This window comes from Idiomarina sp. UBA3176 (assembly GCF_002364295.1).
Classification (GTDB): Bacteria; Pseudomonadota; Gammaproteobacteria; order Enterobacterales; family Alteromonadaceae; genus Idiomarina; species Idiomarina loihiensis.
In genome coordinates, this window is sequence record NZ_DEXU01000018.1 from 1 (window position 1) to 57,053 (window position 57,053).

Genomic DNA, 57,053 nt, shown 5'->3' on the forward strand with positions numbered 1-57,053 from the left:
CGTTTCGCTATCCGTGAGGGTGGCCGTACCGTAGGTGCAGGCGTTGTATCAAAAATCATGGACTAAGCAGTCCTGTTGATTTTAAGAGCCCGGCTTTGGCCGGGCTTTTTTATGCCTGCTCATAATTTTTCATCAAAATAGCTTATCAAAAGTAAGCGAAGGCTCGCTCAAGTATTGACATTCAAGACTAAAAAATGAACTATTGAGATAGATACTCAACTTATAGTCAGCCAATCAATTGAAATTACTCAGATACTTTTCTGTGTTCGTTTTTATGGGACTAAGCTGTTCTGCTACAGCACAGGTACCGGTCTATGTTGCTGCCTACGATTACCCTCCTTATTTTTCCGATGTACTGCAAACGGATCTTACCCGTGAACTGATAAGTTTGTTGAATGAGCATCAGGACAGCTACGAATTCCGCATTCAGGTGATTCCCCCTGCAAATCGTCATAAAGCCCTGAGTGTGAAAGGGTGCTGTGATGTTATATTCTTCGAATCGCCCCTTTGGGGTTGGGAAAAAAGTGGAGTAGGGTTTCAGCAAACAATGCCTTTAGTCAGAGGACAAGAGCGGCTGGTCGCCTTACAAAAAGCAGACAGAGACCAGACGTTTTTCGATACATACGATGGCAAAACTTTAGGTGGGGTCAAGGGCTATCATTATCTGTTAGGGGGCGAGCTATTGGCTTCAGATGAAGTCGAGGAAAAGTATACGACGTATTTGGCAGACTCCAGAATGACAAATTTGCAGATGGTACTAGGAGGTCGGATAGATCTTACTATTATCAATGATGAACTGCTGGCTGCTTTAAAAGGCTCAAATCAGATTAATGTGGACAGTTTATTGTTGTCGGAAAAGGTTAGTCTGGAATACAAGCTGCACTTACTTGTTGGCGATAATAAGAATATCAGCGCAGATACCTTACAAAGGTTGCTGCGGGAGCTTGGCCGACAGGGCGAGTTTGAAATATTATTTAGACGATTTAATATGGAGCGGTTTCAGATATATCGGCCGACAACAACACGTTAATAGACACTAAGCCCCAAACGGTTAGCTAGCTCGCGTACCATGTACATTCCACGGGCGCTGTTACCGTAGCTGTTTAATCTTGGGCTCCATGAGCAAATAACGCCAAAGTCAGGAACGACGGCAATCATCCCACCACCAACACCACTTTTAGCGGGAACACCTACGGTAAAAGCAAATTCGCCGCTTTGGTCGTACATACCGCTGGTTGATAGCAACGCATTAATGCGTTGAGAGTCTCGTTTCGACATAATTTTCTTTTTAGAAAAAGGACAAATTCCGTCATTTGCAAGAAACGTAAAAGAGCGAGCGAGATTTTCGCAGGACATGGTCAACGCACACTGCCAAAAATAATGATCTAATAGTTCATCAACTTCAGCATCAATATTACCGAAGCTTTTCATTAGGTGAGCAAGGGCCGCATTGCGATGGCCATGCTCTTTTTCTGACTGGTGAACAATGTTATCGGCGTAAACGTTGTCGTTGCCGCATAAGGTGCGCACCAAACTCAAAACCGCATTTTTACTGGCAGAGTAGCGGCTAACGAGCACGTCGCTAACAACAATAGCTCCGGCATTTATCATAGGGTTGCGCGGAATGCCTTTTTCCCACTCTAGCTGCACTATAGAATTAAAGGCCTGGCCTGAAGGCTCCATTTTAACTCTGTCCCACAAATCTTCTCCAAGGCGCTCCATTGCCAGCATAAGGCCAAAAATCTTCGAGATCGACTGGATAGAGAATTGCTCCTGAGTATCACCGACGTTAAACACCTCGCCATCGAGGGTAGCCAGAGTGAGTCCGCAGAGCTCGGGGTCGACCTCTGCTAACGCCGGGATGTAATCAGCAACATGCCCCTCGGTGATCTTCATGGCCTGCTGATGAATCTCCTCCAGCAGGCTTTTGAGATCATCCGGGGCATGTATTTGCTGCCCGCCACTGACCAGATCACGCGTCAAGAGAATGCTCCGGATGCGTGATCGTGGACAGGCGGTCTTTTAATTCGTCAGACAGCTTCACAGAACGTTCCTGTTGAAAATCAAAGTACACCAATACTGTTTTACCTTTAGCGCACATTTTATCTTTCTGCCAAATTTCGGTAGTGATATCAAACGAGCTGCCACCTAAGCGGCTGACGTAAGTATTCACCGTGACATGACCGCCAAAATAAATAGGTAAGAGGTAATCTACTTCCAGCCGCGCGACAATTAAGCTTTGTGTCTTCGGAGACATTTCTCCAAAGAACTCAAAAATAGGTAAACGTCCGGTTTCTATCCACCCCGGTATAACCGTGTTATTGACGTGCCCAAGGGCATCGGTTTCATAAAATCTTACTTTAAAGTCTTCCGTTAACATATTGCGTCCTTTTTATGACAGCTTAAGCATAGGTTTTAAGAAACGAGCCGTGTGAGAGCGCTCATTTTCACAGATATCTTCTGGTGTACCTTCGCAGAGGATTTCACCACCGCCAGAACCACCTTCAGGACCTAAGTCGATGATCCAGTCAGCGGTTTTTATCACGTCTAAGTTGTGCTCAATAACCACTACCGTGTTGCCGTGGTCACGCAGACGATGAATCACCGCCAGCAATTGCTTAATGTCGTGGAAATGCAGACCTGTGGTCGGTTCATCCAGAATGTATAAGGTTTTGCCAGTATCACGCTTGGACAACTCACGTGACAACTTCACCCGTTGCGCTTCACCACCGGAGAGTGTTGTCGCTGACTGGCCTAACCGGACGTAAGACAAGCCTACATCCATTAAGGTTTGCAACTTGCGTGCAATAGCCGGAACCGGGTCGAAGAATTCACGAGCGTCTTCAATGGTCATATCCAGCACTTCGTGAATATTCTTGCCTTTGTACTGTACTTCCAGCGTTTCGCGATTATAGCGCTGACCTTTACAAATATCGCAAGGAACATAAACGTCCGGCAAGAAGTGCATCTCAACTTTAATAACTCCGTCGCCCTGACAAGCTTCACAACGACCGCCGCGTACGTTAAAGCTAAAGCGACCAGGTTTGTAACCGCGGGCTCGTGATTCCGGCACACCTGCGAACAGTTCGCGAATTGGCGTGAAAATACCGGTGTAAGTGGCTGGGTTGGAGCGCGGCGTACGGCCTATTGGGCTCTGGTCAATATCCACCACTTTATCCAGCAGTTGCATGCCATCGACACTTTTGTAAGGAGCAGGCTCCCCGGTCGTTGCGCCATTAAGTTCACGATGCGCGATATGGAACAGCGTATTGTTGACCAGCGTTGACTTACCTGAACCGGATACTCCAGTCACACAGGTCATAATACCTAATGGCAAATTGAAATCGACATTCTTCAGATTGTTCCCGCTGGCTCCGTGAATGGTTAACCGGCGTTTATCTGGTTTGTGACGTTGCTTGGGAACTTCTATTTCTTTCCGGCCGGACAGGTAGTCGCCGGTTAGTGAATCTTCACTTCCGACAATATCTTCAACCTGACCCTGAGCAATAATTTCACCACCGTGTACGCCAGCGCCAGGGCCAATATCAATAACGTGGTCGGCCTGACGAATAGCGTCTTCGTCGTGTTCCACCACAATGACGGTGTTACCCAAGTCACGCAGGTGAGTCAGAGTGTTTAACAGGCGTTCGTTGTCGCGCTGGTGCAAACCAATACTGGGCTCATCCAGTACGTACATAACACCAACCAGACCCGCACCAATTTGGCTGGCCAGACGAATACGCTGCGCCTCACCACCAGACAAGGTCTCTGCGCTGCGGGACAAACTTAAATAGTTAAGTCCCACGTTAACTAAAAAGCGTAGACGGTCATTAATCTCTTTCAGAATTTTTTCCGCAATTTGCGCGCGCTGACCTTCCAGACTCAGTTGCTGGAAGAACTCAAGTGCGTCGCCAATGGATTGCTCAACAACTTCCGGCAGGGTTGTGCCCTGAATAAACACATGACGAGCTTCTGTACGCAGGCGCGTACCACTGCAGCTTTTACAGGGTTGCGTCGCTACGTATTTGGACAACTCGTCGCGCACAGCCTGTGATTCAGTCTCACGGTAACGGCGCTGCATGTTAGGAATAATCCCCTCAAACGGATGCGCTCTGACAACCTTGTCGCCGCGGTCATTCATGTAAGTGAATTTTATTTCTTCCTTACCGCTGCCGAACAGAATCTTTTCGCGAATGTCGTCAGGCAATTCGTTGAACGGTTGCGACAATTTAAACTCGTAGTGCTTCGCCAGAGACTGCAGCATTTGATAGTAGTAGAAGTTGCGCTTGTCCCAGCCACGAATTGCGCCGCCTGTCAGCGACAGCTCAGCATTAACAACAACTTTGGCCGGATCAAAAAACTGCTCAACACCCAGACCGTCACAAGTAGTACAGGCACCGGCCGGATTGTTGAATGAGAACAATCGTGGCTCCAGTTCCTGCATGCTGTAACCGCAATGTGGGCAGGCAAAGTTAGCCGAGTACACTTCGGCATCACCGTCGCCGTCCATCGGCACGACTAAAGCCGTTCCGCCACTGAGTTCCAGTGCGGTCTCAAAAGATTCCGCCAGGCGCTGCTCCATGCCGTCGCGAACTTTAAAGCGGTCAACGACCACTTCAATGGTGTGCTTTTTCTGCAGCTCTAACGTGGGCGGATCGCTTAAATCGCAAATTTCACCGTCTATACGGGCGCGGATATAGCCCTGCAAGGCGAGGTTTTCTAGCACTTTTAAGTGTTCGCCTTTACGGTTCTGAATAATTGGCGCAAGCAACATACGCTTTTCGCCTTCAGGAGCCGCCAGCACGTTATCGACCATTTGCGATACGGTCTGCGCCGCTAGCGGTACGTCGTGAGTCGGGCAACGGGGCTCGCCCACGCGGGCAAACATCAGGCGTAAATAGTCGTATATTTCCGTGATGGTACCGACCGTGGAACGCGGATTGTGCGATGTTGACTTCTGCTCTATTGATATAGCCGGCGACAAACCCTCGATACTGTCAACATCAGGCTTTTCCATCAGCGACAAAAACTGACGTGCATAGGCGGACAGCGACTCAACGTAGCGTCTCTGCCCCTCTGCATATAGGGTATCGAAAGCAAGTGATGACTTACCCGAACCGGATAAGCCGGTTATCACAATCAGCTTATTGCGGGGGATGGTCAGATTGAAATTTTTTAAGTTGTGCGTGCGCGCACCGCGTACTTCGATAGTATCCATAATTCCCGTCTGTTGTTCAGTAAATGACTGACGACAAAACGCTATTATCGCACAGTGTTAGGCATCTGGTACAATAACGGCATCATTTATCATGTTACTGATATAAAAGCAGTGAAATGACGCCACAAAAATTAAATAAAACAGAGAAAAAAGCCGCTTTAGCGCTAGCGTCCGTCTTCGGTATACGAATGTTAGGGCTGTTTTTGATCATGCCAGTTTTAGCGGTTTATGCACAAGACTACCCTGACTACTCACCGCTGTGGGTCGGAGTTGCTCTGGGTGCCTACGGTCTGACACAGGCGCTATTGCAAATTCCGTTAGGTATGCTGTCTGACCGCCTTGGCCGAAAGCCAGTTATTGTCGGTGGCTTGCTGGTCTTTATTCTTGGTAGTGTGGTGGCAGCTCAGGCGGATACTCTATTCGGTGTTTCCATTGGTCGGGCGCTACAGGGGCTGGGCGCTATTGCGGCGGCTATTCTGGCGTTGGCAGCTGACCTATCGCGAGACGAGCAGCGACCGAAAGTGATGGCCACTATTGGTATGTGTATTGGCCTGGCGTTCGCTATTTCATTGGTAGCCGGGCCTTTATTGGGCAATATTATCGGTCTTTCGGGTTTGTTCTGGTTTACCGCCGCCAGTGGTGTTCTGGGCATTCTGGTGCTGTTGCTGAGTGTACCCAAAGTGGTGACTACATCTGCCAGGCGTGAATCTTTACCCGTGTTGTCAGAACTGGGGCACTTGCTTAAGCATAAGCAACTGTGGTGCCTGAATAGCGGTATTTTTGTGTTACACGCTATTTTAACGGCCTGGTTTGTGACTTTACCTATGCAACTGCAAAACGCGGGTTTTGAAAGTCAGACTCATGCCTGGTTCTACTTACCCACGCTGGCCGCGTCCATTTTGTTCATGGTGCCAATGATTATCAGCAGTTCGCGTAATAATAATTCCGTGCAGTGGCTGCGGTTTTCTATTGTCGTCTTAATTGTTGCACTACTCATTATTGCCGTAGCGGGGCAAAACCCCTGGCTGCTGGTTGCTGCTCTGATCATATTTTTCACGGGCTTTAACTTTATTGAAGCCAGTTTGCCTTCGTTACTTACCCGAGTTGCTCCGGCGGGGAGCAAAGGCAGTGCCAGTGGTATTTACTCAACTGGTCAGTTTCTGGGGTCTTTTGTCGGTGGGGTAGCTGGCGGCTCAGTCTTACAGTTTTTTGGGATATCTGGCGTTGTTGTTTTCTGCCTGATCTTGCTAGTATGTTGGTTGCTAATCAGTTTAGTCATGGTTAACCCCGCAGGTGTCACAAGCGTGTCGTTATCATTGCCCGGGTTAACTGAAAGTAAGGCTACCAAGCTAAGTGAGCAGTTACTTACCGTAACGGGTGTTACGGAAGCAAGATGGGTTGAAGAAGATCAGGCCACTTACTTAAAAGTTGATAAAAAACATTACGATGAAAAGGCGGTTAATCAGTTGCTTAAAGAAGCATCGGTCGCTTAATAATTTGAAGCAGTTGTAACGCGTACAAGGAACAGGAGAATCTAATGGCCAGTCGCGGTGTAAATAAAGTAATTTTAATTGGTAATTTGGGCGCTGACCCAGAGGTTCGTTATACCCAAAACAGCACAGCGATAGCCAACCTGTCGATTGCTACCAGCGAAACCTGGAAAGACAAGCAAACAGGCGAACCGCGCGAACAAACCGAATGGCACCGTTGTGTGGCTTATCGTCGCTTAGCTGAAATTGCCGGTGAGTACCTGAAAAAGGGCTCTAAAGTTTATGTTGAAGGGCGTTTGCAAACGCGTAAATGGACAGGCCAGGACAACGTAGAGCGTTACACGACAGAAGTGGTCATTAACGAAATGCAAATGCTGGATTCTCGTGGCGGCCCGCAGGGTGGTGCTCCACAACAAGGCCAGGGTTTTGGTGGCGGTCAGCAGCAAGGCGGTGGTTACGGTGGTGGTCAACCACAACAGCAATCACAGCAACAACAGCGTCCTGCGCCTCAGCCAGCGCAGCAGCAAAATCAACAGTCACAACAAAAACCGGCAGAACCCGCGCCGTTTTCACCTGACAATGATTTTGATGACGATATTCCGTTCTAGTTTGCCAAGTGTAGGATTTACCCGCTCGGGTATCTGTATCATGTGAAAAAAGCCCCTTTTGCAGGGGCTTTTTTTGTATCTAATTTTTAGTTCAAACCTATCGCTATTTTCATTTTAGTTAGCACGCTAAGTTTGTTATTATACTTAGCGTGCTAACTAAAGAGGTTGTTATGACATTAACACAAGAACAGCTCAGACAGTTATCTGTACCTGAACGACTCGGTCGCGTTGCGCGTCAGTGGCAGGCTATTGCGGATAAGGAACTGGCGCCGCTGGGGTTAACCTACCCGCGCTGGAGTGCTATGTGGAAACTGGCACGTATTGGTGATGGTGTCAGTCAAAAGCAGCTTGCCGAAGCGCTTGAATTAGAACTTGGTTCACTTATGCGCACGCTGGCGCAGTTGGAGGAGCAAGAGCTGATTACGCGCAAGGCAAGCCCGGACGACGGCCGTGCTAAGCAGGTGTTTTTAACGAATTCAGGTCATGCTCTGGTTAAAAAAATGGAAGCGAAAATTCTAAAAGTAAGAAGGGCGTTGCTGGCCAATATCGAAGATGAAGAAATTGAAACGGTTAAGAAGGTTCTGGCGATGATTTCATACAATGCGAATCACATGTCTGAAGCTCAGAAGCTTGACCAAAATAATGAGGAAAAAGTATGACCGCAGACGAAAAGTTTGCCCGTTGGGTTAAGCGGGCATTGGTGCTATTTGTGCTCGTATTTGCCTATTTTCTGTGGGCCGACTTGAGCCTGCCGCTAACCCCGCAGGCAATGGTGACCCGGGTGGTGACTCAAGTTGCACCGCAGGTGAATGGTACGGTAGAGAAAGTCCTGGTTAATAATAACCAGTATGTTGAAGAGGGCGAGCCACTATTTGAAATTGACCCGCGACCTTATCAACTGCAATTACAGCAATCAGAGCTGGCACTGGCTCAGGCGCAACAGTCAAACCAACAGTTTGATGCCCAAATTCGAACTGCTCGGGCAAAGTTAAAGTCAGCACAGGCAAAAGCTCAAGAGCTCAGCCGTGAGGCGCGGCGCATTAAAGATCTGGTAGAAGACGGTAGTTCGTCGCAACAGGCATATGACCGTGCGCAGAGCAGTAAGCTAGAGGCCCTGGCAAATGTTGAAGCCGCCCAGTCGCAACTACAGAGTCTAGAAGTGCAACGAGGTGCCGAGGACGATGCAAACAACTTACTTATTCAACAAGCTGAAAATGCGATAGAAACAGCGAAGCTTAACTTAAGCTACACCACCGTGCGTGCGAAACATGCCGGACGTGTCGGTAATCTAAAGCTCAGCGAAGGCGCTTATGCCCGTCAAGGCTCGCCGCTAATGGCGCTGGTATCACCCAATGCCGACATTGTCGCCGATTTTCGTGAGAAGAATTTACGGCACATAAAGTCCGGGCAGCAGGCTCTGGTGGTATTTGATGCTGAACCCGGCACGCTTTATGAGGTGAAAGTGGAGAGCATTGATGCCGGTGTCAACGCAGGTCAGTTAAGTGCCGACGGAGCCTTAGCAGCACCGGTTAACTCTAACCGTTGGGTGCGAGACGCGCAGCGACTTCGGGTTCACCTGAGTTTAGCAGAACAACCGGATTCAGAGCGCCCGGCCGGAGCGAAGGCCACGGTACAGATAGTTCCTGAAGGAAGCGTCAAAGCTGCTATCGCGAAAGCGCAAATCCGGTTGCTGGGCTGGTTACACTACATTTATTGATCAGGAAGGAACTATGGCAACTTCAGTCTTGAGTGAAAACGGCCTACGGCAATGCTTACGAATCGCCTTTGGTGGCTCCATCGGTTTTCTGGTCACGGCACTGTTTGACTTGTCTTATGGCGTGTTTTTTACCGTATTACCAATGCTGCTATTGGGCTTAGTGCCAATGATAAACCGACAAGTCGCCCGGCAAATACTTGCGGCGTCGGTTATGTGCGGATTGGAAGTAGGTATTCTGGCGCAGATACTGGGCGGGCATTCAGTATTAATGACAATGGCCGCCTTTGTCTTATTTCTGTATAGGTTTGCTTTTATGGCGCGCGGCACGGCGTTCCTGTTCGGCGCAAATGGTGTGCTGATGCTGAGCATTATGCTGCATTACGCCAGTTATCCGGGCACCGACGTTAATAACTTAATAGCCAGTAACTTCTTTGCATCGATACTGGCAATAGCCATTGCCTTTGTTATGCATGCGATGATACCCAATAAAGAACAGAATGCGTCACCACCGGCCTTGCCAGATAAGTCACCTAACCGTGTGCGCCACGAAGCTATTTTGGGCGCTACGGTGACAACCCTGTCGTTTTTGGTGTTTCAGCTGTTTGATTTACAGGATTCTATTTCCGCGCAGGCCACAACCATTTTGGTGCTATTTCCCATGAATTGGAACGGGGCATTAACTTACGCGCGTAAGCGAGCGGCAGGAACTCTAATTGGTGTTATGTTTGGTCTTGGTGTGCAGCTTCTGCTGTACGGTTGGTATGACATACTGTGGTTGATTGTGCCGTTGTTCTGGCTTGGGGTGATGTTGTTTGCCCGCATTCATGTCCTTGAAGCTTCGGGAGCCGGGGTGGGTTTTGGGGCAATGACGACGATGGGCATTCTTTTCGGTCAATATTTGTCGCCGGCACAAGACTTGGTGTATTCCGGACTGTATCGTCTGAGCAGTACTTTTGTAGCAATTATTGCGGCTATGATGGTGTGCTATTTGGTGCACAAACTCTTGAACCAGTTTGCGGGAACGCGATTTGGCGCTGCTTAAAATTGATACCCATAGTGGCTGGAAGAGCATGCAGCCAATTAATCAGCTGCATGCCTGCTCAAACTAACATTGAATGGTTAAATTTGAACTGCTGTTTGCTTAGCTTGCGTCGCTTAGCCCAAACTGCTTAACCACCTTGTCGAAATACTCCAGGTTTTGCTTAGCGTAATCACGCTTTTCTACATAGCGACCCGGGAAGAAGTTCTTCTTAAAGCCGTAGGCGACAATGTCTTTCAGGCGCTTCAGCGAAATATCAAAATTATCCACAGCTAACTGATATTCGTTGCTGACCGTGGTACGAGAAACCAAACGGTTATCGGTACAAATAATGGTAGCTAAGCGGTTATCCAGCATATGCTGGAAATTGTGGTTTTTAATGTCGCCAATATCGGGATTAGTTTGCAGGTTACTGGTCAGGCAAACTTCAACGGCAATACGACGGTCAGCAATATAAGAGGCCAGGCTTTCACCATAAGCTTTTGGGTCTTCAATAGACGGGTCCTGAGTCATTTCAGGAGAGAATAAGGAATAACCATGACCTAAGCGGTCGGCATGGCACTTGGTTAACGCCTCAAAAATGCTCTCAGCGCCGTAAGCTTCTCCGGCATGTACGGTTTTCAGCAGAAAGTTCTCGTGCGCGTATTCGTACACTTCTTTGAACTCGCCTGCCGGGTAACCAATTTCCTGACCGGCAATATCCAGCCCGACAATTGGCATGCCTTCTTCGTCACGCATACGAACGCTGGCGCGAACTAAGTCCATTGCGGCCGTTTTAATAACCTGCATAGGTTCAAAGTCACGCATTAACTGAAACATTTGTGTGTAATAAGGGGAAAACCCTTTTTTACCAAACATCCGCATGGCGCAGTTGATAATGCCGTAGTCAAATGGTGGCTTATCGCCGTTTTTAACGTCTGCGCTGTTATTGTACTCTTTCTTTGCGCGCAAAAGGCCGTCGTTTACTACGTGCATTATGGTGTCAAAAGTAACACCTTTACCTGGGTCCATGAGTAGCTGAGGAGCAAAACGTACCTCAATGTAATTAACCCCTTCGTTTTGATTATCGACGGCTAATTCATAAGAGGCTTGCTCCAGGTTTTCTAAATCGCGCAAAGCGGCACAGGTGTACTGAAACCCATTTAGGTATTCACCCAAATTGTTGTAATGCGATTTAAATACCAGATCAAACAGGCCTTCTTCGGTATAGCTTGGAAGTTCGATATCAGCGCGCTTAGCCATATCAATTAAGCTGCTGGCACGAAGGCTTCCATCAAGGTGCAAGTGCAAGTCAGCTTTAGGAATGGCTTTGATAAATTCGGGGGAATATTGCATAGAGAACTCCTGCCTTAAGGTTGCTTTGTCCCATAATGCCATAAAATCGTGCTAATCTCTGCCAGGATCTGACCACATTAACTTAAAAAAATAGAATAAAATGGCTTCTTTATATTTCACTTATTCGGCAATGAACGCAGGCAAAAGTACGTCGTTATTGCAAGTGGCGCACAATTACGAAGAGCGCCAACAACATGTCCTGCTAATGACGCCGGCTTTAGATGATCGGGCAGGTAAAGGACGTATTGCTTCCCGATTAGGTATTGGTCGCGACGCGGTGTCTTTCACCCACCGGACAGATTTAGCCGCAGTAGTCCGGGCTCGCTATATGCAACAGGCAATTGACTGCGTGTTAATTGATGAAGCGCAGTTTTTAAGTGAAGAGCAGGTATGGCAACTGTCTAGCCTGGCTGACGCCGACAATATTCCGGTAATGTGTTACGGCATCCGCACCGACGCTTTTGGCAACGCCTTTCCGGGTAGTGCGGTGTTGTTGGCTATAGCCGACAAACTGGTGGAAATGAAAACCATCTGCCACTGCGGTCGCAAAGCGACCATGTCATTGCGGGTTGACGAACAGGGCAATGCGATACGCATGGGACAGCAAATAGCTATTGGTGGCAATGATCGTTACGTTTCATGTTGTCGTAAACACTGGAAAGAAGCCATGGGGCTGCGCTAAAACGGTCAAATAGAGTACGGAATATGGGTTTTAGCGAAGGCACTTGATGGTATACTGAGTTTCTCATTTTTTAGCCAGAAGTGACTATGCAAAGCTTAACAATTCCAAGACCTGATGACTGGCACCTGCATTTACGCGATGGTGCTATGTTACAAACAACCGTACCTGCAACTGCGGCAGTGTTTCATCGTGCTGTGGTTATGCCAAACCTGGTCCCCCCGGTAACAACCGTAGCGGCCGCTATGGAATATCGTGAGAGAATTTTGGCCGAGATCCCTGCTGGCATGAGTTTTAATCCGCTTATGGCTTTGTATCTCACGGCAGATACAACCCCTGCAGAAATTGCTGAAGCTGCTGCGAACGAGCATGTTATTGGCTTCAAGCTATATCCGTCAGGAGCCACCACAAATTCTGCCGCTGGTGTGAAGTCGGTAGAAGCTCTGGCTCCTGTGCTGGCAGCTATGCAGGAGCATCAGGTACCTTTGCTGGTGCATGGTGAAGTAACCGACAGCGACATCGATATCTTTGACCGCGAAAGAGTTTTTATTGAACGGCATTTAATTCCGATAACCGAGCGCTTCCCGCAGTTAAAGCTGGTGCTGGAGCATATAACCACCGCCGATGCGGTTAAGTTTGTCGAAAATGCCAACAGTAATGTCGCAGCCACAATGACCCCGCAACACTTACTGATGAACCGCAACGACTTGCTGGTCGGTGGTATTCGTCCACACAACTATTGCCTGCCAATTTTAAAACGTCAGTCACACCAGCAGGCCTTGCAGCAGGCGGCCTTGTCCGGTAACCCTAAGTTTTTCCTCGGAACTGACTCAGCCCCGCATGTGCAGGCAAGTAAAGAGACTGCTTGTGGTTGCGCGGGGTGTTATTCAGCTCCAGCAGCAATTGAGCTTTACGCCGAGTTTTTTAGTCAGCATAACGCGCTGGATAAACTGGCAAATTTTGCCAGTGTTTTTGGGGCTGACTTTTATCAGTTGCCCCGTAATACCGAGACCATCGAACTGATTCAGCAGCCATGGACTGTAGCTGGAACGGTAGACACGGCGACAGGCCCTATGGTGCCTTATTGGGCAGGATCTGATTTGCAATGGAAACTGCGCGGTTAGCCATTAAAGTTGTATTGTGACAAATGGGTTATGACGAAGATCATAAACTGCTGCGGAGAGGCGCTTTTTCTGATGAGCTTTGCAAAGTTTCTGTTAACATGGTTGAAAATAAAATAAAGGATGTTGTTGAGTGCTAGGATTTTCAAAGCAAAAACAAAATGATCACCGTATTTGCTTTCAAATAACGCAAAACAGCGTCCGTCTTCTCGTTGCTAAAGGCTCTGCTAACGCCCCCGAATTAATAGTTAATGACTACGAGCCGGTGCAGCGAGGTTCGTTACTTAAGCACGCCGACACTCTTTTGGGTAAATATTCCCGCTTGTCGTTAAAGCATGCGCAAGTCACCCTGGTGTTGGGAACGGACTTATACGAGTCGGTTCAGGTGGACAGACCCATGCTGGATCCGGAAGAAATTTCGGAAAGCCTAAAATACAGTTTAAGCGACTTAGTGTCTTTTGCGGCTGATGAAATCATTGCCGACTATTATGAGTTTCCCGAGCAACCATCGGGTCAGGATAAAGTGGTTGCGGTTGCGGCGAATAAAAACGATTTAATGCCCTGGGTTGAGCTATTCAGTGAACATGACCTGAGCTTAACGGATATCGCCATTACTGAACTGACGTTACCGCGGTTAGCTGAAACTCAGAACCACGCTGAACTCACTTTATACCAAAACCCTGCTGGCAATTACCTTGCACAAATTAATACCCCCAAAGGGCTTATGTTTACTCGCTTGCTGCGCGGTGTGACCGATGTGTCTAAATACACAGAGAGTGAAATAGCAGCTGGTGCTTTAGAACCTTTGGCAACAGAGCTACAGCGCTCGGTTGATTATTTCGAAAGCCATTTGCGACAGGCCCCCATTAGCCGGATTATTCTCGCCGTAGAACACATGAAGCCGGCCTCCCTTGAAAAGAGCCTGGCTGAGCTGTTAGCAGTAGAGTGCACTATGTATCAGTACCCACAATGGTCTGCTGACTTACGCGAGGGCGACTACTCCGATCTTGCCGGCTTAGGTGCGTTAGTTGAGGGCGATTTATGAAGCAATGGGTAAATCTGTACCGCAACGAGCTGAAGCCTGTAAAGCAGAGGCTCACACTAACGAAGGTAAGTTCTGTTTTGGGTCTTTGGCTGGGGCTGTTACTCGTGGTGGTTGGGGTTACTCAGTGGCAAAAAGCAACGACTGTTCAAAAGAATGAACAGTTATCGGCTACACTGGAAAAACTCAATAGTGACTTGGCTAATAATCGCGAGAGAATTTCTTTGCGGCAGCCAAGTCCGCAACTTCAGGCAGAAAAAGAGCAATTACAGCAAGAGTTGCAGGACGCCAGAAGTTTCAGTCAGCAAATTGCAGAGTTTCGTCAGAACCAGTCCTCATCCGTTAGTGAGTTTTTACATGAACTTGCAGAGATAACTCCGGAAGACATCTGGTTGACTGATTTTTCAATGTCTGGCGAGAATATCCGTTTACACGGGCAGGCGCTAAACAGTGAAGCCTTAGTGTTATGGATGGATAAGTTTGGTCAATCGGGGGTTCTGTCAGATAAGCGCTTTGCGGTTGTCGAGCTTAAGCGCAGCGAGCAAGGCTATCAGCAGTTTTTGCTGCAAAGCGTCAGAAGCAGCGAGGGCGAATCAAACAATGAATAACTGGTGGTTACGCGCACAAGAAACCTTTAACTCTATGCCCGGGCGACAGCGAGCGCTGTTGTCACTGGCCGGTTTTTTAATGATTACTCTGCCGCTTATGAGCTACGTTATTTTTCCAACGCTGGAGCAGAACAAAATTCTTTCAGCGGACAACCACCGTATAGCCTCTCAAATAGAGCAGTCTAGGCAATTAGCGCAGGACTTGCAGGCGCAGCTGGTTACTGACATAGATGCTCCGCTCAGAGCCGAAATCAAGCAGTTGAAGCAGCGCTTAGCTCAGGCAAAAGGCAATTTTTCAGAAAGTCAGGTTTTATTGCCCGCACAACAACGAAAGCAGTTTCTCAACAGCGTGTTACGTCATGCCTCGGAACTGGGAATGGATAGTTTAGAAGCTAAAGAGCCGACCGTCGTATTTGAAACCGGGTCTATTAAACTCTATCAGCATGCTGTGCAGGCGGAATTTACCGGGCGTTTTTTCGCGGTATCCGACTTTGTGGATACGCTGCAAAAAGAGTACCCCAATGTCCAGTGGGCCCGCTTTGATTATCAGGTAGGCGACTACCCGACAGCGAAGGTGACGATAGTCTGGTATCTGCTAAGTACGGATAAGGAGTTTATCAGTGCTTAAAGGAATTGCGTTGTTATTACTTATGGTCGCGGTCTCGGCTTTTTCGCAAGAGCGGGATCCTACCCAGCCGCCGTTTACAGTAAGTCAGCCCACAGTGGAAATGGATAGTTGGGGACAGAATATAAAACTGTCTCAAATTTTTTATTCAGAGCAGAGTCAGTCAGCGCGTATTAACGGTGAATGGGTTAAGCCTGGTGAAAATATTGATGGGTTTCGGGTTAATTCAGTTAATCCGAACAGCGTTATTTTAGAGAAGAACAACGAAAGAGTAGAGATTACTTTGTTTAAGCCGATAAAACAGAACGAGAAAGGTAATCCGGGGGCGGTACAATGAAAAAAGTTGCAGCAGGAGCGTTATTGTTGGCACTAAGCGGCTGTGCTTATCAACCGAGCTATTCTCCGGATGAAGCCAATAAAGCAATGAAACCGGAAGCTTCTGAAAAGAAAAAAACAGAGGCGAAGAAAGAACTGCCGGCAGAAGTCAGTAACTTCTTAAATCAGACGGCAAATAAAGAACAGGAAGATGGACTCGCTTTACTGGAAGAGCCCCGGTTTGTGCTGCAGGCCGATGATGTTGACGCGAAAGCTTTCTTTTATGGGCTAGCGGCAGATTCTCCTTACAACATTTTGGTACACCCCAATGTCAGTGGCGAAATCTCGCTAAGCCTGAAAGACGTTACCTTAGACGAAACGCTGGATGCTGTGCAGGACATGTATGGTTTTGAAGTTCGTCGTACCGGGCGGACTATTCAGATATACCCTGCCGGGGTAAGAACTCAGACGTTCTCACTGGATTACCTGTCGCTTCGCCGTTTTGGAATGTCACAAACCGAGATTTCAGGTGGTGGCGTGAGCGAGGAACGTAACAATAGAGGTGGGAACAGTAATCTCGGGAATTCAGGATTTGGAGCAAGCAACCTAGGCGCTGGAAACACGCCATTTTCCGGGAGTGGCCAAAATAATAGAGGCTCTCAGCAAAACCAATTGCAAGGCAACGGCTCCAGCATTAACACCCAGTCTGAAACTGACTTATGGGGCGGTCTGAAGGACGTTATTGAAGGCATTATTGGTGACGGCAATGTGGTGCTGTCGCCGCAGGCGGGTATTGTTAGTGTTACTGCTTCACCGAGTAAACTTCGTGCTGTTGGTGATTTCATCACGGTTCTGGAATCTCGTTTGCAGCGTCAGGTTATTCTGGAAGCCCGTATTATTGAAGTAACTCTGAACGATGGCTATCAACAAGGGATAAACTGGAGTGATATTTATTCGGGGAATGCTGGCTTTGGTGTTGATTTCAACGGAGTAACTCCTAGCAATGCTACGTCAGCAGCTATCGGAGGTTTATTTGGACTTACCTATACTGACGACGGGAATAATTTCAGCGGAATGATAGAAATGCTGCAGACTCAAGGTACGGTGCAGGTACTTTCCAACCCTCGCGTCAGTGCATCAAATAATCAAAAAGCCGTTATAAAAATTGGTGAAGACGAATACTTCGTTACGGACGTTACCAGTCGCACGGTTCTGAATACAGGTGGTGCTTCATCGTCCGACTCAGATATAGAATTCACCCCATTTTTCTCAGGCATTTCATTAGATGTTACTCCGCAAATTAGTGACGATGGTGAGGTGATTTTGCATGTGCATCCTTCAGTTGTTGAAACCAGTGAGCAAGAGAAAGTTATTACCGTATCAGGTGAAGAATCCGTGCTTCCTCTGGCTCGTAGCAATATTCGTGAGTCAGACACCATAGTAAAAGCTCGCAACGGTGAAATTGTGGTGCTGGGTGGTTTAATGCAAACCACCAACTCTGAAGAAGTGGGCAAAGTTCCGTTACTGGGTGACATCCCGTTGTTGGGCGAATTATTTACTAACCGTCGCAACCGCCAGGAAAAGAAAGAGCTGGTTATATTACTGAAACCGACTGTGGTGGGTGTTGATACCTGGCGCGATGAACTGAAACGATCTCGCGAACTGCTGCAAGAATGGTTCCCGGATATAGAGCAATAACTAAGGTAGTATGTACTTATACCATTACGGCTTACGCGAACTGCCCTTTACGATAACGCCGAACACGCAGTTCTACTACGACTTGAAAAGCCACCACGAGGCTTTTGAGGTGGTTTTAACGGCGTTAAAAACAGGGGAAGGTTTTATTAAAATTACCGGAGAGGTTGGAACCGGTAAAACTCTTCTGTGCCGACGGTTATTAAATGACATCCCTGACTTTTTTAAAACCGCTTACATTCCAGACTCATACCTTGACCCGGCTGAACTGAGGCTGGCCATTGCTCAGGAACTGGACCTGGAAACCGGACAAATGACCAATCAGCAGCAGCTGGCGCGGGCATTGCAACAGCGCTTGCTGGATATTAATAAAAACGGCCAGGCCGTGGTCATACTCATTGATGAAGCACAAGCGTTGCCGGAAGAAAGTCTGGAAGCTTTGCGTTTATTATCCAACCTGGAAACTGAACGGCGTAAATTGGTGCATATTATTTTACTGGGTCAGCCGGAACTCGATGAGCGTTTATCACAAAAAGCTTTTAGGCAACTTCGTCAGCGAATCAGTTTTTCACATAAATTAACTGCCATGAACGCGGATGAAACGGCCGAATATATTGCGCACCGTATGGATGTGGCCGGTTATCAGGGCACCCCGATATTCGACTGGAAGTTAGTTCGGCGATTACACCGTTGCAGCCGTGGCGTACCCCGTTTAATTAACATGCTGTGTCATAAAATGCTGCTGCTGGCTTACGGAGAGGGACGTCATCAGTTGTCGACGCGGGATTTAAAGTTAGCGGTTAATGATACCGAAGATACAGAATTGACTCGCTCTGTATGTCTTCCCGTAACGGTGTCTGTGTGCGTATTTTTTCTGGCGGCAGCCGCGCTCAGTTATTGGCAAATGGGTGGTTCGCTATGAGCGTTATTAATAAAGTTTTAAAAGATTTAGACCGTCGGGGGCAGCAGCCCTTCTCGAAAAGGGCGGCGAGTAGCGCCGTTGAGCGCCGCAGTAGCCATCGTTTAGGGTTATGGTTGCTGGCGTTGATGCTGGTGATTGTTCTGGCTTTAGTTATTTTCTGGTGGCAGTCGCGTTCAGAAAACACAATGACGGTAACGGAGAGCGAGCCGGCTGAAATGCCAAAACTGCAAGAGCGGGTCGAGCCATTCATTGATACTGCAGTGATAGAAGTGCCAGCTGAGCGCACCCCTCGCTCTGAAAGTGATTCACGGCAATCTAGTGAGATAGTATCACAAGACTTGGCTTCGGTTGTGATTCCGGAAACGGAACCGGAAAAGGCCGAAAAAGCAGAGTCCATGCCAGAAGAGCCTGTTGTTAACGCTGAAGACACCGAAAACGAGACGCAAAAAGGCGGTGAATTTAGCAAGCAACCCGTGCAGCTCTCGCCAGCAGAAATTTCCGCACAACATATTGAGAAGGCACAAAAAGCTCAGCAACAGGGTCGTTTAACTGCGGCGGAAGACCATTGGCGTAAGGCGCTTGCTGTCACTCCTGAAAATAAAGAAGTCAGAAAAAAGCTGGCGGCTTTGCAGTTTGGCCGGAATAAGGTATCGCAGGCATTAACAACGCTAGAAGCCGGTTTTAAACTGAACCCAAATGACTTTGAGTTTCGTCTGCTAAGTGCGCGAATCCTGGAGAAAGAAGCGCGACCTGCTGCGGCACTAAGTTTGTTGAAGCAAGCGACGCCGGACGCAGGTGCCTATCCACAGTATGTTCAGAAACAAGCGTTATTAGCCCAGGCACAGGGCGACTACAAGGCAGCTGCTGACGCATATCAGCGCCTTGTCGAGTCTGAACCGGAACAAGGCCGCTGGTATTTAGGTAAAGCCGTTGCGCAACAAGAGTTCTCGCCGGAAACCGCTGTTGCCTCATATCAGGAAGCGTTTAAACGGATAAAACATCAGCCGACCCTGGATTTTATTGAGCAGCAAATTACGTCTTTACAGGTAACTGAAGCAGGTGAGCAATGAAGCGTCCTCGTCTTAAAATGCGACTAGGCGATTTGCTTGTTCACGAGCAAATCATCAGTGAAGAGCAGCTGCAAAAAGCACTAGAGCAGCAGCGTATTAGCGGACGTAAGCTGGGCGCGACGTTAACCGATCTTGGCTATATTTCCGAACAGCAGTTACTCGAATTCCTGGCGCAGCAACTTAAACTGCCGCTTATCAGTATTTCTGAACGTAAAATTCCGGCTGAAGCCTTTAAATTGCTACCCGAAGTTCAGGCGCGTCGACATCGGGCATTGGTTATAGAAGCCAGCGAAGAGCAGGCATTAGTGGGTATGAGTGACCCGGCTGACCTGTCCTCAATTGACGCCATTAATCAATTATTGGCTCCGCGCCAGGTTGAACTTGCCGTGGTTCCCGAAGGCGAGTTGATGCAGGCCTTTGATAACCTCTATCGACGCACCAAAGAAATTGAAACCTTCGCCAGTCAGTTGCAGGACGAATACGAAGATACCAGTGAGTTTGAGCTGGGGCAGTTAAGCCTCGATGACGATACTGATGAAGCCACGGTGGCTAAATTACTGCAGTCCATTTTTGAGGATGCGGTGCAAGTTCGAGCCTCGGATATTCACATAGAGCCGGACGACCGTAAATTACGGATTCGCCAACGTGTGGACGGTGTATTGCAGGAAAATGTGCTGGAAGAAACCAACATTGCCAATGCGCTGGTGTTACGTCTGAAGCTTATGGCCGGGCTGGATATTTCTGAACGACGCCTGCCGCAGGACGGCCGGTTTAATATTAAAATTCGCAAACACAGTATCGACGTGCGGGTATCAACCATGCCGGTGCAATACGGCGAGTCCTGCGTGTTGCGTCTGCTGGACCAATCTGCCGGGCTGTTGTCGCTGGAACAAACCGGTATGCCTGCTGCTATTGTTAAGCGTATACGGGCTTTAATTAAACGTCCGCATGGCATGTTGCTGGTAACCGGGCCTACCGGTTCGGGTAAAACCACAACGCTTTATGGTGCACTTAGTGAGCTGAATACCGAAGGCAAAAAGGTGATTACGGTTGAAGACCCGGTTGAGTACCGCTTGCCGCGTATTTCGCAAGTGCAGGTGAACAGTAAAATTGGGCTGGATTTCTCGCGGGTTCTGCGCACCACTTTACGTCAGGATCCGGACATTATTATGGTCGGTGAGATGCGCGACCACGAAACGGTTGAAATTGGTTTGCGCGGCTCTATTACCGGTCATTTAGTTTTATCCACACTGCATACCAACGATGCCATTACCAGTGCCATGCGTCTAATTGACATGGGCGCACCGCCGTATTTGGTCGCTGCTGCGTTGCGAGGCATATTAGCTCAGCGTTTGGTGCGCCGGGTATGCGATAAATGTGCAGAGAGTTACCAGCCGGATGAAGCCGAAAGTCAGTGGCTGGAGCATTTACGTGAGGGTAGCTCGGGCTATTCTTTTAAACGCGGAGTTGGTTGCCAGACATGCAACCATACCGGCTACCGTGGGCGCATAGGTGTGTTTGAACTGCTGGAAATGAATACGCCAATGATGGATGCCTTGCGTGATGGTAATACGCGAGAGTTTGCAATAGCTGCGAAAGCGCATCCGGGTTATCAGTCTATGGCCACGGTTGCACTGGATTATGCCCGTGAAGGTATTACCAGCGTCGACGAAGTCTTGTTTCTGGCTGAAAGTGTTGAGGACAGTATCTGATGCAGTTTCGGTATCGTGCACGGGACAAAGCAGGGCAACTGCAGCAAGGTTCACTGGATGCGAGTGATGAGCGCAATGCTGCCGATGTACTGATGCGTCGCGGCTTGGTACCGTTATCGATTAATTCTGTAAAAAGTCAGAGCTTTTCCTTCTTGAATAGTGGCTTTGGGGAAAGTTTAAAGTCTGCGTTTCGGCAAAAAGTGTCACTGGACGAGTTGATTATATTCTGTCGACAAATGTATTCGCTGACGCAAGCTGGCATTCCTATGCTGCGGGCTATTGAAGGGCTGTCAGATACCACCCAGAACAAGCGCTTACGTAAGACTTTGCAGGATGTGCATGAGCAACTGGAGCGGGGACGAAACTTGTCGTCAGCCATGGCAAATCACCGGGGCGTTTTCCCGCGACTGGTTATTGCTATTGTGCATGTGGGCGAAAATACCGGGCAGTTGGAAGAGTCCTTTCAACAGCTGGCGGTTTATCTAGAGAAAGAGCAAGACACCAGAAAGCGGATAAAAGCCGCCACCCGCTACCCGAGCTTTGTTCTTATTGCGCTTGTTATTGCCATGTTTGTACTGAACATTTTTGTGATCCCAACGTTCGCTTCTATGTTCAGTCGGTTTAATGTTGAACTGCCATGGGCAACCCGTGCCCTGTTGGGCTCGTCTGAATTCTTCGTCGCCTTTTGGCATGTGTTGTTGCTTGCAATGCTTGGTACTTTTTTCGGCCTCAGGTATTACATAGCGACCGACAACGGAAGGCTGAAATGGGACAGTCTGAAGTTAAAAGTACCCATTATTGGCTCCATTTTAATGCGTTCCATGTTAGGTCGTTTTGCCCGCAGTTTTTCGGTCATGATAGGTGCCGGCGTTCCGCTGACACAGGCTTTATCCTTAGTTGCTGAAGCGGTGGATAATGCCTGGATGGAAAAACGCATTATTGAAATGCGCCGCGGCATTGAACGAGGGGAAAACTTGTCGCGAGTTGCCCGTCAGTCAGGCCTGTTTACGCCATTAATTTTGCAAATGATATCGGTGGGTGAAGAAACCGGCCGGGTTGATGTTTTGTTGTTAGAAGTCGCGGAATATTACGAGCGTGAAACCGACTACGATCTCAAAACCTTAACCGCTCGTATTGAGCCATTAATGATAGCCGTTGTGGCCGTTATGGTATTGATTCTCGCGCTGGGCATCTTTACCCCAATGTGGGACATGATGAGCGCGTATCAGGGAAGATAATGACCAGAGCCGCAACGGATGAGCGCAAGGGTATTCAGCGGCTGCAGAATATTCTGGTGGTTTTGCTGTTGTTGGTATTGGCTGCAGTGGCGGCCAGAATGGTTTTGGTTGATGAGCCGCAAAAATGGCGACAGACCGAGTTAGATATTGCGGTTTCGCGTTTTATTGACTCGCTTTGGCTGGCCAGAACCGAGTGGATGCGACGCGGTAAGCCAAAAGAAGTTGCTTTGCTTTATGAAAATAAAGCGCAGCAAACGAATGTAGTAATGAATGAGCAAGGGTGGCCGTCGGTTGAGCCGGGGTGTTTACAGTTGTGGCAGCATCTGGGCAGTAACGTGCCGGGCAGCGCTTTAGATACGGAATTAGAGAACGGGAATTGTCATTACAGAATTAACCAAAAACCTTGGTTTTCCTATAAAAGTGACCGGGGTCAGGTTGTTCGGAAATAACCCGGGAACCCGGTGTTAAGTGTTAAGGAAATGTAATAAAATGGATTCTATTGGAGTTTTAGTATGAGAGCTAAAATGAGTAAAAGACAGCAGGGTTTTACCATCATCGAGCTGATTATTGTCGTGGTCATTCTCGGCTTGTTGGCAGCCGCCGCTATTCCGCGCTTCACCGATGTATCATCGGATGCCGAAGACGCGGCCCTTGAAGGTGTTGCCGGTGGTTTTGCCAGTGCGGTTGGCATTGTTCGCGGCGAATGGGAACTGAGCGGTCGTCCGAAAGGGGCCAGTGGCACGGGAGCCGGGGCTGAGGTGTCTATGGACCAAATTCAGCTTTACGTAGACGGCAGCAGGGGGTATCCGGTGAGTGGTGACAATGCAAATGCGCACGACGAAAACTTAGCTGCAACAGACTGCGTCAGTGTTATGCAGTCTATTTTGCAGGGCGCACCAACGGTCACAACCAATTTTAATAACCTGAACGAAACACGCTATTTTACTTACGTGACACAAGATAGCGCAGCAGGTAACGATATGTGTGTTTACTATTTAGCGAACACCATAAAAAATGAAACAGAAGCTCCGTCGGGTGATGATTATCTGACAGTGGGCAATGCTTTCGTTTATAATCCACGCAACGGCGGCGTGAGTATTCACAGCAACAACCAGTAAGTTTTTTTACAACAATTGAGAGTTTTAATTATGCGCAATCAAAAAGGTTTTACCCTGATCGAACTGATCATCGTTATTGTAGTTTTGGGGATTTTAGCAGTAACGGCTGCGCCTCAGTTTATTAATTTTGCGGGTGATGCTCGGTCGGGAACACTTGATGGGGTGCGAGCTTCAATGCAAAGCGCGTCGACTTTAATCAATGCAAAAGCAAAGGTTCAAGGCACTGATGAGTCTCAAACTACGGATGCCACAAATTCTCCTACAGTTTCCAATAACGGAACGGACATCGCCGTAGCCTACGGGTACCCAGATGCTGTAGAGATTGACGGTCTACTTGATATAAATGCAGGCGACTTTGGGGTTGTCTATGAGACCGGTACTGATGCGGAAGAAGTAAGTTCGACGCTAATTTATGCAGTGGGACAAGGTGTACCAGAAGCGGATGCCACTTCAGGATGTTTCGTACGTTACTCTGAACCGACTTCAGCTGGTTCAAAACCAGAGTACGAAAAAATTGACGACGGTTGCTAAAGCACTTGAAGCCCGCAGGACCTTCTGCGGGCTTTCATAATTAAGGCCAGCTATGAAGTCCAAAGGCTTCACCCTCATAGAACTCATCATCATACTGGTGATCATCGGTATTCTTGCCGTATCTGCTGGTCCTGTCTTCTTTGATAACTCCGGTACACAAAGCCAAGTTGTACGACAAAAGGCAATGAGTATTTTGCGCAGCATTCAGCAACAAGCGATGCAAAACACCGATAAACCGCTTGAGTTGCAGGTAACCCAAACAACATTGGGTATGCCTCCTTATAATAACGAGAACAACCTGCAAATAAGTAATAGCGACATAGAGTTTTCACCTGCGGATTTTACAATAGGTTTCAATGGCTTAGGTCAACCAACTCAAGACTGTGAAGGTGGTTGCACTATTACCCTTAAGGAAAGCTCTGGTATAGACCGGGTCATTAGCATTAATAAAGAGGGCTTTATTAATGCGCAATAACTTCTCTAAGGGCTTTACGCTTATTGAACTGATTGCCGGAATTGTGGTTATTGCTATTGTCACACTTGTGGTGACGTCTGGTCTGGGCCTGCTTTTTCGACAAAGCGTAGAGCCCTGGCAGCAGGTAAGAGCAGCAGAAGCCGGGCAAAGTGTAATGAACGAAATAATGGCCCGGCGTTTTGATGAAAACTCTAATGTAGGTAATCAGTATGTGCGCTGTGGTGAATATGATGCAAATGACGAAAAAGTAGAGTGTACTCTTCCTATTAATTTAGGGCCTGATAACGGAGAGAGTCAGAGAAAGCAGTTTGACGACGTAGACGACTATCATGACTTAAGGCTCGATGGTGCAGAACTTAGCGGTTCATCTCCGAATCGCTACAATGGCTTTGAAGCGTCAGTGCGTGTTACATATAAAGAAAAGGATAAGCTGAAAAGAATCACAGTCATTGTCACAACACCTCAAGGCGAAAGTATCGAATTCAGCACCATAAAAGGAAATTGGTAATGAATGCGCAGCGAGGTTTTACTTTAGTCGAACTGATTATCGTCATTGTATTGCTGGCGATTATCGCTGGTTTTAGCTTCCAGTTTGTGGGTATTGGTGCGCAAATGTTTTCTACTGGTGCAGAACGTTTGCAAACGATTGAGAAAAGCCGCTTTGCTATTGAACGAGTGACGCGGGAAATTCGTGGTGCCGTGCCTAACAGCGTACGTGAGAGTGGTCAGTGTATCGAGTTTGTTCCTATTGTAGTTGCTGGAACGTATTACAATGCACCTATTTCCCCATACTCAGGTAGTGAAATGACGTTGGTGACCTTTGCTGACAGCCTTAGTACTGAGGTTAATGGAAATGAACGAGTCTTTATATATGCTACTCGGCCTAATTTTATTTACGCAGATTCTGGGCGTCGTGCTGATATTCAAAGTTATGAGAAAATAAATAATATTGAATTTGAATTAACATTTAATGAAGAGGTTCGTTTTGCGAAAGAATCTCCTTTAAAACGAGCCTATATTGGTGCTAAACCAGTGAGGTTCTGTTTGTTTGGTGACGAGCTATCTCGTGAAGAGCGCAATTGGGAAGGGGATATAGAAAATTCTGCCTTGATTGCGACTGGCGTTAGCTCTGATAATCCCTTTGACGTAACCACCAATAATCAGCAAAGCAATAACATTGTAACCATCCAACTTCAGTTTGGCGAAAATGCTGACGAGCAAGTTTTCTATTATCGCGAGGTGCACATACCCAATGCGCCATAACAGCTCATTAAAATCAGTTAATAAGCAGCGAGGAAGCACACTGGTTATAGCGGTGTTTGTTATTGTTGTGCTCGGTGGTTTAGTTGCCGCATTGGCGAGTTTATTAAGAACCTCCTCTGAGAGTGTCGTAATAGAAGTGCTGGGGACACGCAGTTATCTAGCTGCGCAGTCAGGTTTAGAGCAAGCGATGATGACGGTTTATTCGTTGGGCGATGAGCCTGAAACCAATTGCAGCGTCATTGCTACTCCCGAGGATGAACCTTTCAGTTATGAATCCCCTGGGCTTCAACAATGTCATGTAAATATTAGTTGTGGTTGTGCAATTCTTAGCTTTGATGGCGAAACAACAACTAGCTCTGACTGCGATGAAGAACCGGTTGAGCTGGGAGTCTCATTTACTCACTTGGTTATAACTTCTAAGGCGGTCTGTGAAGCAGGGGCACAACGAGCGTCACGCCAACTGCAAATTGAAACACGAGTGAAGAATTAATGAGCCTGTTCAAAGCACTTAAGTTAATCATAATCTCTGTAACCGCCTTTGCGTCTCTTCCCGCTCTGGCTGACAATTACAATCTGCCCAATAATAATCTCCCCGGGTGTTCTAAATCTGGTAATACCTATACCTGTCCTAACGGGTTAAATCTGAATTTCCGCGACCGAATTCAAATTTCTGGCAATAATTCGGTTGTGATCAATGTAGATGGTAATTTTAATCTTGGTTCTGAAATGCGCATTAACGAGAATGGCGGCGCTCAGCAGTTAACAATCACTACTACGGGTTCATATAACGGCGGCTTTCAAAGCGTTATTAACGCGAATATTAGTAGTCAGCAAAACATTACCCTAGCCAATGAAAACATTTTTTCCGGTTCTTTAGTTGCGGCAAACGACGTATCAGTGGGGTTTCGAACAAATATTGATGGCTCCATCCGCTCGACCAGCGGCAGCGTTATTTTACAGGGTGAAAACAGTATTACGGGTAATGTTGATGCCAGAGATAATGTCATTGTGCGCTTCTTAACTGAGGTAAATGGCAACCTTAACGCTACAAACGGGAATGTCGTACTCGAAGGACAAAACGATGTCTCCGGTGCTATTTTCAGTGGCGGTGATACCATTTTACGTTTTCGTTCAGACGTAGAGGGGGCGATCACCAGTAACGGTCGCGTTGTGTTAGAGGGCGAAAACACCGTTAATGGCAATATTATTGCCGGCGACGACGTAACACTTAGATACGGCTCCGATGTAAATGGTGATATTGATGCAGATGGTAGCGTAACGCTGGATGGAGCGAATATTGTTGATGGAAATATTAACGCTACTGACAGGGTCACCATTCCTAACTCAAGCACGGTAACAGGCTATGTGAATGCCCCGCAGATTATTGACGAAAGTAATGTTCAGGGAGAAACCTGTGACATCAACAACAACGAAGGGCCTTGCGGGAGTGAACCGCCCGACCAGCCGTTAGACGGGCTTGGTTACTGGGCTTTTGATCAAGTCGAGTGGAGAGGGCAGTTTGGTGAGGTTCTGGATATTTCCGGCAACGGGCTGCACGGGCAAGCATTAAGAGGTGCAAATACTTCAGGGTTTAATCCGGCAATCGCAGGCAGCCCAGGCACCTGCCGTTATGGCAAATTTAATGGTGATAACGCAGTGCGCGTAGATAACGCTCAGTCAATTGCTAATGCTGAATCTGTAAGTGTTGCGTTTTGGTTTAAAGGCAGTGCTACTGGGCAAAATCAGTCGGATCGTTACCAGAGTCTTTTAGTGATAGGTAACGGACCTACTGAGGGGGCTTCCGGACGTTTCGAAGTTTACCGGCAGGACACCCGCGATGGTGGCGGACTCTATTTTGAAATACGCCGAAATAACGGCGAAATTGTTAATGTCGAGGCAGGTAACACGCGACAAGGGCAAACAAATTTGCTGGACGATAACTGGCATCATTTGGCGGCTTCCTATGACCGTAATGCACGTCGTTTAACTCTGTATATTGACGGGCAACAGGCAGATCAAACCTCATTTAATGGGTCATCTAATTTGAACGCTGTTGCCCCCCGTTTGTATATTGGCGGACAAGGAACCGGGGAAAACAGTTTCTACGGCGAAATTGATGAGGTTTTTATTGATGACAAGGTTCTCACCCAAAGTGACGTGACAACATTAAAAAGCATTACGCGACCTTGCAATGATCAACGGCCACTTTGTGAAGATGTCTGGCCTGTTGCTTTTGAAGTGCCTAATAACGTTCCCAAACCTTTTGATTTACCTGATCGCTCCTACAATACGCAGCTTCCCGCGCAGTTGCAGCCAATTGATTACTTACGTACCGGAAACTTCGGTAACACTGGCTTTAATTACACAACCAATGGGCAAACCTCACGTGTCTATATTGATGGCGATGTGACTATTCAATCGGGGCGTCGTATTAATGTTGGCGGTAATGCTAATGAAATGATGCTGATTGTAACGGGTGATTTGACGTTAGAGCAGGATGTGCAGTTTAACGGGTACATATACGTTGCTGGTAATTTTCTTTTTGAGCGTAGTTTCTTCTTTTGGCAGACATCAGAGGTAACCGGCGGAGTGAGTGTTGGCGGGAGAAGCTTTGCTACAGGTAACTTCGGCTTTTTTGACCCCGAGGTGAATTATCAGGCGCCTGTAGAACCCATTGCCGGTGGTAATTTTTGCAGAGCTTCTGATACGGCTCCACCCGTGTCGCCAGTGCATCATTACCAGCTGTCCTATAACAGCCCGGCATTGACCTGCGCGGCTGCTGATATTGAGGTTACCGCCTGTGCCAATGCCAACTGCTCTGAACTGTATGAGGGGAGTAGCACCGTTCAGCTAAATTCTACGGCTGGCGACTGGTCAACGAACCCTGTTTCGGCTTCTCCTGTGGGTAGTACAAGCCTGGAGCAGACTAATGCCGGCATTTATCCTCTAGCTGTTGAAACTACAGGAACCTTACCGCTCCCGCAGAACCCGATACGCTGTTTAGTTAATGGCAACTTGTCGGAGAGCTGTAATATTGAGTTTAGTGATACCGGATTCATTTTCACTAGTGGGGATAACTTTGAGGACACTGATATTCCGTCACAGGTGTCAGCCGTGCCTTTTAGCAACCTACAATTGCGCGCAGTGGAAACGAACAGTCAGACACTGGCTTGCCAGGCTGTGACGCAGCCTTTGAACTCGGTATCTATGAGTATGAACTGTGTTGACCCTGACCAATGTTTGATGGGGGCGTCTGTTAATGAAATCGAGGTGACAGAAAATAACACCAGTAACATCAGTGTTAGCTTTACTGACGGAAAAGCGCCTCTGGAAATCAACTATAAAGACGCTGGTGCTATCAATTTAACAGCGCAAGCGACTTTACCTAACGGGAAAACACTAAGAGGGACGTCAGAAGCTTTTGTTTGGCGGCCTGCAAGTATTGATGTGGAAGCCAGTCAGGATGCCTCAAGCAATTACGAGGGAACTATCTTAGCCAAAGCCGGAGACGTTTTCACCGCGCGGCTTGCCGCGATTAATGATGAAGGTGATGTAACACCAAACTTTGGTAACGAAGCCAATCCTGAAACATTACAGCTTATGGCTCAGACTGAGGCGGTAGAATCTTATAACGGTGAAATAACGAATGCTGATGGGTTTACTAAAGATGGAGCCGGAATCTTTACAAATTCGGGGCTGACTTATACTGAAGTCGGTTCAACTCGGGTAACTGCATATATAGGAAGCCAGAATTATTTGCCTGGCTACCACGGTTCTCCAGTTATGTTGACAACCGAGAGTGAGATAGGAAGGTTTATTCCTTACGAATTTCAAATGGAAACTTTCGGTGGTTTCAGCGGTGTCTGTAACCGGAATAATGCAGGCCAGGGCGACGAATTTTATTATATCGGGGAGGCGCAGCTATTAGGACCAAGCTTTGCCTTAACAGCGGTAAATAAAAATGGTGAAACGACTAAGAATTATCCGACAGACGTTGTTGAGGGTGAATTGGAGTTTTATCCGTTTAATGGCGCAAATGGTAGTCCTGAACCGTTGAACCCAGGCCAACTGTTTGCAACAGACGTTGAACTTGAATGGGGGCAGAATGAAGATAGCGCGGGAACGGCTACGTTCAAGTTGCCAGCTCCGTCTGTTACTTACCGCCGAAACATTGCAGAAGAAGGCCCTTATGAAGACTATAAATTGGGAATTCAGTTTAATGATAGCGAAGGCGACAATTATTATTCGATAATAACAGAGTCTAATCTTCCGGCGGCTGCCCAGGCACCAGCATTCAAACTGTATGATAGTGTAAAGTTACTTTACGGGCGCTTTGTTTTAGATAATATCTTTGGCGCCGAAGTTGATGATCTTCCGCTGTCTGGTCGAGCCCAGTTTTGGAATGGTGATAATTTCGTCATAAATACTAATGATAACTGCTTTACTGTCTCAGTATCCAAACTCGATGTCCTATCGGCTATCGATCCTACAAAGGATCCGGTTATAAGCTTAGACACTGAATCTATTGAGCTGTCAGATACGCCGGACTCGGTCAGTTTGGCTGAAGGTGAATTGCAGGAAGCATATAGTCCAATGGAAGACCTGTTGCGCTGGCAAGCTTATGGTTCTGCAGCCGAATTTACTTTCGAGCTGACTGTTCCTTCATTTTTGCAATACGATTGGGACGGCGACAGTAACTACCAAGATAACCCCATGGCCGAAGGTACATTCGGTATTTACCGGGGCCGCGACCGGCAAATTTACTGGCAGGAAGTGGGTTGGTAGAACGAATTATAACGATTAATCGACAATTCGATGACAATGCCTCTTGCTCTTTTGTTAACAAGCAAATAGCATAAAGCAGAGTTTAAACGAAAAATGCGGACGTTGACGAACGTTCATAATTATTACAATAACGATAGTGCGACTACAGCTTTGGCTTTTACGCCGCTTTGTTATTTTTTCAAGCTTGGAATGGAAACATGATGCGATTGGCTCGACTGGCCCTGGTAATGGCCTCTACATTGACATTCGCCTCGACGGCTCTTGCTCAGCAGGAGATGACTGTCGAAGAAATTGCTAACCAAATTTCGACTCTAGAGAGCGATTTTGAAAACTTTTCTGGCACCGTAAACACGCTTCAGCAAGAAGAGCGGGACCTGCGGGAAAAGCTACAAAACTTGCGTGAGCGCAACAGCGAACTGGAAACGAAACGCGAATCAGCATTGGCGGAAATGAATGACCGCTACCAACGTTTGGTGGAAGATCCGACAATTGATATTGCTGGCGCTCAAGAAGCGTACAAGCAAGCCGTTATGGCTCACCAACAGAATAAAGCAGACATTAAGCAGCAAGTGAGCCTGGTTAATGAGAAAGCGCGCGAAGTAGAAGAAGCGCGTGTGAGCAAACACAGCCTGATTAATGAAATTGAGACGCTAAAAGAGCAACGTAATTTAGCTCGTGTCGATCGCTTAGAAAATGAATTTAATCGTACTGGCGAACTCGAAGTGAGTCAGTCAATTAGCTGTGACCGCCAGGAAACACTGGGACAGTGTGAAAATCGCGGCAAACTCATGGCTAAACAAAAAGCGTCTAAGCAGTACCTTAATACCATTTTGGATGGTTTAAGTGAGGCCTCACTCGCTCGTGAAAACATTGAAAAAGCCAGCCCGAATGTACAAATTCTGGGCTCTAAAACAATTAGTAACGGTTTTAGTGGCGCGGGTAACTATGGGGTTAAATTGGCGGTTGAACTGCGTGGACAGTTACCTCAAAGCCAGGCTTGTACGTTATTGAACGTTGACATGCGCTATTGTGCGTCGGAGCAACGGCCGGGGGAGCTGCAAGCGGGTGATGAGGAAACGGTTGATAGCTCCGTCATGCACCCGTTAACCATACGCTCTAACGTGTATGACGATGAAGTTGTTATCGATGGTGTTAGCTATGGTTCTACCCCGCTGGAGGTTATGCTCCCGGGTGGTGAACATCAGATTGAAATTCTTAAGTATGGTTACTCTGCCTATGCGGAGAAAACCTTACTAAAAGACGCTACCGCTATTCGGGCTGAATTAGAGAAGTCGGATTACTCTTTTACTCGCGGCGAAAAAATTCAGGATATTCTATATCGCGATGTTCGTGGTCCTGAATTGGTTGTCGTTCCTGCGGGTAAATTTAAAATGGGTGACCTGGTCGGCAATGGTTTACCAAACGAACGTCCGGCAGAGACGCGTGAAATTCCAACCGCATTGGGTATTTCTGATACTGAAATTACGGTTGAGCAGTTTGGCAACTTTGTAGAAGATACCGCTTATGTCACAGAGGCAGAGAAAAACGGTACTTGCGCAAGCCTAAGTAATGGTCGCCCTCAGTTTAATGAAAAGCTGAGCTGGAAAAATCCAGGATTCAAACAGTCTGAGAGTTCTCCCGTTGTTTGCGTCAGTTATAACGACGCACAGGCTTATGCTGAGTGGTTAACTCAAAAAAGTGGTTTTAAATACAGCATTCCCACTGAAGCGGAATGGGAATACGCTGCACGCGCCGGGTCGGAAACCGATTTCTGGTGGGGAAATGATGTTGGTTATGGTAAAGCAAACTGCCGTAACTGTGGAACAGATTGGTCAAATACACGTCCAGCTCCGGTAGCTAGTTTTCATCGTAACCCCTGGGGATTATACGATACTGTCGGTAATGTCTGGGAGTGGGCTGAAACCGATGAGGGTGTTGTAGTTAAGGGCGGAGCCTGGAACTTTACGCCAAGTTTGGCTCGAGTTTCGACTAGAATGGAACTTCCGTCAGATTTTAACTCCAACTACATTGGATTCCGTGTTGTAAGAGCTCAGTAAGTACTTGCTGAGCTCTTTGCTGTCACTCTGTTAGCTTATAAGTAGGGATATACCGCTTCATGTTTAAAAAAATTCGCGGCCTTTTTTCAAACGACCTTTCTATTGACCTGGGAACAGCGAATACGCTTATCTACGTCAAAGATGAGGGTATCGTTCTGAACGAGCCGTCCGTTGTTGCCATTCGTCAGGAACGCTCAGGCGGGCCAAAATCTATCGCCGCCGTTGGTGCAGCAGCAAAACAAATGCTGGGTCGTACACCAGGAAACATTCGTGCCATTCGTCCTATGAAAGACGGTGTTATTGCAGACTTCTATGTGTGCGAGAAAATGCTCCAGTTTTTCATTAAACAAGTGCACGACAGCCACTATTTCCGACCTAGCCCTCGTGTTCTGGTATGTGTTCCATGCGGATCAACTCAAGTAGAACGTCGTGCTATTCGCGAATCTGCACTGGGTGCCGGTGCGCGTGAGGTCTACTTAATTGATGAGCCAATGGCCGCTGCTATCGGTGCTGGCTTACCAGTGTCTGAAGCTACGGGTTCGATGGTGGTTGATATTGGTGGTGGTACAACGGAAGTTGCCATTATTTCATTAAATGGTGTGGTTTATTCATCATCGGTTCGTATTGGTGGTGATAAATTTGACGAAGCCATTATTAACTATGTTCGCCGTAACTTCGGTGCACTTATTGGTGATGCAACTGCTGAACGTATCAAGCACGAAATTGGTTCTGCATTCCCGGGCGAAGAACTGAAAGAAATAGAAGTTCGTGGACGCAACCTTGCTGAAGGTGTTCCGCGTTCATTTACTCTTAACAGTAATGAAATTCTGGAAGCTTTGCAGGAACCTTTAATGGGTATTGTCAGTGCAGTTATGGTTGCGCTGGAGCAGTCTCCGCCAGAGCTTGCATCGGACATCTCCGAGCGCGGCATGGTGTTAACTGGTGGTGGTGCGTTACTGAAAGACATCGACCGTTTGCTTCTGGAAGAAACAGGCATTCCGGTTATTATTGCTGATGATCCGCTAACTTGTGTTGCACGAGGCGGCGGTAAAGCTCTGGAAATGATTGATATGCATGGTGGTGATTTATTCAGTTATGAGTAATTCATGAAGACGCTGTTTGCCCGCGGTCCATCCTTACTCTCCAGGCTAGTGCTCGCACTAGCCTGTTCGTTTCTGCTGATCTTTATTGACCACCGGCTTCAGGCAATGAAGCCGGTTCGGTTATTTTTGAATTCTCTGGTGGCTCCGGTTCAGTATTTGGCTATTTTGCCAGAACAGCTGCTGGACGGTGTCTCCGAATCATTAAAAACCACGTCGCAGTTAAGCGATGAAAATAAGCGGCTAAAGCGGGCTATTCTGGAATTACAGGGTGAGCAACAGCAACTTCGCTTTCTTCAGAACGAGAATAAACGGCTACGGGAACTTCTTGGTTCAGACGCCCGCGACTCAGTCCGGCGTATGGTTGCCGAGGTCATCGCCGTTGCCTCAGAGCCGTTTTCCCAGCAACTGGTTATTAATAAAGGCACGCTGAGCGGAGTGTATGAAGGCCAGCCCGTACTAGACAGCAATGGCATTATTGGACAAGTGCAGGATGTAGGCGGTAATACCGCTCGTGTATTGCTACTCTCAGACCAGAGTCATGCGATATCTTTGCGTTCAGAGCGCAATGATATTCGTGTACTGGCGCAGGGAACCGGCGATATCGGACGGCTGGAGTTGATGTTTATTCCTCACAGCACTGAGCTAAAAGAAGGGGATCTCCTAATGTCTTCGGGGTTAGGGGGCATATTTCCTGAGGGGTATCCGGTGGCAACAATTCGACAGATTGTCAGAGATGAATCTCTCCCTTTTGCTAAAGTGATAGCGGATCCCGTCAGTGCGCTTGACCGCGTTCGTAATGTTCTATTGTTGTGGCCAAGCGACGGCGAGCAGCAACCTATTTTTGATGAGGACGAGGAATGATCGTGATAAAACCCGGCTTCATTACGTTGTTGATCACCTACATCATTGCGCTGACTCTTATGGTTATGCCAATGCCCGCCGCGTTCGATACCTTTCGGCCTGACTGGCCAACTTTGGTTATGCTGTACTGGATAATAGCCTTGCCGCACCGGGTAAATATGGGAACCGCTTTAGTGCTGGGCGTGCTGAGCGATATATTACTGGGTTCTATTGTCGGTGTTCATGCTTTAGGTATGGTCGTTGTCACTTATTTTGCGGCACGTCATTTTCAGCGTATTCGCAATTTTGCTTTAATACAGCAAGCATTGGTTATTGCCGTGCTGATTTTTATTAAGCGCTTTGTTGTGTTTGAAGCTAATGTGTTTTTGCACGACGCTGAATTTACCTTCTCTTACTTCTGGCCAGTACTCACTTCAGCTGTTTTTTGGTTATGGGTATTTCCCTTACTGCGAAAAGTTCGTCGTCAATTCGGAGTGGTGTAATGCGCTTGTTGCTCGCTTCTTCTTCTCCCCGTCGGCGAGAGCTGCTAACGCTATTGCATAGACCCTTTGATTGCGAAGTTCCGGAAATAGAGGAGCTACGAGGGGCTAATGAGAATGCTGGTGACTATGTGACTCGCCTGGCGGAAGAAAAAGCTCAGACTGTGGCACAACGCCAACAAACTCCCTGCTTGGTTATTGGTTCTGATACCCTGATAAGCTTTAAGGGGCAAGTGCTGGAAAAACCAGAGAGTTATGAACATTTCAGTCAAATGATGAAGCAGCTTTCCGGTCAGACACATCAGGTTCTGACATCAGTTAGTGTTTGCCAATGGAATGGTCACAAAGTGGTTGCCCGCGAAACGGCTTTAGTAACAACGCAGGTGGAGTTTGCCGCACTGAGTCAGGGAGAAATAGATGCTTACTGGGCAACCGGTGAACCTCATGATAAAGCGGCTGGCTATGGTATTCAGGGCTATGGCGGGAAATTTGTAAAACGTATTGAGGGTAGCTACTTTGCTGTTGTTGGCTTACCTTTATATGAAACTGAACAGTTGTTGCGGATGTTTGAAATGACAGGTGAAGTCGATGAGCGTTGAAGTCCTAATGAATGTGACCCCCACAGAGACTCGTGTAGTGCTTGTTGAAAATGGCATCCTGCAGGAAGTCCACATTGAGCGTCAGGCAAAGCGTGGCTTAGTTGGCAATATATACATGGGAAAGGTATCGCGGGTGTTGCCGGGAATGCAGGCGGCGTTTATTGATATTGGCCTCGACAAGGCGGCGTTTTTACATGCCTCGGACATTGTCGTTCAGGTGGATGGTGATGATTTACCGCGGCCTGACGAAAAGCCACAACAAAGCATTACCGAATTGGTGCATCAGGGACAGCATATTATGGTGCAAGTGGTTAAAGACCCTCTGGGAACCAAGGGGGCGCGTTTAACCACTGACATCACCCTACCGTCGCGGTACCTGGTGTTTATGCCGAAGAGCGACCATGTAGGCGTCTCTCAGCGCATTGAAGAAGGCGAGGAGCGCGAACGTTTGCGGCAGTTGGCAGAAGAGGTCAGTAAAAGCGACGGAAAATTCATTGTTCGCACGGCAGCAGAAGGTGCTTCAGATCAATCGCTGCGGGGCGATGCTGACTTTCTTTTCCGGTTGTGGGAGAAAATAAAGGCGCGGAAAAAATCTCAACGCAAAGTCGGCATGCTGTACGAAGACCTGAATCTTTCCTGTCGTGTACTACGTGACTTTGTCGGCGAAGAAATCGAACGTATTAGGGTTGATTCCAAAGTCACCTTTGACACGCTCAAAGTATTTACTCAGGACTTTATTCCCGAACTAACCAAAGTTCTTGAGTATTACACCGGTGACCGGCCTATTTTTGACTTATTTGATGTCGAAAATGAAATGCAGCGAGCGCTAGACCGTCGGGTTGACTTGAAATCCGGTGGCTCACTGATTATTGACCAAACCGAAGCGATGACTACGGTTGATATCAACACAGGTGCGTTTGTTGGTCACCGCAATTTAGAAGAAACCATATTTAATACCAATATCGAAGCCACGCAGTCGATAGCACGTCAATTGCGGTTACGGAACCTTGGCGGCATTATCATTATCGATTTTATTGATATGCAGGACGAGGAGCATAAGCGGCGGGTATTGCACAGCCTTGAACAGGCGTTAGGCAAAGACCGTGCAAAAACAACCATTAATGGTTTTACCTCGCTTGGGTTAGTGGAAATGACCCGGAAACGCACCAGAGAAAGCCTGGAGCATGTTTTGTGCTCGGAGTGTCCGGTTTGTCTGGGGCGCGGCAGCATGAAGACGGTTGAAACCGTCTGTTATGAAATTATGCGTGAAATTGTCCGGGTTCATAAAGCTTATGAAGCCGATAAGTTCGTTGTTTATGCCTCTGCACAGGTAAGTGAAGCCTTACTTAACGAAGAATCTCATGCGCTGGCTGAACTTGAGCTGTTTGTTTCGCGTCAAATAAAAATACAAACCGAACCTCTGTATAATCAGGAACAATTCGACGTAGTAATGATGTAAGGCGCATGCGGACACTGTCGTGGATTTTGAACAAACTCTGGCTAACGCTGGCTATTGTGCTGGTGCTGGTTGCTGTCGGCCTGAGTTTATTGCGTTACAGCCTGCCATACCTGCCCGATTTGACCGAACCACTTGAACAACAGCTGGAGGCTCGTTTCCAGCAACCCGTGAGCATTAGTGACTTATCTATGGCCTGGACCCGGGAAGGCCCTTCCATTGTGCTGGATAATTTAGTTTTGCTGGAACGCGAGCAGTCGCCTGTGCAAGTTCGTGTTGGTAAGGTTCATGTGGTACTCGATTTCTGGAAAACTTTACTGGATCAACAGCTCATTGCGCAGCAGTTTATTCTTAATGACGCCCGCATAGCGGTAGATATACGCAAATTCTCGGCAGCTAACGAAGCTGAGAAATTAGATTTAGACTACGTTAACCGCTTATTCCTGCAGCAATTAGAGAAGTTTTCACTGAATAATGGTGAGTTGCTACTGACAAACTTGCGGGGCGTAACGCGAGAAATTGATATTGACCGACTGTCCTGGACCAATGAAGGCAAAAAGCACCAGGGGATTGGCCAATTCCGGATGGAAGACTTTGCGACTAATAGCCTGGATTTCATTATTGATTTGCGCGGTGATCGCTGGTCGGAGTTTAATGGTCAGTTCTATGTTAATTCACAGAACGTTGATATCAGTCCCTGGCTTGAAGAGCAACTGGGCGACATTGACGTACAAGCTTCAAACGTAAACTTTACGGGTTGGCTCGATGTTCGTAATGGTCAATTATTTGAAGGATTAGTTAAGTTAAGAGACAACCGTATTACCTGGTTAGACAATAATTCCGAAGAACTTAACTGGTTGCAGTTACCCGAGGGAGAAATTGTGCTGCGGCCGGAAGAAAATGGCTGGCTACTCAACAGTATGCCAATGACAGTAAATACCTCGGTAGGTCATCTTGAATTACCGCGTATAGCCTGGCAGCAACTGGATGAGATCCACGATATCAGTGTAGATAATATCGCAATTGATGAGGTTACCGGGTTACTACCTCTGCTGCCTTTTAAGATATCGGCGGAATCGGTCATGAGCCTGGGGTTAAAGGGGACGGCCAGTGTGCGCTATCGCCTGCATCCTGTCTCCGGCCAGCAATGGTCTGTAAAAAGCCACAACCTGTCGGCAGACGGAAATGAGCGCTGGCCTGGTTTTAATGGCCTTGATGTCAGTATAAGCAGCTTGTCGAATCACGGTTTGTGGCAAGTAGAAGGTGACAACGTTAGCCTTACGGGAAACAGTCTTTCCGGTAAGCAAGCGTGGGATATTGATACTTTTAATTTGTCCGGCTCCTGGTTGTTACAAGCTGATAACTGGCGGGTAAATTTAGAGCAGCTCCAACTTCGGCGAGACGACTTTCAGCTTACCGGCAGTGGCGGTTTGTCCGGCGACAGTGAAACAACACCACAAATTGACTTATTGCTTTCTACCGCACAGGGCTTTTCTGTCGACACGGCCCGCAAGTTGCTGCCATCAATTATGGGTCAGGGAGTCAAAGACTATCTTTCCGCAGCCTTAGTATCCGGTCGGGCTCGTGGCATGGAATTACTTTGGCGAGGCCCTGTCACTCAGTTTCCGGCGGCGACCAATCAAGGTGTCTTCAATGCGCGGGTGGAGTTCGATGATTTAACCTACCGGTTTCAGCCAGACTGGCTTCCGCTAGCCGATGCTCCGGTAAAGCTCGACTTTTATAACAGAAGCTTGTTCATGTCGACCGATGCAGGGCATATAGAAGATGTGCAGGTAACCCGGGTTGACGCGCAAATTAAGGATTTAGCCGATGCCGCACAGGGGTTGCAGATTCAAGCTGGTGTTAGTGGAAAAGGAGAGTCACTGTTACCGGTGTTTGAGCAATCTCCGCTGGACAGCGTAACCGAAACGCTCATTCAAATTGACCCGAGCGGAGAGGTTTCTGGTTCTTTTCAGTTGGATATCCCCTTAAATAGCTCGCGAGATGTCGATGTCGCTGTTGATGCTCCGTTGGCCGGGTTGTCTTTTAATATTGACGCCATACAACAAGATTTTACGGTTTCTGAAGGTATTCTGAAGATTGACAACAGCAAGGTTAGTACCGAAGGGTTGCGCCTTAACTGGTACGGTATGCCTATACCAACGAAAGTATCGGGAGAGCTAAACGGGGCGGATTACTTACTGAATGTGAATACAACTCTGGACTGGCAAAGCGAACCCTTATTTAAGCAATTGCCTTATCCACAGTGGAAACCGTTTTTCTACGGAGCGGTAAATGGTGAAGCTAATCTCCAGTTAACTTTTAACGCAGACGATGTCGGCGTTGCGTTGGAGTCTCAGTTTGATTTGACCGGTCTTGAGACATCGCTTCCAGCGCCGTTGCAAAAAGATTTTGGAGATAACTGGCAACTGTCGGTTCAGCTCAATGGGACTGGAGAAGAACTGCGTTTACGAGCAAGTATTGACCAGCGCCTTAACTGGGATAGTCGCTGGCAGCCGGGCAGTGGAGGCTGGCAAATGGCCAGACTGGATATTGGTGAAGTGAACTCTGCGAATGAACTGGTTAACGGCTTTGCGATAAACGCACAGCTTCCGCATGCAGATATCGGACGGTGGTACTCAGTACTTTATGCGTTGGCCGGGGATTCGAACGTTGATACTGAAAGTGGTAGTGGGGAAGGGTGGTTGCCCGATTCCATTCGTATTGAGACGCCTCAGTTACAGTGGGGACAGCAGAAATTTGCTCAGGCGGATATCCAGGTGTGGCCAGAAAACTCAGTCTGGCAGGCCCGGGTGGATGCTAAGAATGCGGTGCTAAGCGCGACCATTCCGGAAAGCTTTGTACAGCAAGGGATAACCGTAAGAGCGGATTATTTGGCGTTAAGCAGCAATGTTGAGCTTCCGGAAGCCACCGAGAAGACAGACTGGAATTGGCTCGAGAAAGTACCCGCACTTAACTTTTTCTGTCGCAGTTGTCGTATTGACGAGCATGAGTTAGGCGAAGTTGAGTTAGTACTTGCTCCGCTTGAAGACGGCTTCAGTATAGAAAAAATGGCTCTTAAAAAGGGTAGTGATGAGTTGGCTGTAACAGGTTATTGGCGCTACACAGACGAGCAGGCTTTAAGTGCGCTTTCGGGACGTTTGGAGGCTGGAGACCTTGGTGATTTATTACGTGACTATGGTCTGGAAACGGCAGTAAGAGACAGTGCTGCCGTTATTGACTTTAACTTAAACTGGCGTGACCACTTGTATCAACCAGACTGGAGTTCGCTGAGCGGGGAAGTGGTCTGGGATTTAGAAAAAGGCTATCTGGCCGAAGTGAGTGACGGCGGCGCGCGTATTTTTTCGTTATTGAGCCTGGACAGTATTCTCCGAAAGCTGACTTTAGATTTTCGTGATATTTTTTCGCAGGGAATGTTTTTTACTGACCTAACTGGCAGTGTTCAGATCGAAAACGGTGTTGCGACCACCGAAGATGCAAGATTACTGGGATCCGCAGGAGATATGGATATTCGTGGCTGGACCAATATGAAAACTGGTGAGCTAAATTATAACCTGACCTATGCGCCGAAGGTCACTTCCAGCCTACCGATTATTCTTGCCTGGATGGTAAACCCGCCCAGCGGCCTGGCTGCGCTGTTCATCGACAAAGTACTGCACGATGCGAAAGTGATTTCGCGCTTACGCTACCAAGTGACCGGTACTATTGATGAACCGGTGGTTGAAGAAATAGAACGTGACAGCCGCCCGGTTGATTTGCCAGAATTGGAAGAGAACTCAACCGATTCAGAGGCAGACGATGACACAAGTGCAACTGACGGCGCTGCAAATGAGCAGTCGCCCGGATCCGCAAGATAATTTAGCCATTGTTGCTAAACTGCTGGAACAACTTCCTGCCGCACGTCCGCAACTGGTGGTGCTGCCTGAAGCCTTTAGTTGCTTCGGTGCCGGTGACCGTGCGCAGTTAGCGATGGCTGAACCTTACAAGGATGGTGAGGTGCAGAAACAGCTGGCTGCCTTAGCGAAAAAGCACGAGGTTTATCTGGTCGGCGGTACACTGCCGGTAGATGCCGGTGAGCGATTCTCCGCGGCATCTATTCTTTTTGGCCCCGATGGCGCTATTCTCAATCGCTACGACAAAATTCATTTGTTTGATGTTGATGTGGCTGATAATACTAAGGAATACCGCGAGTCAAAGTGGACTCAGCCGGGCAGTAAGGTGGTAACCACAGAAACGGACTTTGGTGTGGTTGGCATGGCAGTATGTTATGATCTGCGCTTTCCAGAGTTATTCAGAGCATTGCGTCAGGCTGGCTCCCAAATCATTGTTTTACCCTCTGCTTTTACTCAGGTTACCGGAAAAGCTCACTGGCATGCGCTGGTTCGCGCCCGCGCCATTGAGCAACAGGTTTTTATCGTGGCACCGGGTCAGGTGGGGGAGCACGCAAATGGTCGTGAAACGTTTGGCCATTCAATTATTGTCAGCCCCTGGGGTGAAATACTGGCAGAACAGGAACTGGATGAAGGTGTTGTTTCTGTCAGCGTTGACGTAGCGGATATTGAATCCATACGAAAACAAATGCCGGTGGCGCAACAAAATCAATTTGAGGTTGTACAAAAGACATGACACTAACTGACTACGAATTGTCACAAGACGACATAAGCAAGGCCTTATCCACGCTATACAGCGGTGATATTGACTTTGCCGATATCTATTTACAACACAGTGTCAACGAGTCGTGGGTGCTGGAAGATGGCATTATTAAAGACGGCGCGTTTCATATTGAAACGGGTATGGGTGTGCGCGCTGTACAGGGCGAGAAAACTGGCTTTGCTTATGCCGATGAGATTACATTAAAAGCGTTACAGCGCACTAGCGAAGCGGCCCGCGGCATAGCGCGTCAGGGGCAAAGCAAAAAGGTTGAAGCCCTGAAGTCGGTGCAGGCTAAGTCTCGCTATGAAGCGCTGAATCCGCTGGATACTTTGTCTGAAGACGAAAAAATTGAATTGCTGAAAAAAGTTGATGCGCACGCGCGGGCACAGGACTCACGTGTAAGTCAGGTGGTGGTTAGTTTGAGCGGCAGTTACGACGAAGTTTTAGTTGCTGCGACAGACGGCACGTTGGCTACTGATAAGCGACCTCTAATTCGTCTGAACTGTTCTGTTATTACCGAGCAAAACGGTCGCCGCGAGCGCGGCAGTGCCGGTGGTGGAGCGCGTGTAGGATATGAGTTTTTCCTTGATGAAGCGTCCGGCAATGCCCGCTGGCAGCGTTTTGCGGAAGAAGCCGTACGTCAAGGACTCGTGAACTTAGAAGCGAAACCTGCACCTGCAGGCAATATGCCGGTGGTACTGGGCTCTGGTTGGCCGGGCGTGCTGCTGCATGAGGCGGTTGGACATGGGCTGGAGGGCGACTTTAACCGTAAAGGCTCGTCTGCCTATTCCGGCAAAATTGGCCAACAGGTGGCTTCACCGCTTTGTACTATCGTCGATGACGGAACTCTGAATGATCGCCGTGGCTCAATGAGTATTGATGACGAAGGCACACCCAGTGGCTATAACGTATTGATAGAAAATGGCGTATTGCGTGGTTACATGCAGGACAAAATGAATGCGCGTCTAATGGGTCAGGCAACCACCGGAAACGGTCGCCGTGAAAGTTTCGCTCACTTACCTATGCCGCGAATGACCAATACGTATATGCTCGCCGGAGAAAGTAGTCCGGAAGACATCATTGGCAGCGTGAAAAAGGGTATTTACGCACCGCAATTTGCCGGTGGTCAGGTCGATATTACTTCCGGACAGTTTGTGTTCTCAGCATCTGAAGCTTATTTAATTGAAGACGGTAAAATTACCACACCGATAAAGGGTGCAACACTTATTGGTAACGGACCAGAAGCTATGGCTCAGGTGTCTATGGTGGGTAATGACCTGTCGCTGGACGAAGGTGTTGGTGTTTGCGGCAAAGACGGGCAGAGTCTACCCGTAGGTGTTGGGCAACCGACGCTAAAATTAGATTCAATGACGGTTGGTGGTACCGAATAAGCGAGTTGCCCGGTATTAACCGAGCAGCTCACGTAAATAAACAAACAGCTGACGGGCAGCAACCGGTGGTTTTTGTTCGGCTCGCTGTTTTTCGGCAAGACGAATAAGCTGACGCAATTTTTGGCGGTCAGCATGAGGGTGCTCTTCAATGAATTCTTGTAGAGCATCGTCGCCTTCATGCAGCAGTTTATCGCGAGTTGTTTCAATCTCGTGAAAAATGGATGTTTGCTGCTGATGCGCATTTTTTAAGTTATTCAAGGCTTGCTCAATAGGCGCGATATCACGTAAGCGCATGAGCTTGCCTATAAATTGAAGCTGACGACGGTAGCCTTCGTGCTTGTTACGAATTTTACGGGCAAGTAAAACGGCATCGCGCAGCTCATCATCCAGAGGCATTTTTGCTAACTGGCTGTCAGTTAAATTAACAAGTTGAGTCCCTAGCTCCTGGCGTTCAGCCATTTCGCGTTTTTTTTGGGACTTGCTGACGAAGTCGTCAGATTGTTCAGGATTTTCGGCTGGGCGTTTCGGCATAAGTTCGATTCATTAGCGCTACAAAGCCGTCAGTTTAGCAGTGAGGAGAGTTTTTTGATAGTACAACTGAGTGACTTACAGGTTCAAATGAAGCAGGTAGAGAGTGCTGTTAAAGAAGCACTGCGATTGGCTGAAGCAAAAGGCGTCAGTTCTGCTGAATGCTCAATCAGTCACAGCTCCGGTATTTCGGTGGGGACTCGTCTGGGCGAAGTCGAAACCGTCGAGTTTAATCAGGATGGCGCGCTGGGTATCAGCGTGTATCGAGGCAACCAGAAAGGTTCGGCATCAACTACAGATTTATCAGAACAGGCTATTAGCGCTGCCGTCGACAAGGCTAGTGATATTGCCCGTTTTACCTCTCCGGATCCATACAATGGTTTGGCTCCGGCCGAATTAATGGCGACCGATGTACCGGATTTAGACTTGTGTCATCCGGGTGACCAGAGCGCAGAGTATGCCATAAAGCAGGCACTGGCTTGTGAGAAACACGCCCTGAACCTGGATGAGCGCATTGTTAACTCAGACGGCGCGCATTACGGCAGCCACACGGGTTTTCGTGTTTATGGGAATAGTCACGGTTTTATTGGCGGTTACTTACAGTCGCGACATAACCTTAGTTGCGTTCTGATAGCCAAAGAGGGCGACAAAATGCAGCGCGACATGAGTTATTCTGTTGCCCGCAAAATGCACGAATTAAAATCTGCCGAGAGTGTTGCTGAAGAGGCCGCCGCAGAAACCTTGTCGCGCCTGGGTGCACGCAAAGTACCAACAGCTAAAGTACCGGTTATTTTCCGGGCTGATGTGGCAGGGAGTTTGTTTGGTCATATGGTCAGTGCTATAAGCGGTGGCAATTTGTACCGCAAATCCAGTTTTCTGCTCGACCATTTAGGCAAGCCGGTGCTGCCAGAATGGCTGAGCATTCAGGAAAAACCACATATTATCGGTGGCCTGGCGAGCTCGCCGTTCGATGCAGAAGGTTTGGCGACAAAGGATAGGGAAATTATTACCGACGGGGTGCTGCAAACCTATCTGTTAACCAGCTATGCTGCACGCAAACTGGATATGCAGCCTACGGGTCACGCAGGTGGTATCCACAACTGGCGAGTGACACAGCAGGACAACTCGTTAGCGCAGTTATGCAAAAAAATGGGTACGGGCTTGCTGGTAACCGAATTGATGGGGCAGGGCGTAAATATGGTCAACGGTGATTACTCACGTGGCGCTGCCGGCTTCTGGGTTGAGAACGGTGAAATTCAGTATCCGGTAGAAGAAGTGACCATTGCCGGTAACTTAAAAGACATGCTGGCGAACATTGTTGCCATAGGGAATGACACCGACGAACGCCATGCGCTGCATACCGGCTCAGTGTTATTAGAGCAAATGAGTATTGCCGGCAATTAAAAAGCCAGGTCTCTAAGACAGTAACAAGGTTGCTGAGCCAAGGAAGGCAAAGATACCGACCACGTCAGTGACAGTGGTCAGAATGACCCCGCCAGCCAGCGCGGGGTCAATATTAAAGCGCTTAAGAACCAGCGGAATGGTCGCACCGGCTAAAGCGGCTGCGACTAGGTTCATCATCATGGCAAAGGCAATAATACCGCCAACCAGCCAGTCTTGCTTCCACAGTGCGACGACTGCCGCAATCAGTACCGACCAGATAATGCCGTTTAAGAAACCAATAGCCAGCTCTTTACCGATAAGCCATCGGGAGTTACTGGTGCCTATGTGTCCCAGAGCCATACCTCGTATGACCAGAGTTAATGTCTGGCTACCGGCTATGCCGCCCATACTGGGTACAATGGTGTTTAAAATAGCCAGTACAGCCATTTGTGCCAGTATGTCTTCAAATAATGAGCTGACCATGGCGGCCAGTAAGGCAGTAACCAGGTTTACCGCCAACCATACGGTACGGCGGCGGGTACTTTTTAATACCGGAGCGAAGGTATCTTCGTCATCTTCCAGACCCGCCATACTCAACATGGAGTGTTGGGCTTCTTCGCGGATAATATCGACCACGTCATCGATGGTAATACGACCTACCAGCTGCTGCTCATTGTCGACGACCGGCGCAGATACCCAGTCATGACGCTCGAACAGTTTTGCGACTTCCGTTTCATCCATAGTCACGGGGATGGTGGTAATGTCGGCCGACATAATTTCGTCAATGCGACGGCTGGGATCAATAGTTAACAACTGGGTTAAAGTAATTTCGCCAATGAGTTTTTCATGGCGATCCACGACGTAGAGTTTATCGGTGGCTTCGGGCAGCTCACCTTTAAGGCGTAAATAACGCAACACAACATCAATAGTGACGTCCGAGCGCAAGGTGATGGTATCGGTGTTCATGATACCACCGGCGCTGTCTTCGGCATATGAGAGCGCGGTTTCCGCACGTTCCCGGTCGCTTTCGTCCATGGACTTCAGAACTTGCTGATAGACTGGCTCAGGTAAGCCCCGCAAAACGTAGGCAAGGTCATCGGTGTCCATGCCTTCGGTGGCCGCCGCAAGATTCTCCGGCGCCATTTGACGAATAATGTCTTTCTGAACCTCTTCGTTCAGTTCTTCAAGAATCTCGCCGTGTTCATCTACGTCAACCAGTTTCCAAACAATGGAACGGCTTTTGGGGGGTGAGGATTCCAACAGCAACGCCACGTCGCATGCCGGCATATTATGCAGCATACGGCGTGCAGCAACGAACATGCCATCGGATAGCGCGGAGTTAACCTCCTGAATGCGCTGCATGGCATATTCTTTGTCGGAAAGCTCTGCAATCATGCTTACTCGTCTTCCTCGAAGCGATCTTCAAACAAAGCACTAACGGCATCCAGTGCTGCTTGTGCGTCTTTTCCTTCGGCACAGACTTCAACAGTTTTTCCCTGTTGACTGGCCAGTAGCATCAGGCACATAACGCTGGCAGCGTTAACGCATTGCTCACCCTGAGTGACAGTAATGTCTGACTCAAATTCCTGCGTTAATTGCGCTAACTTTGTTGCCGCACGTGCGTGCAAGCCTAGTTTATTGCGAATAATTAGCTTTCTGCAAACTTTATCCATGGGTTTTCAGTTCCCGGTGTCTTACCTGAACTTTTACAGCTTTCTGTTCAAAACGCTCGGCTAACTGCTGAGAAATATAAACCGAGCGGTGCTGACCACCGGTACAACCGGTAGCTATGGTCAGGTAGCTTCGATTGCTGCGCTGGAAGTGTGGCAACCAGGTATCAAGAAAGTTTTCTAGCTGATAAATAAATTTAGTCACCAAAGGTTCCTGACGAAAGAAAATCTGCACGTCGGTATCCAGACCGGTAAGCAGCTTAAGCTCGGGTTGCCAGTGCGGATTAGGTAAAATGCGCGCATCAAAGACAAAGTCAGCGTCTTTGGGTAAACCATATTTAAAGCCAAAAGACTGAAACACAATAATCAGCTTTTTATCCGCTCGTCCCAGCACCCGCTCAGTGACCTGTTCGCTTAATTGGTGCAGCGATAAATCGCTGCTGTCCAGGCGCCAGGTTGCGCGTTCCATAATGGGTTCAAGCATTTTATGTTCGGCCTGAAGCGCTTCTAGCAGAGGCAGTTCTTTTTGCGATAACGGATGCAGGCGACGAGTCTCGCCAAAACGCTTTAGTAAGGTGTTGTCGTCAGAGTCAATAAACAGAATTTCCGGTTCAACGCCTTTTGGCAAAAAGCTCAGAGAGTCCAGTAGCTCTTCGGAGTGCTCCGGTAAGTTGCGAACATCAATGCTAATGGCTATTTTTTGATACTGCTCTATGACTGCATGCACCAGAGTTGGCAGCAGGCTTATGGGTAAATTATCAACGCAATAAAAGCCTAAGTCCTCCAGTACGCGCAAGGCAATTGTCTTACCTGAGCCGGAGCGACCACTAACAATGATCAGTTGCATGGCGACTGTTCACCTTCGCCCACAAATAATTGATATAACGCTTTATCAGAATCTGCGTGGCGCAGTGCGCGGGTACAGTCTTTGTCGTTCATTCTTCTGGCCACTGTGGCCAATGTTTGTAGATGGTTCTCGTGCTCTGACTCCGGCACCAGAAGCGCGAAGATAATATCGACAGGTTGGTTGTCAATAGAATCGAATTCGATAGGTTCGTCTAAGGTCAGTAATACCGCTACCGGATGATTCGCATTAGGTAAACGGCCATGAGGAATTGCGATACCTAAGCCAATTCCCGTACTGCCTAAACGCTCACGGTTTAACAGGCTCTCAAAAATGTCATGACGGGTAATGCCAGACAGCTTAGGGGCTACGATTTGACTAATGGTTTCAAGTAGTCGTTTTTTACTTGCGCCCTCGACTGCACACTTGGTGCAGTCGGGGCTTAACAATTCACTCAGTTGCATGGATTAATGTTGTTTCATTTTCTCTTTGTGTTTAATCACCTGACGGTCCAGTTTATTAATTAAACCGTCGATGGCCGCGTACATATCTTCGTGTTTTGCGTCGGCGAAAAGCTCACCGCCATTCACGTGCAGCGTAGCTTCCGCTTTTTGAATCGTTTTTTCAACATTTAGGATGACGTGAACATTAGTTATATGGTCAAAATGTCTTTCCAGCTTGGCAAATTTTGTGTCCACGTAGTCACGCAGAGCTTCGGTAATATCGATGTGATGACCGGTCAAATTAATTTGCATAACGTCTTCCTTCTGCAGTTAACAAAGTTACAAAAGACTTTTGCGTTGGCTCGATGATGGAATGTTTAACGATTCCCGATACTTCGCAATTGTCCTTCTTGCTACTTGGATACCTTGTTCGGCTATCAGTTCAGCAATCTTACTGTCACTTAACGGTTTACTGCGATTTTCAGCAGCGACCATCTTCTTAATTAAAGCACGTATTGCCGTGCTTGAACACTCGCCACCGCCCTCTGTACTGACATGACTTGAGAAAAAATATTTCAACTCAAATACGCCACTTGGGCAGTGTAAGTATTTTTGTGTCGTTACGCGTGAAATCGTACTTTCATGCATATCCACGGCTTCTGCAACATCGTTCAGAACCATTGGCTTCATAGCTTCTTCACCATGCTCAAAAAAGCCCTGTTGGCGTTGTACTATGCAATTGGCCACTTTCAGCAGCGTATCGTTTCTGCTCTCCAGGCTTTTTATGAACCAGCGCGCTTCTTGCGTATGGTTTTTTATGTACTGGCTGTCGGCTACTGACTTTGTTGCTTTACTCAAGGCCGCGTATTCTTCGTTCACTTTTAGTTTAGGTACGCTATCCGGGTTTAATTCGACCATCCAACGACCATTTTTTTTAGTAACGGCCACATCGGGAATAACATATTCAACGGGTTGCTGCGCAACTTGCTCCCCCGGGTGCGGGTGCAACTGTTGAATTAATCGCATAGTCTGACGTAAATCGTCTTCCGATAGCTTCAGTTTACGCTGAATGGTGCGAAAATCGCGACTGCCAAGTAAGTCCATATGTTCAGTCACTAAGCATAGAGCAACCTGCTTGTATTCAGTGTCGTCGCTTAGTTGACGTAATTGAATGGCAAGGCATTCACTGACGCTGCGTGCGCCGACACCTATTGGGTCGAAATGCTGAATACGCTTAAGCACCATGCAGACTTCTTCTGCCTCAACTTCGGGTAGGCGCACAGCTTCGATAATTTCATTAACATCAACCATTAGATAGCCATTGTCGTCTATGGCTTCAATAATGGCTTCAGCTATGGCGGTGTCTTCTTCCGAAAAATGAGAAAGTTGCATTTGCCAAAGCAGGTGATCCTGCAAAGACTCGCTGGTAGAGCCTTGATAGACTTCAAAATCGCCGTCAAAGGATTTACCTGAAGAGGCTGCACCGTTGGCCGGGGTATGACTGGAGTAGGTGTCGTCCCAACTGCTGTCGACCGGCAGTTCGTCAGGCATTTCCTGGGTTTTTATAACGTCGGATGTTTCCCGTTGGCTGTCGTCTCTTTCTTCAATATTGCGAGTTTCGGGTTGGTCCGCGTCGTTACTCGTTTCACCTTCAACCTCCAGCAGCGGGTTGCTGTCTAATGCATCCTGAATTTCTGACTGAAGATCGAGCGAGGAAAGCTGCAGCAGGCGGATAGCCTGTTGGAGTTGTGGCGTCATGGTCAGGTGCTGACCAATTTTTAGCTGCAGACTTTGCTTCATAATGACTGTCCCGGTATCACGTTATAGGGTGAACTGCTCACCGAGGTAAACGTCTCTAACCTGTTGATTCGATAATATACTTTCTGCATCCCCACTGGCAATAAGCTCACCATGACTGACAATATAAGCGTGTTCACAAACAGACAATGTCTCGCGAACGTTGTGATCAGTAATAAGTACACCAATACCACGTTGCTTTAAATGTTCAACAATCTTTTTAATATCAATAACCGAAATAGGGTCAACTCCGGCAAAAGGCTCGTCCAGCAAAATAAACGTAGGCTCCGCTGCCAAGGCGCGGGCAATTTCAACCCGACGGCGCTCACCGCCTGAAAGACTCATGCCCTGACTGTTTGCTATGTGGCCTATATGAAACTCTTCGAGCAAAGCATCAAGCTGTTCTTCACGCTCGTTGGTTGAAAGTTCTTTACGAGTTTCCAGAATAGCCATCAGATTATCGCGCACGGTCAATTTGCGAAAAATGGAAGCCTCTTGTGGCAAATACCCAATACCCCGGCGTGCCCGTTCATGCATTGGCAGTAAGGTAAGGTCATTGTCATCCAGCAGAATTTGACCTTTATCGCTATTAACCAAACCGACTATCATATAGAAGGTTGTGGTTTTACCTGCACCGTTGGGGCCCAGTAAACCAATAACCTGCCCCTGACTTACTTCCAGGCTAACGTCTTTAACGACTTGTCGGCTTTTGTAGCTTTTGGCTAAATGTTTGACTCGTAAAGTTGCCATATTAAGGGTTCTCGTTATTTTTTTCGTCGGTATCGGTTTTTGGTTTAGGCGTAAAAATAGTGATAACACGGCTGTCTTCTTCACCTGAACTGCTTGCCGTTACCGTTTGTTTATTCAAATCATAAGTAATCAAACTGCCGCTTGAGCTACTGCTACCTTGAGAGATGCGAGCGTCGCCACTAAGCTCCAGTCGCTGTTCCGACTGAAAATAGGTGATTTTTTTTGCTTCAGCGTTAATTTCATTGCCGTCGTCCAGCGTCTGGCTGTAAGTAGCAGGAGTGCCTTCTGCAATAAAAATATCTGCTTGCTCGGCGCTTTCGCTGGCGGATGCTTCTAGTCGATCGGCGCGGATTAATAAGGTGCCCTGACGAATAATAACGTTGTCCGTTAAAACCAGGCGGTTATTTTTAATATCAAGCTCTTCCTTACTCGACTCAACTTCCATGGGTTTACTAAAGTCAGACTTGCCCTGAGCCATAACCGCTGAGGGTATTAAGGCAACCAGGATCAGTTTACTCAGCAGGCTGGAAAATCGTTTTAACATGTCTTTTTAGCTCCATTCGTTCAGCTTTCAGATCCGCAGTCATACCGTTACCCCGAATTAATAGTCGTGGTCCGTGAATGCTTACAGGATGTTCTGTGCTCATTGACTCATTTTTTAAATCAACAATCAGGTACTCGGTTAACACTTGCTCGATGTGAGTATCCGGCTCTAAAGCAAGTATTTCAACATCATGCTCTAAAATCAGGGTTTGATCGTCGTAGAAAGTGCCTTGCGCGGCACTGACTTCCCAAAGCTCTTCGCCTTGCTCAGAAAAGACTGTGTAAACCGGACGCTTAAGTTCGGTCAGACCAATTTGGTTATAGTGAGACATTTTCTCAGATTTTATCTTGTGAGCCAGTAAACCGTCACTTTCGAAAATACGCGTCTCCAGCCCAAAAGCGGTAAAATCGGGCTGCATAGTGCGTGTTGTCGCCGCGTTGTTACCATCAGCATCATCACTAAAAGGGCGCCAGACAAGCAATAGCCCGGCACCGAATAATAAAATTAGAATGACAGTAACGCGTCGGCTCACACACTGGCTCCTGTAGCCAGGTGCAGTTGCCCTTGACTGAGCATGATTAAATCACAGACTTCGCGCACGGCACCATGTCCACCATGGCAGCGTGAAATATAATCGGCCTGTTGTTGTACCGATGCGTGAGCGTCCTGGACTGCAATCCCCAGACCCGCCGCTTTAATTAAAGCTAAATCGGGGGTGTCGTCTCCAACATAAGCAACTTGCTCCGCGCTAAGGCCTAACTTTGTTAGTAGCTCATCGAAAGCGGCTGTTTTATCGTTCTGTCCCTGATAAATAAAGCCGACATCTAAATGTTCCATACGGTGTTCAACAATGCGTGACGTTCGTCCGGTAATGACTGCCGTTTCAACACCTGATTTTTTCAGTGCTTTCATGCCAAAGCCATCCCGGGTGTGAAACGCTTTCAGTTCCTCACCATCATTGCCTAAGTATATGCGACCGTCGGAAAACACCCCGTCGACATCCAGAACCAGTAGCTTTATTTCGGAAAAACGTTTAAACAGGCTTTTTTCAATGTCGCCGTACCAGGTATTAATACATTCCATCAGAGCACTCCCGCCTGCAGTAAGTCATGCATGTTCATTGCGCCACAAGGCTGTCCATCGTCGTTGGTAATTATCAGCCCATTTATTTTTCGGTCCTGCATGAGTTTTAATGCCTCAGCGGCCAGCATGTCCTCGTTCGCAGTAATACAGGAGCGGGTCATAACTTCAGCTATCGGAGTTTTATGGACATCGATTCGGTTATCCAGAATGCGACGTAAGTCACCGTCTGTAAAAATGCCGGCGAGACGTTGGTTTTCATCAACTATCGCGGTCATACCCAAGCCTTTACGCGACATTTCCAGTAAGGCATCACTAATAATAGCGTCGGCAGGAATAACCGGGACACGCTCGCCAGTGTGCATCACATCATGTAACCGTAATAGCAGGCGTTTACCCAGCGAGCCGCCGGGGTGTGATAGTGCAAAGTCGTCGGCGGTGAAGCCGCGGGCATTGAGCAGAGCAACCGCCATCGCATCGCCCATGACAAGAGTTGCTGTTGTAGAAGCCGTGGGGGCTAACCCGAGCGGACAGGCCTCTTGTTCAACTGCGATACAAACATGAGTATCAGCCAGTCGGGCAAGAGTGGAGCCTGGTTTGCCAGTCATTGAAATTAAGGGCACGCCCAGACGTTTAATGACCGGAATAATATTCAGCACTTCGGCCGTTTCGCCACTGTTAGATATCGCAATGACCACATCCTGAGCCGCAACCATGCCTAAATCTCCGTGGCTGGCTTCGCCCGGATGTACAAAAAACGCTGGTGTGCCGGTTGAGGCAAGTGTGGCAGCTATTTTCCCGCCAATATGACCGGATTTACCCATGCCGGTGACAATAACGCGGCCTTTGCAATTAAACAGAGTTTGGCAGGCGGCATCGAAATTATCATCCAAATATTGATACAGGCCTTCAATCGCCTTCTTTTCGATATCCAGTACTTGTTCGCCCAGTAGCCGAAAGTTCTGGGTGACTTGTTTCATGGTCATGCCTCTGGCGTTGTACTTTTGCCCTGTATAATACGTCATTCGGTACAACTCTGCCTACCGTACACAGGTAAATCTTGTATTTTATTACAAAAATAATTACTATACCAACCAGACGGTTGATAAAGTAAGTGTAGGTAAAGTGAATACACCATGGTAGAGAAAAAAGGCGCAGGACGACCCAGCAACAGAGACGTCATTCTGGATGCCGCAGATCAATTGGTCGCTGCCGAGGGTGCAGGACACCTTACATTTGACGCATTGAGCCAAACGACCGGCATCAGCAAAGGTGGTTTGCTTTATCATTTCAAAAGCAAAGATTGTTTGCTTCAGGCTATGTTAAAACGCCGTGTCGAACGTTATGAAGTGCTTCGTGAGCAATATCACCAGCAGTTTGCCGATGACCCAAAAGGCGAATTAAAAAGTATTTTACTAGCAGCGCTTGATACGGACGCTGAATGTTCTCGGCTGGGCAGTGGAATGCTGGCTGCCGCTGCGACTAACCCAGAGTTGTTAGGCCCTTTAAAAGAGCATATAGCACTGACTTTACAGCGGTTGGAACGTATTGCCGGAAGCAAAGTTGGGAAAACTCTGTTTTACGCGGTTCATGGTGCTCGTTTGTTTGAGCAACTCAACTTGTGTGACGCCTGCGTGCATGAACGTGAAGATTTTGCACAATATTTACTGAAGCTTGTCGATGAATTGACAGAAATAGAATCAATTCGCTGATAAAATTTGCAACACTTTTTCGGTATCAGACTATACCGACAGTCGTTAAAATAAAGGCTGATAAACTCGTAACAGGAAACTGTCGTGACAAACTTGGTAGAACTTAAAGATCTGACTTTTGCGCATGGAAGCCATCGGGTCTATGACGGCCTGTCGTTAGATGTTCCGAAAGGCAAAATGGTTGCTGTCATGGGGCCTAGTGGCATTGGTAAAACGACGCTGTTGCGCCTTATCGGTGGACAGCTTAAGCCTGACAGCGGCAGTATCAAAGTAGCCGGAGAGGAAGTCCCTCAGTTAAAACGCGACGCTTTGTATCAATTACGCAAGCGCATGAGCATGCTGTTTCAAAGTGGTGCGTTGTTCACCGACATGTCGGTATACGAGAACGTCGCCTTTCCACTGCGCGAGCATACCGATTTACCCGAAGAAATTATTCGCAGCGTGGTTTTAATGAAGCTTGAGGCCGTGGGTCTGCGTGGTGCGCGTCACCTTATGCCGTCAGAACTGTCGGGTGGCATGGCTCGTAGAGCTGCTCTGGCAAGGGCTATAGCTCTGGATCCTGAATTGATTTTATACGATGAGCCGTTTGCGGGTCAGGATCCTATTTCTATGGCGGTCATTGTAAAGCTTATTAAATCTTTGAATGAGTCACTAGGTTTGACCTCTATTGTTGTATCGCACGACGTAAAAGAAGTGTTATCGATTGCGGATTATGCTTATGTCATCGCCGACAAAAAAGTTGTTGGTCAGGGCACCCCGGATGAACTCCGCAATAACGATACCGCAATTATTCAACAGTTTTTGAATGGTGCGCCAGATGGTCCGGTAGCATTTCACTACTCAGATGACGATTTTACAACGGACTTATTAAGGGGCGAAGGATGATCCAGTTTATACAGTCTGTCGGTCGCCGAGTGCTGGATAGCCTGGCGGGTATCGGATACGCCTTAGCTATGCTGATGGGAGCTATTATCGGTAAGCCGCAACCCGCTAAGTCATGGCCGCTCTTTATCAAGCAAATGTACGTAGTGGGCGTATTGTCGATGCTCATCGTTATCGTCAGTGGCTTATTCATTGGTATGGTGCTTGGCTTACAGGGCTACACTATTTTAGTTGACTATGGTGCTGAGCAAAGTCTGGGACCTATGGTTGCGCTGTCGTTATTACGTGAGTTGGGGCCTGTCGTTACCGGTCTGTTATTTGCGGGGCGAGCCGGTTCTGCATTAACTGCTGAAATCGGTCTTATGAAAGCCACCGAGCAACTCTCCAGTCTGGAGATGATGGCGGTTGATCCTTTACGCCGTGTGATTGCTCCCAGGTTCTGGGCTGGTGTGGTTAGTATGCCACTGCTGGCGTTGATGTTCTCAGCCGTTGGAATTTACGGCGGTTACCTGGTTGGCTCCGGCTGGCTGGGTGTTGATGAAGGGGCTTTTTGGTCAGTCATGCAATCGGCAGTCGATTGGCAGGATGATCTTCTGAACGGCATTATTAAGTCTATTGTATTTGCCTTTGTTGTTACCTGGATAGCTTTGTATAAAGGTTATCGTTCGGTTCCAACCTCTGCGGGAATCAGTGCTGCGACAACGTCAACAGTTGTGACTGCGTCGTTGGCAATTCTAGGACTCGATTTTATTCTTACAGCTATCATGTTTGGTGGATAACCATGGAATCAAGAAAAACACAGTTATGGGTAGGCGTTTTTGTTGTCGTCGGTATTTTGGCTTTGTTCTTTATCGCATTAAGGGCAGCCAGCGGCACTATGACAACATCGGGAGATAGCTACACCCTGTACGCTAAGTTCGATAATGTTGGTAGTCTGAAAGTCCGCTCGCCGGTGAAAGTCGGTGGTGTGGTTGTGGGTCGTGTTACTGATATTTCATTGTCGGGTGACTACTATGAGCCGCGTGTGACAATGAGCATTAGCAAAGATTACGACAAGTTTTCTGAAGCCAGTACATTGTCGGTGTTGACGTCAGGACTCCTGGGTGAGCAATATCTTGGACTTGAACCCGGCTTTATTGATGACAGCGTAGGTACGTTAGAAGACGGTGATACCATTACTGATACCAAGTCAGCATTGGTTTTAGAAAACCTGATAGGCCAGTTTCTGTTCAGTCAGGGCAATGAATAAGTGGTAAGGAGAGCACCATGGCAGTAAAACAATGGATAACGGCCGTTTTTGTAACCTTAGTACTGGTTGCATCCGCGTCAGCCGATTTAATTCGTAACGATGATCCGCAAGAGTTATTGAAAGCAGTTGCTGAAAAAACCTTTGATCGCATTGCATCGGACAGAAACAAAATTGACGCAGATCCTAATTATCTAAAGGAAGTCGTTGAAGATGAGATGATGCCTTATGTTGACAATATGTATGCGTCGAAGAAAGTATTAGGCCGTTACTTGCGCGACACGACAAAAGAACAGCGTGAACGTTTTTACCAGGCTTTCTACGATTACTTAGTGGCGACGTATGCCCGTGCTTTTACTCAGTATGACGAGGACAAGCATAAGGTCACTTTTGAACCTAGTCAGGAAATTTCTGATGATGCACGTTCGGCCGTCGTGAAGGCGCGAATAAAAGAAGAAGGGCGCCCGGAAATTCGTCTGGATTTTCGTATACGATACGACTCTGATGAAGAAATTTGGAAAGCCTACGATTTAGTTGTTGAAGGTGTCAGTCTGCTGAACAGTAAGCAAAGTGAAATTTCTTCGGTTATCCGGGCTAATGGCATTGATAAAACCATCGAGCTGATTGAAAAGAAAGCTTCCGAGCCGATTAAGGCAGATGACGAAGTAGAAAGCCCGGCAGAGGGACTCTAATGTTAGCATCGGTGAAGGTTAGCGATGATAAGACACTGGTTTTTAGCGGTTCATTGACTCGTCACAGTGTTGCTAAACTGTGGTCACAGCGCAAAAGCTGGTCGGTGGGAAGCGAAACCCGGGTTGATTTAACCGATGTAGAGGTTATCGATACTGCCGGGGTGGCTTTTTTGCTTGAAATATTGAAATTGGTTGGCGATGGGAAAGGTCCGTTAACCTGTATCGGAGCATCTGAACAGCTGAAACAAATTGCCCG

Annotated in this window: 58 protein-coding genes (1 of these 58 running past the window's edge); 42 read left to right on the plus strand and 16 right to left on the minus strand. The window is 47.8% G+C overall.

Annotated elements, in window-relative coordinates:
- Positions 1 to 66, plus strand: a 66-nt coding sequence (locus B2U97_RS06900; protein ID WP_286830392.1) for a hypothetical protein, incomplete at its 5' end; no start/stop codon positions are given.
- Between the two features lie 208 nt (positions 67 to 274).
- Positions 275 to 1,030, plus strand: a complete 756-nt coding sequence (locus B2U97_RS06905) for an amino acid ABC transporter substrate-binding protein (protein ID WP_227016353.1) — start codon at positions 275 to 277, stop codon at positions 1,028 to 1,030.
- On the opposite strand, the gene glsA is transcribed toward B2U97_RS06905, so the two are convergent.
- Genes glsA through uvrA form a run of 3 tightly spaced genes read right to left on the minus strand, consistent with a single transcriptional unit; the run spans position 1,027 to position 5,218 of the window.
- Positions 1,027 to 1,983: a glutaminase A gene (glsA, locus tag B2U97_RS06910; protein WP_011233613.1), complete on the minus strand. Its 957-nt coding sequence runs from the start codon at positions 1,981 to 1,983 to the stop codon at positions 1,027 to 1,029. The genes B2U97_RS06905 and glsA overlap by 4 nt on opposite strands.
- On the minus strand, positions 1,973 to 2,380 hold the full coding sequence (locus tag B2U97_RS06915; RefSeq protein WP_153849932.1) for an acyl-CoA thioesterase: 408 nt from the start codon (positions 2,378 to 2,380) through the stop codon (positions 1,973 to 1,975). Before B2U97_RS06915 ends, glsA begins: the two co-directional genes overlap by 11 nt.
- Positions 2,381 to 2,392: 12 nt before the next feature.
- Positions 2,393 to 5,218, minus strand: coding sequence for an excinuclease ABC subunit UvrA (gene uvrA / locus B2U97_RS06920; RefSeq protein WP_034818732.1), 2,826 nt, complete (start codon positions 5,216 to 5,218; stop codon positions 2,393 to 2,395).
- A gap of 116 nt (positions 5,219 to 5,334) precedes the next feature.
- Between uvrA and B2U97_RS06925 the strand changes: the two genes are divergently transcribed.
- The 5 genes from B2U97_RS06925 to B2U97_RS06945 all read left to right on the plus strand — a co-directional run bounded on the left by B2U97_RS06925 (position 5,335) and on the right by B2U97_RS06945 (position 10,075).
- A complete protein-coding gene (locus tag B2U97_RS06925) occupies positions 5,335 to 6,711 on the plus strand; it encodes an MFS transporter (RefSeq protein ID WP_272990623.1) in 1,377 nt (458 codons plus the stop codon).
- A 44-nt stretch (positions 6,712 to 6,755) separates the two neighbouring features.
- Positions 6,756 to 7,316 carry a single-stranded DNA-binding protein gene (gene ssb / locus B2U97_RS06930; RefSeq protein ID WP_011233617.1) on the plus strand — a complete coding sequence of 187 codons (561 nt, stop codon included), beginning with the start codon at positions 6,756 to 6,758 and terminating at the stop codon, positions 7,314 to 7,316.
- Positions 7,317 to 7,486: 170 nt separating this feature from the next.
- Positions 7,487 to 7,975, plus strand: a complete 489-nt coding sequence (locus B2U97_RS06935; RefSeq protein WP_272990621.1) for a MarR family transcriptional regulator — start codon at positions 7,487 to 7,489, stop codon at positions 7,973 to 7,975.
- Positions 7,972 to 9,033, plus strand: coding sequence for an HlyD family secretion protein (locus B2U97_RS06940; protein WP_034818725.1), 1,062 nt, complete (start codon positions 7,972 to 7,974; stop codon positions 9,031 to 9,033). Before B2U97_RS06935 ends, B2U97_RS06940 begins: the two co-directional genes overlap by 4 nt.
- A 13-nt stretch (positions 9,034 to 9,046) precedes the next feature.
- Positions 9,047 to 10,075, plus strand: a complete 1,029-nt coding sequence (locus tag B2U97_RS06945; protein WP_286822995.1) for a DUF2955 domain-containing protein — start codon at positions 9,047 to 9,049, stop codon at positions 10,073 to 10,075.
- 99 nt (positions 10,076 to 10,174) lie between these two features.
- Here the strand turns inward: B2U97_RS06945 and B2U97_RS06950 are convergent, their stop codons facing one another.
- Positions 10,175 to 11,407, minus strand: a complete 1,233-nt coding sequence (locus tag B2U97_RS06950; RefSeq protein ID WP_286830394.1) for an adenosine deaminase family protein — start codon at positions 11,405 to 11,407, stop codon at positions 10,175 to 10,177.
- Positions 11,408 to 11,507: 100 nt separating this feature from the next.
- Here B2U97_RS06950 and B2U97_RS06955 point away from each other — a divergent pair, with 100 nt between their 5' ends.
- The 28 genes from B2U97_RS06955 to tldD all read left to right on the plus strand — a co-directional run bounded on the left by B2U97_RS06955 (position 11,508) and on the right by tldD (position 43,226).
- On the plus strand, positions 11,508 to 12,089 hold the full coding sequence (locus B2U97_RS06955) for a thymidine kinase (protein ID WP_153849928.1): 582 nt from the start codon (positions 11,508 to 11,510) through the stop codon (positions 12,087 to 12,089).
- A gap of 86 nt (positions 12,090 to 12,175) precedes the next feature.
- Positions 12,176 to 13,210: a dihydroorotase gene (gene pyrC, locus B2U97_RS06960; protein ID WP_286822994.1), complete on the plus strand. Its 1,035-nt coding sequence runs from the start codon at positions 12,176 to 12,178 to the stop codon at positions 13,208 to 13,210.
- Positions 13,211 to 13,340: 130 nt separating this feature from the next.
- On the plus strand, positions 13,341 to 14,252 hold the full coding sequence (locus tag B2U97_RS06965) for a Type II secretory pathway component (RefSeq protein WP_286822993.1): 912 nt from the start codon (positions 13,341 to 13,343) through the stop codon (positions 14,250 to 14,252).
- The gene (locus B2U97_RS06970; protein WP_286830380.1) at positions 14,249 to 14,857 is read left to right on the plus strand and encodes a PilN domain-containing protein; all 609 of its coding nucleotides are present in this window, start codon (positions 14,249 to 14,251) and stop codon (positions 14,855 to 14,857) included. Before B2U97_RS06965 ends, B2U97_RS06970 begins: the two co-directional genes overlap by 4 nt.
- Positions 14,850 to 15,485 carry a Type II secretory pathway component gene (locus tag B2U97_RS06975; protein ID WP_286822991.1) on the plus strand — a complete coding sequence of 212 codons (636 nt, stop codon included), beginning with the start codon at positions 14,850 to 14,852 and terminating at the stop codon, positions 15,483 to 15,485. Before B2U97_RS06970 ends, B2U97_RS06975 begins: the two co-directional genes overlap by 8 nt.
- On the plus strand, positions 15,478 to 15,819 hold the full coding sequence (locus B2U97_RS06980; protein WP_114982042.1) for a general secretion pathway protein GspB: 342 nt from the start codon (positions 15,478 to 15,480) through the stop codon (positions 15,817 to 15,819). The genes B2U97_RS06975 and B2U97_RS06980 overlap by 8 nt, the downstream gene beginning before the upstream one ends.
- Positions 15,816 to 17,495, plus strand: a complete 1,680-nt coding sequence (gene mshL / locus B2U97_RS06985) for a pilus (MSHA type) biogenesis protein MshL (protein ID WP_272990607.1) — start codon at positions 15,816 to 15,818, stop codon at positions 17,493 to 17,495. The genes B2U97_RS06980 and mshL overlap by 4 nt, the downstream gene beginning before the upstream one ends.
- Positions 17,496 to 17,505: 10 nt before the next feature.
- Positions 17,506 to 18,414, plus strand: coding sequence for an ExeA family protein (locus B2U97_RS06990; protein WP_034818705.1), 909 nt, complete (start codon positions 17,506 to 17,508; stop codon positions 18,412 to 18,414).
- A complete protein-coding gene (locus B2U97_RS06995) occupies positions 18,411 to 19,484 on the plus strand; it encodes a tetratricopeptide repeat protein (protein ID WP_286822990.1) in 1,074 nt (357 codons plus the stop codon). The genes B2U97_RS06990 and B2U97_RS06995 overlap by 4 nt, the downstream gene beginning before the upstream one ends.
- A complete protein-coding gene (locus B2U97_RS07000; protein WP_286822989.1) occupies positions 19,481 to 21,196 on the plus strand; it encodes a GspE/PulE family protein in 1,716 nt (571 codons plus the stop codon). Before B2U97_RS06995 ends, B2U97_RS07000 begins: the two co-directional genes overlap by 4 nt.
- Positions 21,196 to 22,434 carry a type II secretion system F family protein gene (locus B2U97_RS07005; protein WP_286822988.1) on the plus strand — a complete coding sequence of 413 codons (1,239 nt, stop codon included), beginning with the start codon at positions 21,196 to 21,198 and terminating at the stop codon, positions 22,432 to 22,434. The genes B2U97_RS07000 and B2U97_RS07005 overlap by 1 nt, the downstream gene beginning before the upstream one ends.
- Positions 22,434 to 22,883: a Type II secretory pathway component gene (locus B2U97_RS07010; RefSeq protein ID WP_272989592.1), complete on the plus strand. Its 450-nt coding sequence runs from the start codon at positions 22,434 to 22,436 to the stop codon at positions 22,881 to 22,883. The genes B2U97_RS07005 and B2U97_RS07010 overlap by 1 nt, the downstream gene beginning before the upstream one ends.
- 75 nt (positions 22,884 to 22,958) lie before the next feature.
- Positions 22,959 to 23,552: a prepilin-type N-terminal cleavage/methylation domain-containing protein gene (locus B2U97_RS07015; protein WP_272989589.1), complete on the plus strand. Its 594-nt coding sequence runs from the start codon at positions 22,959 to 22,961 to the stop codon at positions 23,550 to 23,552.
- Positions 23,553 to 23,582: 30 nt separating this feature from the next.
- Entirely contained in the window at positions 23,583 to 24,083 is a 501-nt protein-coding gene (locus B2U97_RS07020) for a prepilin-type N-terminal cleavage/methylation domain-containing protein (RefSeq protein WP_110013556.1), read from the plus strand.
- 52 nt (positions 24,084 to 24,135) lie between these two features.
- Entirely contained in the window at positions 24,136 to 24,558 is a 423-nt protein-coding gene (locus tag B2U97_RS07025) for a prepilin-type N-terminal cleavage/methylation domain-containing protein (protein WP_110013557.1), read from the plus strand.
- Complete coding sequence (locus tag B2U97_RS07030) at positions 24,548 to 25,066, plus strand: type IV pilus modification PilV family protein (RefSeq protein ID WP_110013558.1); 519 nt, start codon at positions 24,548 to 24,550, stop codon at positions 25,064 to 25,066. The genes B2U97_RS07025 and B2U97_RS07030 overlap by 11 nt, the downstream gene beginning before the upstream one ends.
- Positions 25,066 to 25,821, plus strand: coding sequence for a prepilin-type N-terminal cleavage/methylation domain-containing protein (locus B2U97_RS07035; protein ID WP_110013559.1), 756 nt, complete (start codon positions 25,066 to 25,068; stop codon positions 25,819 to 25,821). Before B2U97_RS07030 ends, B2U97_RS07035 begins: the two co-directional genes overlap by 1 nt.
- On the plus strand, positions 25,811 to 26,311 hold the full coding sequence (locus B2U97_RS07040) for a type IV pilus modification PilV family protein (RefSeq protein WP_110013560.1): 501 nt from the start codon (positions 25,811 to 25,813) through the stop codon (positions 26,309 to 26,311). The genes B2U97_RS07035 and B2U97_RS07040 overlap by 11 nt, the downstream gene beginning before the upstream one ends.
- Positions 26,311 to 30,606 carry a DUF6701 domain-containing protein gene (locus B2U97_RS07045; protein ID WP_272989582.1) on the plus strand — a complete coding sequence of 1,432 codons (4,296 nt, stop codon included), beginning with the start codon at positions 26,311 to 26,313 and terminating at the stop codon, positions 30,604 to 30,606. The genes B2U97_RS07040 and B2U97_RS07045 overlap by 1 nt, the downstream gene beginning before the upstream one ends.
- Before the next feature lie 197 nt (positions 30,607 to 30,803).
- Positions 30,804 to 32,663, plus strand: coding sequence for a formylglycine-generating enzyme family protein (locus B2U97_RS07050; protein ID WP_286822986.1), 1,860 nt, complete (start codon positions 30,804 to 30,806; stop codon positions 32,661 to 32,663).
- Between the two features lie 59 nt (positions 32,664 to 32,722).
- Entirely contained in the window at positions 32,723 to 33,766 is a 1,044-nt protein-coding gene (locus B2U97_RS07055; RefSeq protein ID WP_011233642.1) for a rod shape-determining protein, read from the plus strand.
- Between the two features lie 3 nt (positions 33,767 to 33,769).
- Positions 33,770 to 34,627 (plus strand): rod shape-determining protein MreC, encoded by an 858-nt coding sequence (gene mreC / locus B2U97_RS07060; RefSeq protein WP_011233643.1) that lies wholly within the window; start codon positions 33,770 to 33,772, stop codon positions 34,625 to 34,627.
- On the plus strand, positions 34,624 to 35,109 hold the full coding sequence (gene mreD, locus B2U97_RS07065; protein ID WP_011233644.1) for a rod shape-determining protein MreD: 486 nt from the start codon (positions 34,624 to 34,626) through the stop codon (positions 35,107 to 35,109). Before mreC ends, mreD begins: the two co-directional genes overlap by 4 nt.
- The gene (locus B2U97_RS07070; protein ID WP_286822983.1) at positions 35,109 to 35,705 is read left to right on the plus strand and encodes a Maf family protein; all 597 of its coding nucleotides are present in this window, start codon (positions 35,109 to 35,111) and stop codon (positions 35,703 to 35,705) included. Before mreD ends, B2U97_RS07070 begins: the two co-directional genes overlap by 1 nt.
- On the plus strand, positions 35,695 to 37,164 hold the full coding sequence (rng, locus tag B2U97_RS07075) for a ribonuclease G (protein WP_011233646.1): 1,470 nt from the start codon (positions 35,695 to 35,697) through the stop codon (positions 37,162 to 37,164). Before B2U97_RS07070 ends, rng begins: the two co-directional genes overlap by 11 nt.
- A gap of 5 nt (positions 37,165 to 37,169) precedes the next feature.
- Positions 37,170 to 41,039 (plus strand): YhdP family protein, encoded by a 3,870-nt coding sequence (locus tag B2U97_RS07080; RefSeq protein WP_286830383.1) that lies wholly within the window; start codon positions 37,170 to 37,172, stop codon positions 41,037 to 41,039.
- Positions 41,011 to 41,808, plus strand: coding sequence for a carbon-nitrogen hydrolase family protein (locus tag B2U97_RS07085; protein ID WP_286822980.1), 798 nt, complete (start codon positions 41,011 to 41,013; stop codon positions 41,806 to 41,808). The genes B2U97_RS07080 and B2U97_RS07085 overlap by 29 nt, the downstream gene beginning before the upstream one ends.
- The gene (gene tldD / locus B2U97_RS07090) at positions 41,805 to 43,226 is read left to right on the plus strand and encodes a metalloprotease TldD (RefSeq protein ID WP_114982056.1); all 1,422 of its coding nucleotides are present in this window, start codon (positions 41,805 to 41,807) and stop codon (positions 43,224 to 43,226) included. The genes B2U97_RS07085 and tldD overlap by 4 nt, the downstream gene beginning before the upstream one ends.
- 15 nt (positions 43,227 to 43,241) lie before the next feature.
- On the opposite strand, the gene yjgA is transcribed toward tldD, so the two are convergent.
- Positions 43,242 to 43,757, minus strand: a complete 516-nt coding sequence (gene yjgA, locus B2U97_RS07095) for a ribosome biogenesis factor YjgA (protein ID WP_011233650.1) — start codon at positions 43,755 to 43,757, stop codon at positions 43,242 to 43,244.
- Positions 43,758 to 43,811: 54 nt separating this feature from the next.
- On the opposite strand from yjgA, the gene pmbA reads away from it, so the two are divergent.
- On the plus strand, positions 43,812 to 45,158 hold the full coding sequence (pmbA, locus tag B2U97_RS07100; RefSeq protein WP_286822979.1) for a metalloprotease PmbA: 1,347 nt from the start codon (positions 43,812 to 43,814) through the stop codon (positions 45,156 to 45,158).
- Between the two features lie 12 nt (positions 45,159 to 45,170).
- Here pmbA and mgtE read toward each other — a convergent pair whose 3' ends face one another.
- From mgtE to B2U97_RS07155, 11 genes are read right to left on the minus strand one after another with little or no spacing between them, the layout of a single operon-like run.
- A complete protein-coding gene (gene mgtE / locus B2U97_RS07105; RefSeq protein WP_011233652.1) occupies positions 45,171 to 46,532 on the minus strand; it encodes a magnesium transporter in 1,362 nt (453 codons plus the stop codon).
- A 2-nt stretch (positions 46,533 to 46,534) separates the two neighbouring features.
- Positions 46,535 to 46,810: an HPr family phosphocarrier protein gene (locus tag B2U97_RS07110; protein WP_011233653.1), complete on the minus strand. Its 276-nt coding sequence runs from the start codon at positions 46,808 to 46,810 to the stop codon at positions 46,535 to 46,537.
- Positions 46,803 to 47,654, minus strand: a complete 852-nt coding sequence (gene rapZ / locus B2U97_RS07115; protein ID WP_011233654.1) for an RNase adapter RapZ — start codon at positions 47,652 to 47,654, stop codon at positions 46,803 to 46,805. The genes B2U97_RS07110 and rapZ overlap by 8 nt, the downstream gene beginning before the upstream one ends.
- Positions 47,645 to 48,115 carry a PTS IIA-like nitrogen regulatory protein PtsN gene (ptsN, locus tag B2U97_RS07120; protein ID WP_011233655.1) on the minus strand — a complete coding sequence of 157 codons (471 nt, stop codon included), beginning with the start codon at positions 48,113 to 48,115 and terminating at the stop codon, positions 47,645 to 47,647. The genes rapZ and ptsN overlap by 10 nt, the downstream gene beginning before the upstream one ends.
- A 3-nt stretch (positions 48,116 to 48,118) precedes the next feature.
- A complete protein-coding gene (gene hpf / locus B2U97_RS07125; protein ID WP_011233656.1) occupies positions 48,119 to 48,406 on the minus strand; it encodes a ribosome hibernation promoting factor in 288 nt (95 codons plus the stop codon).
- Positions 48,407 to 48,433: 27 nt separating this feature from the next.
- Positions 48,434 to 49,894, minus strand: a complete 1,461-nt coding sequence (locus B2U97_RS07130) for an RNA polymerase factor sigma-54 (RefSeq protein WP_110013569.1) — start codon at positions 49,892 to 49,894, stop codon at positions 48,434 to 48,436.
- A 21-nt stretch (positions 49,895 to 49,915) separates the two neighbouring features.
- Entirely contained in the window at positions 49,916 to 50,641 is a 726-nt protein-coding gene (gene lptB, locus B2U97_RS07135) for an LPS export ABC transporter ATP-binding protein (protein WP_011233658.1), read from the minus strand.
- A gap of 1 nt (position 50,642) precedes the next feature.
- On the minus strand, positions 50,643 to 51,185 hold the full coding sequence (gene lptA, locus B2U97_RS07140) for a lipopolysaccharide transport periplasmic protein LptA (RefSeq protein WP_011233659.1): 543 nt from the start codon (positions 51,183 to 51,185) through the stop codon (positions 50,643 to 50,645).
- Positions 51,154 to 51,717, minus strand: a complete 564-nt coding sequence (gene lptC / locus B2U97_RS07145; RefSeq protein ID WP_011233660.1) for an LPS export ABC transporter periplasmic protein LptC — start codon at positions 51,715 to 51,717, stop codon at positions 51,154 to 51,156. The genes lptA and lptC overlap by 32 nt, the downstream gene beginning before the upstream one ends.
- The gene (kdsC, locus tag B2U97_RS07150) at positions 51,714 to 52,268 is read right to left on the minus strand and encodes a 3-deoxy-manno-octulosonate-8-phosphatase KdsC (protein ID WP_011233661.1); all 555 of its coding nucleotides are present in this window, start codon (positions 52,266 to 52,268) and stop codon (positions 51,714 to 51,716) included. Before kdsC ends, lptC begins: the two co-directional genes overlap by 4 nt.
- On the minus strand, positions 52,268 to 53,245 hold the full coding sequence (locus tag B2U97_RS07155; RefSeq protein WP_011233662.1) for a KpsF/GutQ family sugar-phosphate isomerase: 978 nt from the start codon (positions 53,243 to 53,245) through the stop codon (positions 52,268 to 52,270). Before B2U97_RS07155 ends, kdsC begins: the two co-directional genes overlap by 1 nt.
- 156 nt (positions 53,246 to 53,401) lie before the next feature.
- Here B2U97_RS07155 and B2U97_RS07160 point away from each other — a divergent pair, with 156 nt between their 5' ends.
- The 6 genes from B2U97_RS07160 to B2U97_RS07185 all read left to right on the plus strand — a co-directional run.
- Positions 53,402 to 53,977: a TetR/AcrR family transcriptional regulator gene (locus B2U97_RS07160; RefSeq protein WP_272988645.1), complete on the plus strand. Its 576-nt coding sequence runs from the start codon at positions 53,402 to 53,404 to the stop codon at positions 53,975 to 53,977.
- A gap of 84 nt (positions 53,978 to 54,061) precedes the next feature.
- Entirely contained in the window at positions 54,062 to 54,862 is an 801-nt protein-coding gene (locus B2U97_RS07165; RefSeq protein WP_034818661.1) for an ATP-binding cassette domain-containing protein, read from the plus strand.
- Positions 54,859 to 55,638: a lipid asymmetry maintenance ABC transporter permease subunit MlaE gene (gene mlaE, locus B2U97_RS07170; RefSeq protein WP_082815427.1), complete on the plus strand. Its 780-nt coding sequence runs from the start codon at positions 54,859 to 54,861 to the stop codon at positions 55,636 to 55,638. The genes B2U97_RS07165 and mlaE overlap by 4 nt, the downstream gene beginning before the upstream one ends.
- A gap of 2 nt (positions 55,639 to 55,640) precedes the next feature.
- Positions 55,641 to 56,108, plus strand: coding sequence for an outer membrane lipid asymmetry maintenance protein MlaD (gene mlaD, locus B2U97_RS07175; RefSeq protein ID WP_034818660.1), 468 nt, complete (start codon positions 55,641 to 55,643; stop codon positions 56,106 to 56,108).
- A gap of 17 nt (positions 56,109 to 56,125) precedes the next feature.
- The gene (locus tag B2U97_RS07180) at positions 56,126 to 56,797 is read left to right on the plus strand and encodes an MlaC/ttg2D family ABC transporter substrate-binding protein (RefSeq protein WP_011233667.1); all 672 of its coding nucleotides are present in this window, start codon (positions 56,126 to 56,128) and stop codon (positions 56,795 to 56,797) included.
- Positions 56,797 to 57,053: the 5' portion of an STAS domain-containing protein gene (locus B2U97_RS07185; protein WP_011233668.1), read on the plus strand. The gene runs 37 nt beyond the window's last position; 257 of the gene's 294 nt are visible here — the first part of the coding sequence; its start codon is at positions 56,797 to 56,799; its stop codon lies off the right edge, out of view. The genes B2U97_RS07180 and B2U97_RS07185 overlap by 1 nt, the downstream gene beginning before the upstream one ends.

Bases quoted from the DNA above. Each gene is read 5' to 3' on its own strand.
- B2U97_RS06950 (WP_286830394.1), bottom strand. From the start codon at position 11,407: ATGCAATATTCCCCCGAATTTATCAAAGCCATTCCTAAAGCTGACTTG.
- B2U97_RS06975 (WP_286822991.1), top strand. From the start codon at position 14,850: ATGAATAACTGGTGGTTACGCGCACAAGAAACCTTTAACTCTATGCCC.
- B2U97_RS06990 (WP_034818705.1), top strand. From the start codon at position 17,506: ATGTACTTATACCATTACGGCTTACGCGAACTGCCCTTTACGATAACG.
- B2U97_RS07015 (WP_272989589.1), top strand. From the start codon at position 22,959: ATGAGTAAAAGACAGCAGGGTTTTACCATCATCGAGCTGATTATTGTC.
- mlaD (WP_034818660.1), top strand. From the start codon at position 55,641: ATGGAATCAAGAAAAACACAGTTATGGGTAGGCGTTTTTGTTGTCGTC.
- B2U97_RS06970 (WP_286830380.1), top strand. From the start codon at position 14,249: ATGAAGCAATGGGTAAATCTGTACCGCAACGAGCTGAAGCCTGTAAAG.
- B2U97_RS06995 (WP_286822990.1), top strand. From the start codon at position 18,411: ATGAGCGTTATTAATAAAGTTTTAAAAGATTTAGACCGTCGGGGGCAG.
- B2U97_RS07180 (WP_011233667.1), top strand. From the start codon at position 56,126: ATGGCAGTAAAACAATGGATAACGGCCGTTTTTGTAACCTTAGTACTG.
- lptB (WP_011233658.1), bottom strand. From the start codon at position 50,641: ATGGCAACTTTACGAGTCAAACATTTAGCCAAAAGCTACAAAAGCCGA.
- mlaE (WP_082815427.1), top strand. From the start codon at position 54,859: ATGATCCAGTTTATACAGTCTGTCGGTCGCCGAGTGCTGGATAGCCTG.
- B2U97_RS07085 (WP_286822980.1), top strand. From the start codon at position 41,011: ATGAGCAGTCGCCCGGATCCGCAAGATAATTTAGCCATTGTTGCTAAA.
- B2U97_RS07055 (WP_011233642.1), top strand. From the start codon at position 32,723: ATGTTTAAAAAAATTCGCGGCCTTTTTTCAAACGACCTTTCTATTGAC.
- B2U97_RS07035 (WP_110013559.1), top strand. From the start codon at position 25,066: ATGAATGCGCAGCGAGGTTTTACTTTAGTCGAACTGATTATCGTCATT.
- B2U97_RS07025 (WP_110013557.1), top strand. From the start codon at position 24,136: ATGAAGTCCAAAGGCTTCACCCTCATAGAACTCATCATCATACTGGTG.
- rng (WP_011233646.1), top strand. From the start codon at position 35,695: ATGAGCGTTGAAGTCCTAATGAATGTGACCCCCACAGAGACTCGTGTA.
- B2U97_RS07155 (WP_011233662.1), bottom strand. From the start codon at position 53,245: ATGAAACAAGTCACCCAGAACTTTCGGCTACTGGGCGAACAAGTACTG.
- B2U97_RS06905 (WP_227016353.1), top strand. From the start codon at position 275: ATGGGACTAAGCTGTTCTGCTACAGCACAGGTACCGGTCTATGTTGCT.
- B2U97_RS07110 (WP_011233653.1), bottom strand. From the start codon at position 46,810: ATGGATAAAGTTTGCAGAAAGCTAATTATTCGCAATAAACTAGGCTTG.
- tldD (WP_114982056.1), top strand. From the start codon at position 41,805: ATGACACTAACTGACTACGAATTGTCACAAGACGACATAAGCAAGGCC.
- B2U97_RS06925 (WP_272990623.1), top strand. From the start codon at position 5,335: ATGACGCCACAAAAATTAAATAAAACAGAGAAAAAAGCCGCTTTAGCG.
- ptsN (WP_011233655.1), bottom strand. From the start codon at position 48,115: ATGCAACTGAGTGAATTGTTAAGCCCCGACTGCACCAAGTGTGCAGTC.
- B2U97_RS07080 (WP_286830383.1), top strand. From the start codon at position 37,170: ATGCGGACACTGTCGTGGATTTTGAACAAACTCTGGCTAACGCTGGCT.
- mreD (WP_011233644.1), top strand. From the start codon at position 34,624: ATGATCGTGATAAAACCCGGCTTCATTACGTTGTTGATCACCTACATC.
- B2U97_RS06955 (WP_153849928.1), top strand. From the start codon at position 11,508: ATGGCTTCTTTATATTTCACTTATTCGGCAATGAACGCAGGCAAAAGT.
- B2U97_RS06935 (WP_272990621.1), top strand. From the start codon at position 7,487: ATGACATTAACACAAGAACAGCTCAGACAGTTATCTGTACCTGAACGA.
- B2U97_RS07160 (WP_272988645.1), top strand. From the start codon at position 53,402: ATGGTAGAGAAAAAAGGCGCAGGACGACCCAGCAACAGAGACGTCATT.
- B2U97_RS06945 (WP_286822995.1), top strand. From the start codon at position 9,047: ATGGCAACTTCAGTCTTGAGTGAAAACGGCCTACGGCAATGCTTACGA.
- B2U97_RS07005 (WP_286822988.1), top strand. From the start codon at position 21,196: ATGCAGTTTCGGTATCGTGCACGGGACAAAGCAGGGCAACTGCAGCAA.
- B2U97_RS07000 (WP_286822989.1), top strand. From the start codon at position 19,481: ATGAAGCGTCCTCGTCTTAAAATGCGACTAGGCGATTTGCTTGTTCAC.
- B2U97_RS07040 (WP_110013560.1), top strand. From the start codon at position 25,811: ATGCGCCATAACAGCTCATTAAAATCAGTTAATAAGCAGCGAGGAAGC.
- yjgA (WP_011233650.1), bottom strand. From the start codon at position 43,757: ATGCCGAAACGCCCAGCCGAAAATCCTGAACAATCTGACGACTTCGTC.
- B2U97_RS07030 (WP_110013558.1), top strand. From the start codon at position 24,548: ATGCGCAATAACTTCTCTAAGGGCTTTACGCTTATTGAACTGATTGCC.
- B2U97_RS07020 (WP_110013556.1), top strand. From the start codon at position 23,583: ATGCGCAATCAAAAAGGTTTTACCCTGATCGAACTGATCATCGTTATT.
- B2U97_RS07010 (WP_272989592.1), top strand. From the start codon at position 22,434: ATGACCAGAGCCGCAACGGATGAGCGCAAGGGTATTCAGCGGCTGCAG.
- B2U97_RS06915 (WP_153849932.1), bottom strand. From the start codon at position 2,380: ATGTTAACGGAAGACTTTAAAGTAAGATTTTATGAAACCGATGCCCTT.
- pyrC (WP_286822994.1), top strand. From the start codon at position 12,176: ATGCAAAGCTTAACAATTCCAAGACCTGATGACTGGCACCTGCATTTA.
- uvrA (WP_034818732.1), bottom strand. From the start codon at position 5,218: ATGGATACTATCGAAGTACGCGGTGCGCGCACGCACAACTTAAAAAAT.
- mshL (WP_272990607.1), top strand. From the start codon at position 15,816: ATGAAAAAAGTTGCAGCAGGAGCGTTATTGTTGGCACTAAGCGGCTGT.
- B2U97_RS07045 (WP_272989582.1), top strand. From the start codon at position 26,311: ATGAGCCTGTTCAAAGCACTTAAGTTAATCATAATCTCTGTAACCGCC.
- hpf (WP_011233656.1), bottom strand. From the start codon at position 48,406: ATGCAAATTAATTTGACCGGTCATCACATCGATATTACCGAAGCTCTG.
- ssb (WP_011233617.1), top strand. From the start codon at position 6,756: ATGGCCAGTCGCGGTGTAAATAAAGTAATTTTAATTGGTAATTTGGGC.
- lptA (WP_011233659.1), bottom strand. From the start codon at position 51,185: ATGTTAAAACGATTTTCCAGCCTGCTGAGTAAACTGATCCTGGTTGCC.
- B2U97_RS07050 (WP_286822986.1), top strand. From the start codon at position 30,804: ATGATGCGATTGGCTCGACTGGCCCTGGTAATGGCCTCTACATTGACA.
- B2U97_RS07070 (WP_286822983.1), top strand. From the start codon at position 35,109: ATGCGCTTGTTGCTCGCTTCTTCTTCTCCCCGTCGGCGAGAGCTGCTA.
- mreC (WP_011233643.1), top strand. From the start codon at position 33,770: ATGAAGACGCTGTTTGCCCGCGGTCCATCCTTACTCTCCAGGCTAGTG.
- B2U97_RS06940 (WP_034818725.1), top strand. From the start codon at position 7,972: ATGACCGCAGACGAAAAGTTTGCCCGTTGGGTTAAGCGGGCATTGGTG.
- B2U97_RS07130 (WP_110013569.1), bottom strand. From the start codon at position 49,894: ATGAAGCAAAGTCTGCAGCTAAAAATTGGTCAGCACCTGACCATGACG.
- kdsC (WP_011233661.1), bottom strand. From the start codon at position 52,268: ATGGAATGTATTAATACCTGGTACGGCGACATTGAAAAAAGCCTGTTT.
- rapZ (WP_011233654.1), bottom strand. From the start codon at position 47,654: ATGCAACTGATCATTGTTAGTGGTCGCTCCGGCTCAGGTAAGACAATT.
- mgtE (WP_011233652.1), bottom strand. From the start codon at position 46,532: ATGATTGCAGAGCTTTCCGACAAAGAATATGCCATGCAGCGCATTCAG.